We start from the raw sequence: 57,671 nt of genomic DNA, 5'->3' as shown, positions 1-57,671 counted from the left end.
GATACGCCGCTGCGCGGCTACTCGACCAGCATGAGGGGCCGCTGCGCGGCTGCTCGGCCGGCATGCACGGGGCGCGGGCTCCGTCCGCGTGAGGCCACGCCCTCATGCTGATCGAGTAGCGCGCGGAGCGGGCGTATCGAGATCCACGTGCGTCAGAACAGGAGTCTGCGGACCCGCCGTGCTGAGGACGGTGGTCTCGATACGCCGCTGCGCGGCTACTCGACCAGCAGGGAAGGGGCATGGTCCGCGTTCGCATGCGGCCACGCCCTCATGCTGATGGAGTGGGCCGCGGAGCGGGCGTATCGAGATCCACGTGTTCGGCGGGTGGGTCTCGATACGCCGCTGCGCAGCCGCTCGACCAGCATGGGGGCGCCGGCGAGTGGACGTGGGACGGGGTCTGGCGGAGCTGCGGGGCCCGATGCGGGTCCGTTCGCGGGAGGTGGGGTGGACGAGTGGACGCGTGCGGGGGTCTGCTGGGGGCGCTGGGCCCGTTCCGGGTCCGTTCGCGGAAGCATGCTGATCGAGTAGGCCGCGGAGCGGGCGTATCGAGATCCACGTGTTCGGTGGGCGGGTCTCGATACGCCGCTGCGCGGCTACTCGACCAGCATGAGCGCGCCGCTGCGCGGCCTACTCGACCAGCATGCAGGGGGTCGGCCTGCTCGTCAGCAGGTGCGGGCTCCGTACGCGGCCGGGATCACCGTGGTGACGGGCGTGCCGTCGACGGTGGCCGTCGCGGTGACGGTGGCCTCGCCGGCGGGCACCGAGGCGGCGCGCGTCGAGAAGGCGGCGGAGGCGTTCTTGCCGGGCAGGACGCCGGTGAACTCCTTCGAGCCGTAGGCGGAGGCGACGGTCATCGAGACGGGGACCGACGCGTTGTTCTGCGCCGTGACCGTCAGGGTGACCTTGCCGGCGATGCAGCGGGTCGTCGCCGTCACCGCGACGGCGAGGGCGGCGGGCGCCTTCAGTGTCACGGTCACGGTCGTCGTCTGCGAGACCGTGCCGTCGGCCGAGGTGACCACGACGGTGCCGACTCCGCCGTTCGCGGTGGTCGGCTGCGTCACGCGCACGCGGGCCGCCGAGTCGGTGGCCACCGCGGTGAGCACCGGCATCGTCGTGCCGTCGACGGTCACGGCGTACGAGCCGCGGGCCGGATCGAAGCCGGCGACGCCGACTCCGTTCACGCGCAGGGCGCCGAGGGTGGCGACCGCGGCGGGCGAGGCCACCGACTCGTACAGCTTCGTCTCCGACACGATGAGGTGCGTGTTGGCGTAGGCGTTCATCACGACGCGGAAGGCCTTGGCCGTCACCGGCGCGAAGGTCGCGGACAGCGTCGGCGCGGTGCCGTCGGCGGGCGCGGCCAGCGCGACCGCGGACTCGTAGCCGGGGACCGCGGTCCACGTCGTGCTCGAGGCGCCCTGGTACTGCAGCTGGTAGCTCTGCGCCCAGCTGGTGCCGCCGTCGCGCTGGAACTGCACCGACACCTGCTGCACCTGGCGGGTGGCGGGGAAGGTGTAGGTCAGGCTGCTCTGCGCGGCCTTGGTGCCGCTCGTCCAGTTGGACCAGCCCTTGTCGCCGTCGACGCCGTTGCGGGTGCGCTCCGGTCCGTAGCCCGACTCCGACGAGGTCGCGGTCGCGACGATGCCCGCGTCGGGGTTGAAGTTGCGGAGGGTGCCCGCGGTGACCAGCACCGTCAGTGTGGCGGGGAGGGTCTGTCCGTCGGCCGTCGCGGTGCCGGAGATCGTCACCGATCCGGGCGCCGCGAGCGAGGCGGTGGTCAGCGGCGTCCAGTCCCAGGCGACCGGCACCGCGAAGGTGCTGGTCGAGGCGCCGACGCGGGCCGGCACGGTCGTGGGAGCCGCGGCCTGCACTGCGGCGACGGAGGCTCCGGCGGCGACGGTGAGGGACGCCGGGTCAGTGGCGGTGAGGCCGCCGACGTCGACGAGCGCGGTGACGGGGATCGACTGGCCGAAGAGGTCGGTCGCGGTGCCGGTCACCTCGACGCGGCCGGCGGCGGCGTAGGCCGAGTCGGCCGGGCGCTGCCAGGTGACGGCGATCGGTGCCCCGGCGCCCCAGGCGTACTGCGGGGCGATCGAGGCGGGCAGGGTCGGCGCGACGCCGACGGTGGTGCGGACGGCGACCGTCTGCCCGGCGGACGGGGCGAGGTCGCGCAGCGTCCAGGACTGGTTCGCTCCGCCGTTCGAGCCGTAGACGCCGACCGTGGTGTTCTCGGTGCTGGACTGGCCGTTGACGTCGAGCGAGAGTCCGATCGACTCGTTGACCAGTGTGTAGGCGGTGCCGTCGGTGGTGCTGACGATCCAGCGGGTGGCGGCGTCGGCCTTGGCGGCGTCGACCGAGAGCGTGCGCAGGTCGGTGCCGGCGCTCGTGGCGCCGAGCACGCGGCCGTCGCTGCTCTGCAGCACGACGCGGCGGGTGGCCTCGCGCTCGCCGGGGGCGACCTCGCGGACAGTCCAGCTCTGCTTCGCGGCGGCGGTGGAGTCGGTGGCGAGGGTGGTGATCGTGGTCGCGGCGCCGGTGGGGTTGCCGGTCAGCGCCTTGCCGCTCTGCGTGCCGACCAGCTGGTAGCGGTGGCCGTCGCGCAGCGCGGGGGCGGAGTCGGCGACGCCGGAGACGCCGTCGATCGAGAAGGAGGTGACCGACTTGGCGGGCACCGTGACGGTCGCGGTGCGCGACTCCCGGTCGATGGTGACCGCGGGCTTCGCGACCAGCGCGTTGCCGGTCGGCGCGGCGGCCGAGGCGGCCTGCGTCGTGACGTAGGGGGTGACCGTCGCGCCGGCGGCGATGCTGCCGAAGCGGGAGAGGTCGAGCACGACGGTCTTCGCGGTCGCGCCGGTGTTGGTGTGCACGACGGTCGCGCCGCTGCCGTCGCCGCGGACGGCGGCGGTGGAGGAGGTGTCGTTCGTGGGCATCAGGTGGTCGCCCTCGTGGACGAACTTCGTGAAGTTGCGGATCGTGTTGAACTTCGAGTTCGTCTCGACGCCGCAGACCGGGGCCTTGGTGGAGTCGCCGCCGGCGTCCGCGACGCGACGCGCGGACTTCCAGACCTCGGCGCCGCCCTCCTGGTACGGCGTGCAGTCGAGGTCGATGAAGATCGAGCCCCAGTTGAGGTTCTCGCCCTTCGGGCTCATGTTGTAGAGGTCCTCGACCGGCTGCCAGAGCACCCAGGCCTTCGGCTCGAGCTCGCGCAGGTCGTCGTTGATGCGGCCGGCGATGCCGAGGCCGTTCTCGATGTTGACCGGGTCGTAGCCGGCGACCCAGTTGCCCTCGATCTCGCTCATCCAGAGGTCCTTGTCGGCCTGCTTGGCGAGGTCGCGGACGGCGAGGCGGTCGGAGGTGCCGTAGGTGTGCACGTTCATCCGGTCGACCTCGGCGCGGACGGCGGCGGAGTAGGCGGCCCAGTTGGTCTTGAAGATGCTGGGGTTGGTCTCGTCCATCGCGGCGATGCCGGCGTCGCTCGAGGAGGCGGCGAGGGCGGCGGCGACGTCGGGGATCAGGTCGGCCTGGCGGGTCGGGCCCATGTGCATGCCCTCCTGCCGTCCGCCGGTCGGGACGCCGTTGGTGAGCTGCGTGCCCCAGTAGTTGGTGTTCGGCTCGTTGAAGGGGTCGAGGGTGTCGAACTCGATGCCGTACTCGTCCTCCATGTGCGCGGTGACGGTCGCGAGGTACTGGGCGAACTTCGCCTCCGCGGCGGGCTTCAGCTGCTCGCTGGTGGCGTTGAAGCCGCCGGAGACGTAGCCGCTCTCGGTCATGAAGTAGGGGGCGGAGTTGGCGAACGCCTCCCAGTGCGAGATCTGCTTCTCCTCGGCGAGCTTCTCGACCCACCAGCGCTGCGTCTCGTCGCTCGTCCAGTCGTAGGAGGAGGCGTCGCCCGCGTTCCACTTCGCGAGGAGCGCGTCGCGGTCGGCGTAGTTCGTGCTCGTGCCGCCGTAGGTCGCGGCGTCGCCGGCCGGGTTCTGCTTCCACCAGCCCTCGACCGCGCCGCCGGGGCGGAGGTAGTCCTTCACGTCGGAGGCGTTGCCGCCGCCGATGTTGTAGCGGGCGATGTTCAGGTCGAGGCCGTCGTCGCCGAAGACCTTCTGGTAGAGCTCCTCGCGGAGGGCCTCCGGGTAGTTCCCGGTGGCGTTGGCGAACCAGACCAGGCTGGTGCCCCAGCCCTCGAACGACTCGCCCGCGGCGGCGGGGTTGGGGGTGATGCGGAAGGCGTCAGCGGCCTGCGCGGGGGCGGCGGCCGCGGGGAGCGCGAGCAGCGCTCCGGCGGCGAGGGCGGCGCTCGTGGCGAGCGCGGCGATCCGGCCCGCCTTCCGGCGAGTGCGTCTGGCAGTGGACATCGACATCGATGCGTCTCTCTTTCAACTCTGAAAGGGGAGCTGTTCACGTGAACACGCCCGTGGCCTCCGACCCTACATGTTGACGTCAACAGGCGGAAGGGCCGCGGGCGGGCGGAGGGGCGGCGCTCAGACCGAGCGCGGGCGCTCCCGGAACTCCTCGGGCTCGCACTGGATGGTGGCGTGGTCGATGCCGTGGTCGTCGTGCAGGACGGCGAGCACTCCGGCGAGGGCCTCGCGGTAGTCGGCGTCGGGGGCGACGACGATGTGGCCGGTCGCGCTCTCCATGCCGGAGGTGATGGTCCAGACGTGCAGGTCGTGCAGGGCGAGCACGCCGGGGACCGCGCAGACGTCGCGCTCGACCGCGGCGAGGTCGACGTGCGCGGGCGCCGACTCCATCAGGATCCCGAGCGCCTGGCGGGTCAGCGACCAGGTGCGCGGCAGGATCAGCAGGCCGATCAGCACGCCGACGATCGGGTCGGCCCAGGCCCAGCCGGTGGTGAGCAGCACGATCGCGGCGAGGATCACGCCGACCGAGCCGAGTGCGTCGCCGAGCACCTCGAGCGAGGCCCCGCGCAGGGTGATGCTCTCCTTCGCGCCGGCCGAGAGCAGGCGCAGGCTGACCAGGTTGACCGCCAGGCCGATGATCGCGGTGATCAGGAGCGGCGCCCCGGGCACCGCGGGCGGCTCGGCGAAGCGGCGGACCGCCTCCACGATCACGAAGCCGGCGACGCCGAAGAGCAGCACGCCGTTCGCCAGCGCGGCGAGCACCTCGAGCCGGTAGGAGCCGTAAGTGCGGGCCTTCGCGGCGGGGCGCGCGGCGAGCGAGATCGCGGCGATCGACATCCCGAGCGCGATCACGTCGGTGCCCATGTGCGCGGCGTCGGAGATCAGCGCGAGCGAGCCGGTCGAGACGCCGACGACGAACTCGACGACGGCGAACGCGGCGGTGAGAGCGAAGGCGAGGACGAGCGGGCGGCGGTGGCGGGCGGCGGCGGAGCCCGCAGAGCCGGCGTGCCCGTGGTCGTGTCCCATGCGACTCCCTGCACTCCGCTCGCCGCGACGACCGCGGACGTATTGTCGTATGCACACTCTTGCACATATCGGGCACGATGCGAAGGCCCGGTCGGAGAGCCGGACGGGGTCGGGCGCGCGTCAGTGGCGCGAGGCGGAGTCCGCGTCCCAGAGCGCCTCGAGCGGGTCGTCGGCGTCCTCTCCCGCGAGGAGCTCGGCGTGCCGGCGCTCGGCCTCCTCGGCCGAGATCTCGCCGAGGTCCGCGGAGGCGCGCAGGGCCGCGGCCCGGCCGCCCTCGCGGGTGAGGAACGGGTCCTCGGGGGTCGCGTGCCGGACGCCGTCGCGGGCGTCGAAGGCGCGCGCCGTGACGCCCGTGACGGCGGGGGAGGAGGCGAGCAGGGCCATCGCGACCCGGTCGGCCGCCTGCCAGGCCGCCGCCGACGAGCCGCGCTCGGCGATGATCGGCCCGTCGGGGGTGCCGATGGTCAGCTGCTCGATGTCGGGGAGGAGCCGGAGGATGCGCGCGGCGGCGTCGAGCGCCTCGGCGGGCACGGAGTCGACGGGGCCGGAGAACAGCGGCGTCCAGTCCTCGGTGGGCAGGCGGTGCCTCCAGGTGTCCATCCGCGCCTCCTCCGTGATCGTGTCCGTGATCGTTCACGGCGCCGTCGCACCGTGCTCGTGCAGAAAGGCTAGAGCGGGCCCCGGCCCCGGTCGACCCCCGAATCGGGTGAGTGCGCTTTCCGGATCAGGCGGGTACTCGCGCGGCCGCGCGCACCGGTGGGACCGTCCCTCCGGGCGACCTGTCGAGCTGTGCTGGCGCTGTGCCGCGCGGAGCGCGGGTGGGTGCCTGCGGCGTGATGCCTGGTCGATCCACGTGCCCCGGGGTGACCCCGGAGAGGACGGTGCAGCGCGTGCCCCGTCCGCCTCGCCCGGAGGGGCGGCGCCGCCCAGCCTAGGCTGGAGCGCACGAGGCGGGGGGGTCGTCGTGCACGGACGGGACGCGGTCGTCGAGGCGCTCGCGCACGCGTTCCTCGGCGCGGAGTGGACCCCGGCCGCACTGCGCGCCGCGGCCGCCGACGCGCTCGGCGCCCGCCGCCGCTGGCTCGGGCCGCTGGTCACCGCCGTGCTCGTCGCCTTCCCGCACCCGCCGCTCGACGCGCCGCGCGAGCTCGCGCAGGTGATCGCGGGGCTGCTCCCGGAGCGCGCGCAGCCGGTGGTCGCGCACCTCGCGCCGGTCGCCGCGCGGGCGCTGCCCTCCTCCTCCCCGGTGCCCGCGATCGACGGGCGGGACGACCTCGCCCGGCTGCTCGGGCTCACCCCCGCGCAGCTCGACGGCTTCGCGGACCTCGGGCAGTGGAACCGCCGGACGCCCGCCGGCGCTCCGCGTCCCGGCGCCCTGCAGAACTACGACCACGTCTGGCGGCAGCGGCCGGGTCGCGCGCCGCGGCTGCTCGAGGTGCCGCGCTCGCGGCTGCGCGCGGTGCAGCGGAGCGTGCTCGACGAGATCATCGGCCTGGCGCCCGTGCATCCGGCCGCGCACGGCTTCGTCCCGGGGCGCAGCGCGATCACCGGGGCGGCCGTGCACGCGGGCTCGGCGATGCTGATCACCCTCGATCTGCAGCGCTTCTTCGCGCAGGTGACCGCGGCGCGGGTCTTCCGGCTGCTGCGCGGCGAGGGGCTGCCCGAGGCGGTCGCCTACGCGCTCACCGGGCTGTGCACGCACGCGGTGCCGGTCGCCGCGATCCATCGGATGCCCGCGGGCGGAGACCCGGAGGAGCGGGCCGCGCTCCGCCGCTCCCTCGCGCTCGCGCACCTGCCGCAGGGCGCGCCGACCTCGCCCGCGCTGGCCAACCTGGCGCTGCGCCGCCTCGACGCGCGGCTGACCGGCTACGCCGAGGCGGCCGGCGCCCGCTACACCCGCTACGCCGACGACCTCGCCTTCAGCGGCGACGCGCGGTTCGCCCGCCGGGCGGAGTCGTTCGCGCGCGGGGCCGCGCGGATCGTGGCGGACGCGGGCTACGCGGTGAATGCGCGGAAGACGCGGCTGCGGCCCGCCTCGACGCGGCAGAGCGTGACCGGGATCGTGGTCAACGCGCACCCCGCCGTCCGGCGCGCCGACGTCGACCGGCTGCACGCGATCCTGCACAACTGCGCCGTGCACGGACCGGCCGGGCAGAACCGCGCGGGTGTGCCGGACCTCCGGGCGCACCTGCTGGGCCGGATCGCCTGGGTGAGCGCGGTGCACCCCGGCCGCGGGGCGCGGCTCCGCGCGGTGTTCGAGCGCGTCCGGTGGCCGGAGCCCCTCGATGGTGCGGAGCCGCGGCCGTAGGATGCAGCGGTGCCCGTGACCCTCCCCGCTCCGCGAACGATCGACCCCGCCTCCGTCCCCGCCCTGCGCTGGGGCGTGATCGGCACGGGCATCGCCGACGCGTTCGTCGCGGCGATCCACTCCCGCTCCGTGCAGCGCGCCGTCGCCGTCACCGCGCGCGACGCCGAGAAGACGCGCGCCTTCGCTGAGAAGCACGGCATCGCGACGGTGCACGCCACGGTCGAGGAGCTGGTCGCCGACTCCGGGATCGACGCCGTCTACATCGCGACCCCGCACCCGCTGCACCGCGCCCAGGCGCTCGCCGCGATCGCGGCCGGCAAGCACGTGCTGATCGAGAAGCCGATCGCGATGTCGGCCGACGAGGCGCGCGAGATCACCGACGCGGGCCGGGCCGCCGGCGTGCTGGTGATGGAGGCGATGTGGGCGCGCTACCTGCCGCAGGCCGACGTGATCCGCCAGGTCGTCGAGAGCGGCGTGCTCGGCGAGCTCCGCCTGGTCACCGCCGACTTCGGCTTCTCCGTCCCCGTCGACCCGACCGGGCGGCTCTGGGCCAAGGAGCTCGGCGGCGGCGCGCTGCTCGACGCCGGCGTGTATCCGATCTCGTTCGCGTCCTCGGTGCTGGGCGCGCCCGTCTCCGTCGTCGCCTCCGGCACCGTGGACCCGGGCACCGGCGTCGACGCGAGCGCCGACCTGCTGCTCACCACCGGCTCCGGCGCCCGCGCGCTGCTGTCGACCTCGCTCCAGACGTCGCTGCCGGTCGAGGCGATGGTGCTCGGCTCGGAGGGGCGGCTCGCGGTGCACAGCCCGTTCTTCGGCCCGAGCGGCGTGACGCTGACGCTCGGCAGCATGAGCTCGGGGCAGGACTCGGAGGTCTGGACCGACGAGGGGCCGTGGCCGTACGGCGCGCTGTCCTTCCAGGCGACGGCGTTCGCCTCCTACGTCGCCGCGGGGCTCGTGGAGTCCCCGGTGCATCCGCACCACGAGGTCGTCTCGGTGCTGGCGACGATCGACGAGGCGCGGCGGCAGGTCGCGGCGCAGGCTGAGGCCGTGCCTTCCTCCCCGGCCGCCGCCTCCGCCCCGGCCGTCTGATGCGCATCCTCACCTGCCTGCACACGATGGAGGTGGGCGGCAGCCAGATCAACGGGATCGAGCTGGCCGGGCGGATGGCCGCGCTCGGGCACGAGGCGGTGGTCTACGGACCGGACGGCGATCTGCGGCCGCTGGTCGCCGAGCTCGGGCTGGACTGGGAGGAGGCGCCCGAGAAGGGGCCCCGCGTGTCCTTCCGCAGCATGGCGCGGCTGCGGCGCATCGTCCGCGAGCGGCGGATCGACCTCATCCACGCCTACGAGTGGGCGCCCACGATGGACGCCGCCTTCGGGCCGCACCTGATCGACGGCGTGCCGGTGGTCACCACGGTGCTCTCGCCGGAGGTGCCGGACTTCGTGCCGGCGGCGTTCCCGATGATCGTCGGCGTGGTCGAGCTGCTCGAGGAGGAGTCGCGGCGCCGGCCGGTGCTGCACCTGATCGAGCCGCCGGTGGACACGGAGCTGAACGCGCCGGTCGAGGACGCTGCGCGGACGGCAGAGCTGCGGGCGCGCTTCGACGTGCAGGACGGCGAGATCGCGGTCGTCACGGTGGCGCGGCTGGTGGTCGACCTCAAGCGCGAGGGGATACTGGCGGCGATCGAGGCGGTCGGCGCGATCGGCGACGAGCACCGCCTGCGGTTGATCGTCGTCGGCGACGGTCCGGTCCGCGGCGAGCTGCAGGCCGCGGCCGACCGCGTGAACGCGGGGCGCTCCCGCGACCTGGTGACGCTGACCGGGCAGATGCTCGACCCGCGCGACGCCTACGCGGTCGCCGACATCGTGCTCGGCATGGGCAGCAGTGCGCTGCGCGGGATGGCGTTCGCGAAGCCGCTCGTCGTGCAGGGCGAGCGGGCGTTCTGGCGGCTGCTGACACCGGAGTCGCTGCCGTTCTTCCTCGAGGGCGGCTGGTACTCGCTCGGCGACGGCGTCGACGGGCCGGGGCGCCTCGCCGGGATCCTGGCGCCGCTCGCGGCCGACGCGGAGCAGCGGGAGCGGCTCGGCGCGCTCGGGCGCGAGGTGGTCGTCGAGCGCTTCAGCCTCGCGGCGGCGGCGCGCACCCAGGCAGCGATCTACGCGGAGGCGGTGGCCGCGCGGAGCACGCTGCCGCGGCGGCTGCGCGCGCTGGCCCACCCGGCGGTGCGGTACGCGGCGTACCGGCTGCACCCCGTGAAGCGGCGCGTGCTGAAGCTGCTGGGGCGCTGACCGAGCGCTGATCCGGCGCTCGTCGGCGCGGATCCGGGCGATCCCCGACAGGTGTTGCCCACGCGGTCGAATCCGTCAAGGGTCTCCTCCTGGCCGCTGAGCGCGTCCTACATTGCAGTCATCCGGCCGCATCCGGAGCACGACAGACGACTCCGGCGCGGCCTCCGACGACGGGGGAGGACGAGATGTCCAGAGACGACGTGATGCCGGGCCGCTTCGCCCGCTTCGTGAAGTGGGTGCACCGCGCCGACGGCTGGGAGCCGCAGTACCTGCGCGGCCGCGTGCTGGCGAAGACCGACGGCGCGTGGATCGTGGCCGTCGACGGCCAGGAGACCCGCGTGGCGAAGAAGGAGTGGAGCGTGTACCGCTGAGACTGCCCGATCGCCGGACGGCGGAGATCCGGGAGACCGGTCCGGGAGTGTTCGTGCTGGAGCTGCGCCGGACCCGCCGCCGGCCGGCCGAGGAGCTGGGCCTGCTGCTGCGCGACCGCGGCCGGTGGATCGCGATCGGCCCGGAGGGCGTGCTCGCCTCCGCGGAGAGCTTCGACGAGGCGCTCGCGACGCTGCAGCCGCCCTGCTGATCGAGTAGTCCGCGGAGCGGGCGTATCGAGATCCGGCGCGTTCGGAGGGCGGGTCTGCAGGCCCCGCGTGCTGATGGTGGTGGGTCTCGATACGCCCTGCGGGCTACTCGACCAGCATGTGGGGGGCGCAGCCTACCCCCGCCGCCGGATCCGCCACGGCAGCGCGAGCCAGATCCCGACGATCAGGACCGCCGTGATCGACGCCATCGTGATCGCCAGCGGTCGCGTCGTGACGACGTCGAAGATCAGCAGCACTGTGCCCGTGAGCACGAGGGCCACCGCCATCAGCGTGAGCCGCAGCAGGACGTCGGCCGCGCGCACCAGCGTCCGCTTCGCCCGGCGGCGGAACAGCTCGCGGTGCAGGCTGACCGGCGCGAGCCCGAGCAGCGTGGCGAGCACCGAGCCGCTGACCAGCACCAGGTAGACGTCGGTCTGGAAGAGGTCGAGGTCCTCGAAGCGCTGCTGGAAGGCGATCGCGAGCAGGAACCCCGTCAGGATCTGCGTGCCCGTCTGGATGACCCGCAGCTCCTGCAGGATCTCGGCCCAGTTGCGGTCGAGCCGCTCGTTCTCGGTCTCGTCGCGGCCGTCGCCGGGGAGGTCGTCGCGGAGCGGATCGGCGGGGGAAAGCGGCACCGTTCCATTCTGCCCGGCGGCGTCCGTTTGCCCGGTGTTCGCCCGCTCGCAGCATGCGGCTCTGGTGCCGTCGCGCGCGAGGAGGGAGGGTGGTCGCATGACGAAGCGCTGGTGGCTCCCTCTCGCGGCGGTGGCCGCGACCGGTCTCGCCGTCGGCGGGGCGACGCTGTTCAGCTGGACGATCAGCGAGACGCAGTTCGACCGGCCCGACCCCGGCTTCGACCGGCTGACGGCGGAGGTCGCGGCCCTGCCCGGCGTGAGCGCCCCGGAGTCCGCGCGCTGGGTCGAGGCGCCCGTCTTCGCCGACCCGACCTCCTGGATCGGTGTGGACGTCGACCGGGCCGGCCTCGCCGCGCTGCTCGACACCGCCTGCGCGACCGAGTACGCCGACTCCGTGTCCTGGTCGGTCCGGGTGCGGACGGACGGCGGCACCGCGCTCGGAGTGAGCAGCCCCGCGGACGAGCGCCCGGCCGGCGCGCGCTGCCCCGACTTCGGCGTCGATCCCGCGGGACTGCTCGGCCCGCTCGACGGCGTCGCGGACGGCCTCGAGCTGCAGGCCGCGGTCCGCGAGGGCGTCGGCGGCGAGGGTTCGCGCTTCTCGCTCATCGCGCTCGAGGACCCCGCGGGCGTCGTCGACCTCCTGCCGCTCGTCGCCCGCGCCGAGGACCTCCGGGACGCCGGGGGAATCGCCGCCGGGAGCCTCGTCGAGATCAGCGGCTCGACGCTGAGCGTCCTCGTCCGGCCCGGCGAGCAGGAGCGCTACGCCCGGCTGCTGGCCGAGCTGATCGAGCGGCACGGCGTGACGGGCTACTTCGACAGCAGCGACGGCACGCAGAGCGACGGCGTCGACAAGATCCAGGTCACCGCCCCGGAGGCCGAGCACGCCGCGATCGAGGAGGCGCTGCGCGAGTCGGGGCTGTCCATCGCCGAGCTGCCGGTGCGGTTCCTGCCCGCGAGCTGAGCAGCCCGCAGGCTGGATCTGCAGCAGGCTCCGGCTACAGGTGCAGCAGGCTCCAGTCGATGATCACGGCCAGCGCGGTGAACAGAGCCGCGACCGCCCCGACCGCCTTGCCGGCCCGGTCGAGGTCGCTGCGGGGGCCGGGCCGCATGTCCGCGACGACGCGCAGCAGCGCCCCGAGCAGCGCGATCACGGTGACGGCCAGTATCCAGACCTTGAGCGAGACGTGCGAGTCGACGTCGAGCAGGGTGAGGGTCACCACCGGAACGAGCACGGCGAGGAACGACACGACGACCAGCAGGACGCCGCGCCGCGTGAGGTCGGTGGGGCCGTAGGAGCCCTCGCTCAGCCAGGCGCGGAGGGGGCGCCGGGGGGCGGCGGCGAGGACTCCGGCTTCGGTGGTCCCGTCGGTTGCGGCCGCGTGAGTCCCGCCGGTTGCGGCCGCGTGAGTCCCGCCGGTTGCGGCCTCGTGGGTCCCCATGCCGTCGGTCCCGTGGGTCTCGGCCTCGCCGGTCGCACGGGTCCCGGAATCGTCGGTCCCGCCGGTCGCGGCCGGAGCGGAGGCCTGGTGCGCGCTCGTGCTCACGGACGGGGCTCCTGAGGTGGGTGCGGGAGTGGCCCCGCCGCGAACGCAGAGGGGTCGGTCGAGTCTGACAACGCGCGCGGCCCGGCGGAAGAGCCGCTTGCGGACGTGTCCGCTTGCGGACAGGGGGTCCTGCCCGATCGTCCGTCTCTCGGGGACTCCTCAGGCGGACCACTCCGGTCAGTGCCTACCGTTCGTAGGCGTGCCTGCCAAGGGGAGATGTTCGACAATCGTCGTCTGTAACCTCGGCGGAGGCCATCAGCGTCCTCGCTCGACGACGTGCTGGCGAGAATGGAGCCGCTCGTGTCTGCTATCCCTACCCTGCTCTTCCTGCACGGCATCGGTACCGGTGATCAGGAGGATGCATGGAGCACTGTTCTCGACTCGACTCTCATTGATCTCGGGTATCCCGGACTCGACTCGGCTCGCGTTCTCGCTCCGAAATACCCCCATGCTCTGAGGGGTGCTAATGCACGGGAGTCCGTTCCGGGCATCACCGTGAAGGAACCGGTGAGAGATGCCGCGAAGAAGAGCCGCCGCGAGTTCGAGGAGCGGACAGCGGCGATGGAGATACGCCTCGGCCGTCATGACGGCGGTGTCGGCTGGGCTGGCGGCGATGCAGCCGTCGGCGCTGTGACGTGGCTGCCGCCTTTCAAGCAGGCGCACAACTACCTCAGCGACTCGTTCATCCGCGCAGAGGTCTTGAGGCGCATCCTCGCCGTCGTCCCGGCGTCGGGAGACCTCGTCATCATCGGCCACAGTCTCGGCTCGGTCATCGCCGCGGACGTGATCCGTCGTCTACCCGTCGGTGTGCGCGTGAGGGGCCTGCTCACGATCGGGAGCCCGCTGGCGAACGGCGGATTCGACGTGGACAAACTGCGGGACACGCTCAAGGAGCCGCCGGCGAATCTCGACTGGTGGGTCAACGTGTGGAACCAGTCCGATCCGGTGGCTGCTCACCGAGGACTGTCGTCGGTCTTTGACTACCTCCTCGACTTCCGGATCAAGACGAGAGAAGTGGCGATCGACCAGCGCGCGCACGCGGCCGTCGACTACCTCTCGACGGAGGTCGTCGCAGATGCGGTCGGTTTCGCACTGTTCGGGTCGCGATCGAAGGAGCTCGACAAAGTCGAGAGGGGCGTCGACATTCCCCTCGACATGGGCGAGCTGTCTGCTCTGCTCGCGTTGCGCTATGCGCACTTGGTGAGATCGAGTCTCGAAAAGGACGTACTGCAGCGCTTCACCGGCGCACTCCGTTACACCCAGGCATTCACGCTGGAGCAGATCAAAGCCAGGAACACTCGTGAGAACAGGCGGCTTCCGTCCGAGATCGCACGCTTGATCGTCGACCTGACCGACCCGGCCAGTGAGGTCCCTGAACCTCGTCCGCTCGGACACCTCGACAAGGAACAGGCCGTAGCGCTGATGACCGTCCTCGCTTCTGAGAACGTCATCAAGCCGTTCGAGATCTCCCTTCCGCGCGAGAAGTGGCAGTCCGCCATGGAGGACCTCACTGCTGAGCTCGGTCTCACGAGCAAGTACGGCGCGGACGTCTTCGCGGCGACGAAGGAGGCGCAGACCGCTCTCAGCGGGTCGCGAGGTCCGAACTGGATCAAATGGGGAGCGATCGGCGCGGGTGCAGCCGCTCTCGTCGTCGCCACGGGCGGATTGGCCCTCGCCGCTGCCCCCGGCCTGGCGGGTGCAGCGATCATCACCAGCGCATTGGCCAGTTTCGGCCCGGGCGGAATGATCGGAGGACTGCTGACAGCAGGATCCCTCGTCACCGCTGGCGGTGGTGGCATCGCCTTCGGGCTGGCCAGCCCGGGAACCAGCGCTGATGTCGTGGAGGCGGTCGTGGTGCAGCGACTTGCGGCATCCCTACTCCGACAGAAGCAAAGACTCGATCCCGATCCTGAGGTGTGGACGATCCTGACTCGTACCGAGATCGAGATTCGCCGTCAGCACGAGCGACTGGACGAATTCTCCGACGAGTCCGCCGCCTCGCTGAAGGACCTCAAGCGGAAGATCGAGATCGTCGAGCGGGCGCTCGCGCACCTTCGGGCGAAGGGTCTTGAACCCGTGATCCGCACGGAGCGCGAGAGCGACTGAGTTCGTCGAACTCGATTCGGATGACGGCGGCGGGAGTGCGGACCCAGTCGATCTGGTCGGATATGCCACCCGCCGTTCCGTAGATCCTGCGGCAGCACTCGGCGTTCGGAATGACACCCGAGGTCTTGCTCGGTTCCGGTGGATCGGCGCGGGCATCATCAGCGTGAACATGAGGTGGTCTAGAGGGCGTGAGTCAGAGATCCGTGCCCGGCGTGAGTTCATGGGCGGCGAGCGTGTCCATGAACCACTCGAGGACTTCGACGAGCTGAGCACGGGCCTCGCGGTCGGCGAGCACCTCGAGATCGAAAGGCGGGCGCTTCTCGAGCCGTCCGTCCGGCAGTTCGATACCGCGCACCAGGTTCAGGCGGGTGAACAGGTCCTGGCGCAATGCCACGGAGTCGAACGGCGGACGACGCAGCATGTGCTGGAAGACGACCTCCACCGTGCCTGACGGGTAGACGGTCAGCGGCCAGATGCTCTTAGTCGTCGCGGATCGCTGCGCGACGAGGAAACACGACGTCTCCTCGGACGTCCCGAACTCGAGGATGCCGCCGAGACGCTCCCACTCGTCCAGGAGGTCCGCGACGCCCTCGACCGTCGACGGGGCTTGCCTGCTCGCGACGCCGCCGAGGAACCGAGCTCGCTCGTCCTCGTCGGCGACGGGATCGACGTCCGAGCGGATGGACAGCCCGACCGACGCCGCGAGCTCCGGCACCGTCAGCTTGCGGGAGATGTCGGCGCGGCCGGCGGCGTCGAAGCCGACGCCCTCGGCGCTGAGGACGTCCACGGGAGTGAACTGAGAATGAGCGCTGTCGTCGTTCCACGCGAAGCCCGGAGAGATCCGCCCGGCTCGCTGCAAGACACGGTAGGCGTTCGGCGCAGGAGCCTGAGCGAGGAAATGTCCGAGCGGAACGGGATGGGTGCCGGCGACCGTCGCGACGTCGCCGTAGCTGGCCCACCGGCCCGCAGGAATCGCCGCGACGATGTCCAGAACGAGCGTCCAGGAGACACCGACGTCTCGGCTGTCCGCGTCCGCGAGGGGCGCGGCCCAGGTCTCGATGATCCTGTCCGCGAGGACTGCACCGCGCTCGACGATCCGACGTCGAGTCCAGGTGGGCTGATCGGCGATCTCGCGGTTGAGCCGGAAGCTCGACGACTTCAACAGCTCTCTCTTGTCGGAGAACGGGTGATTGCTGAGTTCGGAGTTGTAGGAGGTGAGCGTGAGGTTGGCGAGCGAATGCAGGTACGCCTCGTGCAACTCGTCGATCGATCCGAACGGCGCGACGTCATCCGCCAACGCCTCGCGCCACGTCGGGCTCAACGTCTGCGGCATGACGTGCTCGATGGTGGCGGTGGCAGGATCGGTGTGCTCCTTCGCCGGCACGGACCGCGTCAGCCATCCGATCGGCGTCGCGTCCTCGAGCCAGGCGAGGATCATCTTCCGCTGCGTGGGCCGGCCCTGATAGTAGAAGGGCTTCGAGAGGACGGCTTCGCGGATCTGCTGGTCGGTCGCGAAGAACTTGCGACCGGTCGAGAAGTAGCGGTGGAGTGAGGCCACCACGTCCGTCTCGCCCACCTCGAGAGGTGCGCGATAGAGGATACGGGAGAGAGCCGCACTGCCGGCACCGACGATGATCCGACGGACCATGAACGATTCGAGCAGGCGGAGCGACTCCGCTACCTCGGCGCTGCTCACCGCACCTGCTTCGCGCAGACGAAGCAAATGGAGGATCAGGGCGTCCGTCGCCGACAGTCCCCACTGGAGATTGCGCTGCAACGCGAGGCGGACACCCGCATCCGCTTCCTTCTCGGGGTGGCGGATCAGAGCGAGTAGCTGGGCCAGCCCGCTGTATCGGCCGACCTCGGCGACGATCTCGTCCTGGTCGAGCGACTTCATCCGGTCGACCTGTGACGAGTAGATGTCCCCCTGCTTCGCCTCGGGGACCGACCAGATCAGGTCGATCCAGAAGAGGGTCTCGAGGTCGGCGGGCGTGAGGATGTCCTGCATGGGCAGCCACCAGCTGTCGTAGATCTCCTCCCCGCGCGTGCCCAGGCGCATGAAGATGTGATTGCGCAGCAGGTCTCCCTGGGTGAGCTTCAGACCGGTGTTGTTCAGCGACTCGAAGATCCGGTAGACGTTGTCATCGGCCTGCGCAGTGATGGAGACGAAGACGAGCCCGCTGAGAACAGCCGATTCGATGCGTCCGATGTCGTACTCGTCGTCCGGATCGTCGGCATGGTGCAGCTTCGCGCGGAAGAACCGATAGGCGTCGAGGATTCCGGAGGACGCTGTGCGATCGACGTTCTTGTCGACGATCGAGCGGAACGCGGGCCTGTCGGCCTGCGTCGGGAGCACCTTCAACCGCGCATCACCGCGCTTGAAGCGGTCGAAGAGGAAGGTCTCCTCGAGACGCTGGACCTTCTCGGGATTCTCCGGCTCGGTCTCCGCGTAATGGTCGCGGAGGGCGCAGACGAAAAGGCTGAGAGTCGTGAGTCTCTGCTGGCCGTCGACGACCAGGAACTCGGTTCCGGCAGGCCCTATCTCACCCAGGGAGAGCACGAGCGATCCCGTGAAGTGCGTGGCTCCGGGTGTGTCCACTCGCTGCTCCGCGAGATCCACGACATCCGTCCAGAGGCGTTCCAGCTGCTTCGTCGTCCAGGAGTACGGGCGCTGATACAGGGGAACGCGGTACTGCTTTGCTCCTTCGAGTAGCTGCTGCAGTCGGGTCTCTTGCACATCCATCGAAACAGGTCCTCTTCCTTGCGAGCCGTCTCGCCAGACTACGGGTGCCGATGCGCTCACCTCCGGCATTCCTGCCCGCCCCCCCCCCCCGCAAATCACTGGGCAGCGCAGCAGTGAACTGACTCGCCCGAGAAGGCTCGTTCTCGGGGTGGAGAACGCGCCTTCTCGGGCGAGTCAGTGGCGGGTGGGCTTCAGGGCGCAGAGAGAGGGGCCGCCCGGTCGGCGGGACGGGGGCGCGAGGCGCTCCGTCCGGGCCGACCGGGCGGCCCCGGTCGTCAGGCTGTGATCAGCGGCAGGCCGTCAGGCTCGCCACTCCGTCGGACAGGGTGCCGGTGCCGCCGAGGAGCACGACGCTGGTGGCGCCGAGGCTCTTGATGTCGTCGAGGACGGGCTGGGGGACGCAGTCGGGCTTCACCGTGTAGAGCGGGTTGCGGGTGAAGCCGGCGGCGGCCGCTCCGGAGAGGGCGTCGGGGAACTTCTCGCCGGTGGCGAGGTAGACCGTCGACGCGGCGGTGAAGGCGGCGCGGTTCAGCTGCACCGAGGTGTCGTAGCGGTCGACGCCGCCGATGCGGATCGGCGTGATGCGGAACGAGTTCTCGATGCCGGTGCTGACCGAGAGCGGGTCGCCCGCGATGGTCAGCTTCTTGACGCCGAGGCCCTGCACCAGGGAGCGGGTGGTGTCGTCGACGGCGCTGAGTCCGCCGTTCACGAGGAGGACGGGCGCCCGGACCGAGCCGGCCGCGGCGGCCGCGGCGAGGGCGTCGGGGAACTTCTCACCGGTGGCGAGCCAGGCCTGCGAGGAGCCCTTCGGGAAGGCGGCCTCGACGAGCTTCGCCGCGGTGTCGTAGCGGTCGACGCCGCCGATGCGCTGGACCTCGCCGGTCTTCGCGTAGGCGGCGAGCTCGGTCACGAGGCGGTCGCTGACGCTCAGGTTCGAGCCGACGACGACGATCTTGCTCGGCTTGAGCCGGCGCAGCTCGTCGCGGACGGGCTGCGACATCGAGTCCTGGTCGACCAGCAGCAGCGGGCCGTTCTGCTTCGCGGCGGCGGGGGCCGCGGCGAGGGCGTCCGGGAAGTTGCCGCCGGTGGCGATGAAGACGACCGGCACGTTCGCCTTGAACGTCGCGGCCGAGACCTTCGCGGCGGTGTCCTGGCGGTCGACGCCGGCGATGCGGGTGACGACCACGGGGCCACCGGGCGTGGGGGTGGCGGTCGGCGTGGCAGTGGGCGTCGCGGTGGGCGTGGCCGTGGGCGTCGCGGTCGGCGTCCCGGTGGGAGTGGCCGTCGGAGTCGCGGTGGGCGTCGCGGTCGGGGTGCCGGTGGCGGTCGGCGTCGGCGTGGGGGTCGACCCGTCGTCGCAGGACGCCGCAGTGACGCGGTAGGTGTACTGCACGTTGGCCGAGCTGCCCGCCCAGACCACGAGGGTGTCTCCCGTCGTGACGGGCACCGAGTCGAAGGCGAACGGGCCGCCGGTCGCCGGAACGGTCGTCTGGTCGGCGGTGACGCCGTTGACGGCGAGTCCGAGGGTCGTGGTCCCCGTGCCACCGACCGGGCCGCCGGTGTCGCCGGCGACGACGGCGCTGACCGGGGCGCCGTCGGTGCAGGTGACGTCCGTCGAGGCGGCGGGCGCGGCGGCGGCGCTGAGGGCGGGCGTGAGGCCGACGGTGCCGGCGATCACCGCGGCGGCGATCAGGGCGGCCCGTGAGCGGCGCGGGGCCCTCACAGTGCCACCACCGCGGCGGGGAGCGTGCAGGAGAGGTGGAGCGATGACGACATCGTGTCGCCTTTCTCGAGAGGGCGGATCGGGCCGGCCCGGTCCCTCGTCGCGATCCCTGCTCCCTCGCGGACGCGGCATCGCGGGCGGGGGTGTCGGGAGTCGACGAGGGAAGGGATCGGTCCTCGAAAGCTAGCGAGGGGCCGGCGGCCGAGGCAATGGCAAGCGGCGCGCGGTGCCCCTGATGGGGGGCGTCCGACGTGCCCGCCTCGGCGGACTCGGGAGCGTGGGCTCGCGCGCCCGGAATTCGAGGGAGCGGGACGCGGACGTGCGGCCGGATAGTGTCGTCGGGCACGGCAGCCGAGTCCGCCGTCGTGATCACGGAAGAGGCGCCCATGGCCACCCCCGGCACCCCCAGCACCCCCATCAGGCCCAGCAGCCCGACGAGCATCGCGAGCACGGCAGCGTGAGCGTCGGGAGCATCGCCGAGCTGCGCGCCGCACTCGCCGTCGGCGCCGTCTCGGCCGTCGAGGTCGCCGAGGATCGGCTCGCCGCGGTCGCCGCGCAGTCGGGCACGGTCGTGGCGTGGGACGAGGAGGCGGTCCTCCGCGACGCCGCCTCGGTCGACGAGCGCCGGCGGCGCGGGGAGCCGCTCGGGCCGCTCGCGGGGGTCCCGGTCACGGTGAAGGACTCGTTCGCGGTCGCCGGCCTCGACGGCAGCGTCGGCACGGCCGAGAGCCTGCACCGCTCCGTCGCGGACGCGCCGGCGGTCGCCGCGATGCGGGCCGCCGACGCCGTGATCCTCGGCAAGACGAGCGTGCCGCCGTTCCTCGACTCGTTCGACACCGCCAGCGACGTGCACGGGCGGGCGGTGAACCCGTGGGGCGCCGGCCTGACCGCGGGCGGCTCCTCCGGCGGGTCCGCCGCGGCGGTCGCGGCGGGTTTGTCCTGGGGGGACCTCGGCAGCGACCTGTCCGGCTCGATCCGGGTGCCGGCCGCGTGGAACGGCGTCTGCGGGCACCGGCCGAGCAGCGGAGTGATCTCCAAGCGCGGCCACCTGCCCTGGCCGGTCGGCACCCGGCTCGAGCCCTCCGCCTCCGCCGCCGGGCCGATCGCCCGCAGCGCCGACGACACCGCGGCGCTCTTCGCGGTGCTCGCCGGGTCGGTCTCCTCCGGCCCGTGGCGGCTCGCGCTGCCCGAGCCGCGGTTCTCCCGGCTGAACGAACTGACCGTGGGCCTGTGGCTCACGGAGGAGAGCGCGCCGGTCGACGACGAGACGACGGCGGCGCTCGCCGCTCTCGCCGAGCGACTGCGCGCCGCCGGCGCGACGGTGGTCGACCTCGGGCCGTCCGTGCTCGGCACCGCGCAGGCCGAGGCGCTCTTCGACCGGCTCATCCTGCACGAGATCAGCTACCCCGGCGGCCCCGGCGCTCCTGTGGCGCAGGTCTGGGCCGACTGGGACGAGCAGCTGCGGCTGCGCGAGGAGTGGGAGCGGGACATCGCCGCGGTGGACGTCGTGCTCGCGCCGGTGGTGCCGTTCGCGGCGCCCGCGTTCCCGCTCGCCGAGGCCGACCGCCGGGTGATCGGCCGCTGGAGCTGCCTGGCGAACCTGGCGATGGGCCCGTCGACGGTGCTCCCGATCGGTCTCGGCGCGACCTCGGGCCTGCCGCTCGCGGCGCAGCTGATCGGCGCGCACGGCGAGGACCTCGCGACCCTCGGCGCGGCCCGGCTGCTGGCCGCCGAGGGCCTGGTGCCGCAGACGCTGCGGGCGCCTGAGACGGCCTGACACGCCGTCCCGACACGGAGAGGCGGTCGGCCTCCGCGAGATGCCACTTGTGAGCCCGACACGCCGAGGAATCACCTCATAAGTGGCATCTCGCGGGGGGCGGGGGGCGTCAGCGCCCCAGCACCCGCGCGTACACGCGGAGGTAGTCGTCGACCATCCGCTCGACGGCGAAGCGGCGGACGGCCGTCTCGCGGACCAGCGCGCGGTCGAGCCGGCGGGCGCGCGGCACCGCGGCGACCGCCTCCGCCGCGGACTCGACGACGAAGCCGCTGACGCCCTCGTCGACGATCTCGGGCATCGAGCCGCGCCGGTACGCGATCACGGGGGTGCCGCAGGCCATCGCCTCGACCACCGAGAGGCCGAACGGCTCGTCGAAGCCGATCGGGTGCAGCAGCGCGAGCGCCGAGCCGAGCAGCGCGGCGCGGTCGGCCGGCCCGACGGAGCCCGCGTAGACCACCCGGTCGCCGTCGATGTGCGGCTCGACCTCCTCGCGCCAGTAGCGCTCGTCCTGCACGATGCCCGCGATCACGAGGCGCAGGCCCGCGCCCGCCGCGATGCGGATCGCCTCCGCCGTGCCCTTGTCGGGGTGGATGCGGCCGAGGACCACCAGGTCCTGACCGCCGGCCGCCGAGAACGGCAGCTCCGACAGGTCGATCCCGTGGTGCACCGTCGCGACGTAGTCGAGCTCGGGCGAGCGGTCGCTCTCCGAGATCGAGACCAGGTTCGCGGTCAGGGGGTGCCGCAGCGCCTCGCGGTACGCGGGCAGGATGCCCGGGCCGGAGAAGCCGTGCACCGTCGTCACCAGCGGCACCGGCCACTGCGCAGCGAGCGCGAGCGGCAGCCAGTCGAGGTGGTTGTGCACGAGGTCGAACTCCCGCGAGCGGGCGAGCGCGTGCGCGATGTGCAGCGACTCCTGCACCCGCCCGTCGGCACCGGACTCGGCGTAGCCCTCCGGCACGACGCTCGAGAGCCGGCCGGCGGTCGCGGAGTCGCCGGTCGCGAGCAGCGTCACGTCCACCCCGCGGCGCACCAGGCCCTCGGTGAGCAGGCTCGCCACCCGCTCCCACGGCCCGTAGTGCCGCGGCGGGGTGCGCCAGGCGACGGGCGCGAGCATCCCGACGCGCAGGCCGCGCAGGACAGGCGGGACAGGCGTGCCCGTCACGCCGCGGCCGCCTGCGCGAGCTCCGCGCGGCGGACGACGAGCGACGTGTGCAGGGCGGCGATGGTCGACTCCGCGCCGCGGTTCTCGTTGCGGCCCGTCGGGGTCAGTCCGTCGTAGCCGGCGCCGGTGAGCGGGTCGATCATCACGGTCCCGGAGTCGTTCACCCCGCGGAACCAGGCCCAGCACGCGGCCAGGCCGTCGCGCCAGAGCGGGTCCTCCTCGATCGTCAGCGCGCGGGCGCAGGCGGCCGCGAGCGCCGCGACCTCGATCGGCTGCTGGTCGAAGAGCGCGCCGGTCTCGCCGGGGCCGCGGCCCGCGACTCCGCAGACCGACAGGCCGTTCTCGCCGGACTCGAGCGCGAGCAGGAACGCCAGCTGGTGGAAGCCGCGGGTGAGCAGCACGGGGTCGCCGAGCGCCGCGCCGGCCGCGAGCAGCGCCTCCGGGACGCAGCCGTTCGCGTAGCGCAGCCGCGGCTCCGGCCAGGGCCAGTCGGCCTCGGCGGCATCGTGCAGCAGCGCGGAGCCGTCCGCGACGAGCTGCGCGGCCGCGGCGTTCTCGGGATGCGCCGCGAGCACCTCGACCGCGCCGAGCACGGCGGAGGTCATCGCGCGCAGGTGCGGCGAGCGCCGGGCGGCGAGGCGCAGGAACAGCCGCGACCCGCGGTGCCGGGTCAGGGGCAGCTCCGCCCGCGCCGCGACGACGCCGGCGGCCCAGACGGCGCGGCCCCACCAGTCGCCGAGCGACGGCTCCTCCGGCGAGTCGCCCTCGGCCGAGACCCGGTTGCGCACCGCGCCGTCGGCGGCGGTCGCCCGCTCGAGGAAGCGCAGGTACTGCTCGGTCAGCCGCCTCGTCACCTCGGACTGCTCCGGCTCCTGCACGACCACGATCAGCGCGCGCGCCACGTCGTCGACGCAGTAGCCGTGCTCGCGGCGAGGCACGTCGAGCAGCGCGTGCTCGAAGAGCCCGCCGGCGTCGGTCAGCGCGTCGAGGTGGGAGTAGGGGAGCGCGGGCGAGAGGACCTGCGCAGGCGTCACGCCGCCCGCTCCACCCGGAGGCGCTCGACCAGGTCCAGGTAGCGGCCGGCCGCGGCGGGCCAGGACAGGGTGCTGCCGGACAGCACGTCGAGATCGGGCGCGGCGACCGTGGTGCCGGCGAGCACTTCGCGCAGGGCGTCGGCCATCGCAGCGGGGTCCTCGTGCGCGACGGTGCGGCCGCGGTTCCCGGTCAGCAGCTCGAGCGCGTGCGGGAACGCGGTCGCGACGACGGGGCGGCCGGCGGCGAGCGCCTCCACCAGCACGCCGGAGGTGACCTGGTTGCGGGAGTCGTAGGGGAGCAGCACCGCGTCGGCCTGCGCGACCGCGGCGGCGAGCTGGGCCGGGTCGAGGTAGCGGCCGTCGAGGACGACCTGCTTCTCCAGCCCGAGCTCGGCGACGAGCGCGGCGAGCGACTCGCGGTACGCCTCCCCGTGCGAGGCGACGACCTTGGGGTGGGTCTGCCCGAACACCGTGTAGCGGGCGTCGACCCCCGCGTCGCGCAGGAGCGCCGTGGCGCGGATCCCCCACTCGATGCCCTTGCCGGGGCCGATCAGGCCCCAGGTGATGATCTGCGGGGTCGCGCTCGAGTCGGCGGCAGCGGCGGTGCGCTCGGCGCCGCCCGTCCAGACCGGCACGCCGTGGGCGATGACGCCGACCTTGCGGGTGTCGACGGAGTAGCGGCGCTCGAGGATCTCGGCGGCGACGGCGGTCATCACCACGACCGCGTCGGCGAGGGCGGCGACGCGCTCCAGCACCGAGCGCTGCGTGTCGCTGGGCGTCTCGAGGACGGTGTGCAGCACGACGATCGCCGGGACCGTGAGCTGCTCCATCAGCGCGAGGACCTCGTCGCCGTCGGGGCCGCCGAAGATGCCGTACTCGTGCTGGATCACGGCGACGTCGGTGCGGCTGAGCTCGGCCGCGGCGTCCGCGATGCTCGCCGCATCGCCCGCGACCAGCTCGGCGACGACACTCCGGCCGACGGCCGAGCCGGGGACGGCGAGCTCGTCCATCACCCGGACGGTGCGGATCGTCGCGCCGTGCTCCGCCGTCAGGGCGTCGCCGAGCGACTGGGCGAAGGTGGCGAGGCCGCAGCGGGTCGGCGGGAAGGTCGAGAGCATCCCGATCGTCGTGCCGCCGCCGTGGGCGAAGGGGAGGTGCTGCGTGGGGGGAAGGGGGTGCGCCATGCTGACTCCAGCCGCGGTCGTGCGGCGCCGGGGGAGCGACCGCGAACGGGCGAGGCGACTGCCGGCCGGCACCCCTCGCGGGATCATCGCAGCCTGCGGATCCGGTCCATCGCCGGCGGACCGGTTCTGAGTGACGTCACCCTAGAGGGGGCGGATGAACATTCGGGGGCGACTTCGTTCTCCGGCCATCGAGATGCCGCTTGTGCACACTTCTCACGGCGTGTCGTGCTCATAAGTGGCATCTCGCGGCGGGGATCAGATGCGGGGGAGCGTCAGGGCGGCGGCCACCAGGGCCGCGCAGAGGAGGGCGACGGCCGCCAGGGCGGCGCCGACGCCCAGGGGTGCGGCCAGCAGAGGGGTCGCCAGGACCGCGAGGGAGGCGGGTACGACGAGGGCCGCGCGGAGCGGGCGGCGCTCGCCGAGCGGCAGGTGCACCGCCCACAGCGTCAGCAGGTACGCGGCCACCGGCACGGCGACCGCGCCGCCGACCACGGTGTCGCTCGCCTCCAGGTGCCCGGCCGTCGCCGCGACCGCCACCTCGAGCCCGGCTCCCAGCCCGCCGAGCGCCGCGAAGATCACGAAGTGCGCGTACCCCCAGGCGAAGGAGAGGCCGCGCCGCCGTTCGAGCAGCTCGCCCGAGGGATGCAGGAACGACAGCCACCAGAGCGCGAAGACGATCACCAGCGCGCAGGCCGCGACGAGCACGAGCGCGGAGCTCACGCCCGACTCCGTCACCGCCTGCTGCACTCCGGTCACGGCCGCGAGCACGCCCTCGCCGAGCAGGATGATCGTGAACAGCCCGTAGCGCTCGGCGATGTGGTGCGGATGCCAGCTCGACTCGCCCGCGCGCAGCGCCCAGAGCGGCACCGCCAGCTCGAGCGCCGCCAGCACGACGAAGCTCACCACCCCGTACTGCTCCGGCAGCAGGAGCCGCAGCAGCCAGCCGACCTGCACGATCGAGAACCCGCCGGCGCTGCGCAGCGCCGAGACCCGCTGCTCCGGCGACGACACCGCGACCCGCAGCCACTGGCTCACCAGAGCGAACCGCATGATCGCGTAGCCGACCGTGATCGCCGTGAAGTCGCCCTCCTCGAACGCCGTCGGCACGCCCGCCGCGAGCACGAGCACGCCGCCCATCTGCGCGAGCGTGAGCAGCCGGTAGGGCACGTCGTCGGTGTCGTAGCCGGAGGCGAACCAGGTGAAGTTCATCCAGGCCCACCAGATCGCGAAGAACACCATCGCGAAGGGGAGGACCGTCTCGCCGAGGTGCCCCTCCTCCGTCGCGTGCGCGAGCTGCGCGGCGATCTGCGCGATCGCGACGACGAAGGTCAGGTCCACGAGCAGCTCGAGCGGCGACGACACCCGGTGCGGCTCGTCGACGGCGCGCGGGCGCATCCGGACGCGGAGGAGGGTCATGCGCTCATCCTGCACCCGCGCCGCGTCGCCGCTGGAGCCGGACGGCAGACGTCCCGCGACGTGTGACCGATGCGAGGACAGCGCTCGATCCTGCGAGAACGTTCATTCTCCATGCTCTTGCATCAACCTCGGCGGGACCGTACGGTGATCACCAAGCAACCCGATGCTGATTGATCTGCTGCGTGCCGACAGTGCTCACCCGAGAGCAGGCACGTCCCCTCTTCATCACCCTCCTCCGGCGACCCGAATCGCCTGCGGAGTGGCTTCGGCGCGCCTCCCTACCCCCCCCCCGAAGCACCCGAAGACTGAGGATCCTGGCCTTGACCGCGCACTCCGCGGGCGTCCTGCCCGCTGAGCCGCCGACCCCTGCGCGGAACACCCCGCCGCGCACGGCCGACGAGCTCACCACACCCCTGCCCGCCCCCTTCACCACCCGCTCCGCCGCCTCGACCGAGGCGATGCCGATCGGCTACGCCCCGACCCGCGAGCGGTCCTGGGCGCGCACTCCGGCCCGCACCGCGCCGGCCGCCCCCGCGGCGCCGGCCGCCCCGCCGGTCCGCGAGGGACGCCACACCTCGAAGCCCGTCGGCCGCCTGGTCGCCGTCCTCCCCGCGCACGACGAGGAGGAGGGGATCGCCGCCGCGATCCTCGGCCTGCAGACCCAGACGTCGCCGCCGGACCGGATCGTCGTCGTCACCGACAACTGCACCGACCGCACCGCCGAGATCGCGCTCGCGCACGGCGCCGAGGTCTACGCCACGACCGGCAACACGGCCAAGAAGGCCGGCGCCCTGAACCAGTTCCTCGAGGTCCTGCTGCTCGAGCTCGAGGACGAGGACCTCGTCCTGGTGCAGGACGCCGACTCCGCGCTCGACCCGGACTTCCTCGCGATCGCCCGCCTGAAGATCGGCATCGCGCGGATCGGCGCCGTCGGCGGGGTCTTCCGCGGCACGCCCGGGGGAGGGCTCGTCGGCCACCTCCAGCGCAACGAGTACGCCCGCTACGCCCGCGACGTCCGCCGTCTGAACGGCAAGTGCCTCGTCGTCACCGGGACGGCCGCGGTGCTGCGCGGCGCGCTGCTGCGCGAGATCAGCCGCGCCCGGCGCGACGGGCGCATCCCCGCCGGCGACGGTCGCGGCGGCATCTACGACACGACGGTCCTGACCGAGGACAACGAGCTCACCTTCGCGATCAAGCACCTCGGCTACGAGGTGCTGAGCCCGGCGGGCTGCACGCTCGTCACCGAGATCATGCCGACCTGGCGCGAGCTCTGGAACCAGCGGCTGCGCTGGAAGCGCGGCGCCGTCGAGAACTGCGTTCAGTACGGCCTCACCCGCGTCACCTGGCCCTACTGGGGTCGCCAGCTGCTGACCATGGCCGGCTGCTTCGTGACCTACGTCTACCTCGCGACCGTCGTGTACGCGCTGGTGATGGGCGGGCTCTCGATCCAGCCGTTCTGGCTCGCCGTCACCCTGATCTTCGTCGTCGAGCGCGTCGTCACCGTCCGCGACCGGGGCTGGAAGCACATGCTGCTCGCCGGCCTGATGTACGAGCTGTTCCTCGATCTGTTCCTGCAGATCGTCCACACCAAGGCCTACCTGGACGCGCTGACACGACGTCAGCGCGCCTGGTGATCGAAGGAGAAACCCATGTACAACAACCTCTCGTCCTCCGCCGGAGCCGGACTGGGCGCCGGAGCGCTCGCCGCCACCGGTTTCGACTCGCTCTGGTGGGGGCTCGCGGCGTTCGCGCTCATCGCCGCCGGCACCGCGGTGATGCGCATCGTGCCCCGACGTCGCGGGGAGCACAGCTGACGCGCGGTCGCCCGGATCAGCGCACGACGGCGGCGGTCGCCGCGGAGGTGCGCACGGCGCTCGTCCAGCCGGTCTTGGTGCCGGTGACCGAGACGGTGATCCGGGTCCCGACCACCGAGGTCGTCGGGACGTAGGTCGCCGCCGTCGCACCGGAGATCGCGGTCCCGTCCGCCCGCCACTGGTACTTCACGGCGACCGGGGCCGGTCCCCAGGTCCCCGTCTTCGCGGTGAGGGTCGAGCCGACCTTCGCCGTCCCCGTGATCGTCGGAGTCGGCGCGGTCAGCGTCCCCTTCGCCACGACCGCGGTGGGCGGCGCGGTGCGGCTCTCCGCCGGGTAGCCGGCCTTCGTGCCCGTGACCGTGACGGAGATCCGCTTGCCGACGGTGCCGCTCGTCGGCGTGTAGGCCGCGGCGGTCGCTCCGCTCAGGGCGACGCCGTCGGCGCTCCACTGGTAGGCGAGCGCGACCGGCGCGGGCGTCCAGGCGCCCGGCTGCACCGTGAGGGTCGAGCCGACCTTCGGCGTCCCCTGGATCGACGGAGTCGGAGCGCCGAGTGCCGCCGGTGCCTCGGACCGGTAGACGGCCACATGGTCGACGCTCATCGTGCCGCCCGAGGACTTCGGGGTGCTCGCGCTGTCGCAGCCGCACACCCCGTTCGGCAGGCCCCCGCCGATGGCGAGGTTCAGGATGAGGAAGTAGTCGTTGCCGATGGCCGCGCTCCACGCCTCCGCGCTCAGGCCGGCCTGCTCGACGGTGTGCCGCACCTCGCCGTCGACCAGGAACTGCAGCCGCTCCTGCCCTGCGACGCGCCGGTCGACCAGGGCGGAGTAGGTGTGGAAGGCGGTCAGGCAGCCCGCGCAGTCCTGCAGGCCGCTCGTGAGACCGTACGGCTCGTCGCACTCGCCCGCGTCGACGAGGTCGCAGTGGAAGGTCTGGATGACCTGCGAGGTCCCGTTGACCGCCTCGAGGATGTCGATCTCGCCCGTCCGCGGCCAGTCGATCGCGCCGTTCTCGTCCAGACCGAGCGCCCAGAACGCCGGCCAGTAGCCGGTCGCCTGCACGGGGTTCGGCTGGCGGATCGACGCGGTCATCAGCAGCTGGCCGCCCGCCGGAGCGGAGAAGGACGTGTCGCGCGTGATGATGCGGCCCGACGTCCAGGCCCCCGCCTGATCCCTCAGTGCGCGGACGGCGAGGTTCCCGGCGCCGTCGAGGAACACGTTGGCCGTCGAGTCGGTGGTGCGGTCGACGGCGCCCGTGCCCCAGGTGCCGAGCTCGTGGATCCACGCCGGACCGACGGGACTGCCCGCGGCGCCGTCGAAGTCGTCCGCGAAGACCGTCGTCCAGCCCTCCGCAGCGGCCGGAGCGGCCAGGGCCACGGCGGCGGCGGGTGCTGCGCTCTCCGCGGCGTCGGCCGACCCGCCGATCGCGCCCAGGAGCGGCATCGCCACGGCGAGCGCCGCCAGCGCGGCGAGGCCGGTCATGATGCGGCGCACGGCGACCTCCAGGGGATCGGTGGAGCGAGGTGGTCCCGATCGCGCCGGTCGTCAGGCTAGGAGCGGGGGTCCCGCGCGAGTCCCTCCCGCGGCGGGGGACAAGGACGGAAGGAATCCTCGCGTTCCGCCCCGCCTACGATGGTCCGGATGACGATCGACCAGGCGACCGCCACGACCCGGCGCGGAACGACCCGGCGCGGGACGACTCCGCCCGGGAGCGACCGCGTCGTCCTCGCCCGCCGCATCGGCCTCGGCCTCGCGCTCGTCGCGGCCGCCGCGCTCCTCCGCGTCCTCTCGCCCGACGCTGCCGGCGACGTGCTCTCCGACGCCGTCCGCGACTTCCTCACCCTGGCGATCAGCGTCGTCATCGAGTCGCTGCCGTTCGTCTTCCTCGGCATCGTGCTCTCGATCGCCGTGCAGCTCTGGGTGCCGGAGGCGGTGCTGCTGAGGATCCTGCCGAAGCGCGCCCTGCCGCGCCGCCTGGTGATCTCGCTGCTCGGCGTGCTGCTGCCGGTCTGCGAGTGCGGCAACGTGCCGCTCGCGCGCGGTTTGATCGTGAAGGGGCTGTCCGTCTCGGAGTCGATGACGTTCCTGCTCGCGGCGCCGATCGTGAACCCGATCACCATCGTCACGACCTATCAGGCCTTCGGCTGGGCCGACGGGATCCTGATCTGGCGCATCGTCGGCGGCTTCGTCATCGCGAACCTGGTCGGCTGGATCTTCAGCCGGCACACCGACCCGATGGCGCTGCTGACCCCGCGGTTCCGCGCGGCCTGCGAGGCGGGCGAGCGCCCCTCCCGCACGGTCCGCGCCAAGGCCCGCCGCAGCGTGCTGCTCTTCGCCGAGGAGACCGGCGCGATGCTGCCTGCGCTGTTCGTCGGCGCGGCGATCGCCGGGCTGATCCAGGTCGGCGTCTCGCGCGACGTGCTGACCACCCTCGGCGGCGACCCGCTCTGGTCGGTCCTCGCGCTGATGGTCCTCGCCTTCGTGATCTCGATCTGCTCCAACGTCGACGCGTTCTTCGTGCTCTCCTTCGGCTCGACGTTCCTGCCCGGCGGCATCATCGCGTTCCTCGTCTTCGGCCCGATGATCGACATCAAGATGCTCGCGCTGCTGCGCACCACCTTCTCCGCGCGCACGCTCGTGCGGATCACCGCGCTGGTCGGCCTCTGCGCCGCGGTCCTCGGCCTGGCGGTGAACCATGCGCTCTGAACGTCTGCTGGCCCGCTGGAAGGGCGTCGTCCTCAGCCTGATCGGCGTCGTCTCGACGCTCTGGCTCGCGGCGACCGGACGCCTCGGCCTCTACATCCACCCCCGCTACTTCGAGTTCTCGGTGATCCTCGCGGCGGTCGCGGCGGTGCTGCTGCTCTGCGCCTTCGCGATCGTGCCGGGGGCGGAGGAGGACGACGGGCACGAGGAGGACCACCTGCACGAGCACGCCCCGCGCCGCCGCTGGCGCGCCGGTCTCGCCGCGCTCGGCAGCCTCGCGGTGATCGCCTGCGCCGCCGTCGCGCTGCTCGTCGTGCCGCCCGCCGCGCTGACCGCCTCGACCGCAACTCAGCGCGAGGTCAACACCAGCGCCGTCGACGCCTCGGTCACCGCGCAGGCCCCCACCGGCGACACCGCGTCCTTCACCGTGCGCGACTGGGCGACGCTGCTGCGCCAGGGCGCGAGCGAGCAGTTCCTGGCCGGCCGCACCGCGACGGTCAGCGGCTTCGTCACCCCCGACGTGAGCGACCCCGAGAACGTCTTCTACGTCGCCCGCTTCATCGTCACCTGCTGCGCCGTCGACGCGCAGCCGGTCGGCGTGCCGATCCACCAGCCGGGCTGGGCCGACACGTACACCGAGGGCGAGTGGCTGGAGGTGACCGGCGGCTTCGGCGCCAACCCGAGCGTCACCAGCGCCGAGGCGGTCGTCCTCGAGCCCGACGTCGTGACGCCGATCGACGAGCCGGCGATGCCGTATGTCTACTGAGCGCCGTGCTTCTCATGAGCGCCGCGGCGGGGAGCGCAGCTTCTCCCGCGTCTTCTGGACCGCCACCGCCGTCCTCGTCCTCGCCGTCGGCGGCCTGACCGCCGCCACGATCGGCAAGGGCCCGCGCGTCGCCTCGCTCGAGGTCAGCACCTCGGGCGTCGTCGAGCGCGACGGCGGCCGCGCCCGCGTCCACCTCGACCAGGCGATCGAGCCCGACGCCCTCGACCGCGTCCGCGTCACTCCGGAGACCCCGCACACCGCTGAGCTCGAGGGCGGCGTGCTCACCGTCACCTTCGACGACACGCTCCGCTACGCCACCGAGTACGAGATCGCGATCGACGGCGCGCAGGGCACCGCGACCGGCGCCGAGTCCGACCTCTCCGCCGCCTTCACCACGAAGGACCCCGACCTCTACACCCTCGACCGCACCGCCGAGGACCCCGCCCAGCCCGACGCGATCCGCGTGCGCCCGCTCTCCGGCGGCGACACCCGCGTCCTCTACACCGCCGACCGGATCCAGGACTACGCCGTCGTCGGCCCGGTGCTCGTCGTCGTGACGCTCGAGCCCGACGACACGACCCTGATCCGCACGCTCACCCTCGACACCGGCTCGGAGGGCGTCATCCCGCTGCCCGGCCCCGGTGTCGTCCGCGAGCTGCACGCGTCGCCCGAGAAGGGCGTGCTCGGCTGGACCTTCACCGGCTCCGCGCCCACCGGCCCGCTCGACCGCGCGCTCTACGCCTACGACCTCACCGACCAGAAGGCGGAGGCCGTGCCGATCACCGGCATCGACGGCGGGCCGCTGCGCGCGACCGACTGGATGTTCGTGCCCGGCACCACCTCCGTCGTCACCCACTCGCTCGACGACACCGTGCTGCTCGTCGACCTGCTGACCCCCGGCACCATCAGCCCCCTCGGCCAGCACGCCGAGCTGCGCGGCTTCGTCCCCGGCGCGAACCGCCTGGTCGTCGCCGACCCCGACTCCGGCTCCGTCATCGACCTCGCCGACGGCTCCGTCGAGACCCTCGCCCTGCCGCCCGCCGACGTCGGCCCGACCACCTCGCCCGTGCAGCTGCTGCTCCTGGACTCCGACAGCTACCTCGAGCTCGAGGCCGACTACTCGCCCGAGACCGGCACCGCCCAGTACTCCGTCGTCCGCGTCGACGCGAGCGGCACCACCGAGATCTTCCGCACCTCGCCCACCGGCCGGATCCGCGGCCTCTGCCTCTCGCCCAACGGCCAGTTCGCCGCCGTCGAGGCCGTCTCCGCGGAGGGCGTCCCCGACGACTACCCCGACGTCCCCGGCTTCAGCGCCACCTCGACCGTCCTCGTCGACCTCGGCACCGGCGACACCTCCCGCAGCGTCAACGGCGTCTCCCGCGACTGGTGCGCCTAGCCCCCGCAGGGCTGCCCTCCATGCTGGTCGACCAGCCCCGCAGGGCTGCCCTTCATGCTGGTCGAGTAGCCCCGAAGGGGCGTATCGAGACCCACCCTCGTCAGTAGGCCGGGTCTGCAGACTCACGTCCTGACGCCGGTGGATCTCGATACGCCCGCTGCGCGGGCTACTCGATCAGCATGGAGCGCCCCGACAGCCGCGCGTCCTTCCAGCGCAGGTCCTTCCACCGCAGCGCCGGCCGCTCGACCAGCCACCACGACGCCACCGCGAGCAGGAGCGTCACCGCCACGACGAGCGCCAGGTTCGTCGCCGTCGGCCGCCGCCCCAGCACCTCCAGCACCAGCTGCTGCACCGGATAGCTCCACAGGTACAGCCCGTAGGAGAAGTCGCCGAACCGCGCCGCCCGCCGCAGCACCGGCAGCGATCCGGTGCCGACGACGATCACGAGCACCGGCAGCGCGATCCGCAGCGCCACCTGCTGCAGCGGAGTCCCGGCCGCGAGGAGCAGCACCGCGAGCGCCACGACGCCGGCCGGCCAGCGCAGCCACGCGGCCGGTACCAGCAGCCGCACCGCCGCGGCCGCCGCGAAGAACGCGCACAGCTCCGCGGAGGATCCGAGCGCTCCGCCCAGCCCCGTCACCACCCCCAGCCCCACGAGCGCCACCACCGCCAGCACCCCGCGAGTCCGCCCCGTCCCCGGCACCCACCGCAGCGCCAGCACCCCGAGGTAGCAGCAGAACTCCACTCCGAGCGTCCAGAGCGACCCGTTCACCGCCGGCCGCGCGTGCACCGCCGAGTCGAAGACGCCCGGCAGCTCGTACTGCGCCAGCAGCGGCACGTTGAGCGCGTAGGTCCAGGTCTGCGGCGAGGAGAAGTACGCCCCGACCGGCAGCGACGTCACCAGCGGCCCGAGCACGAGCATGCTCACCGCGACCACGACGATCAGCGCCGGGAAGATCCGCAGCACGCGGTGCCAGAGGAACCGCCCCGCGGTCGGCGCCCGTTCCATGCTCCCCGCGATCAGGAACCCGCTGACGCAGAAGAACACCGAGACGCCGAGCGAGTGCACGGGCAGCCCGAGCAGCCGCGGCGCCGGCTCGCCCAGCAGCACGGCGCCGTGCCCGACGACGACCATCAGCGCGGCGGCCAGCCGCAGGGCGTCGAAGTCGTTGCCGCGCGCAGTCACGCCCTCACCGTAGAGGGCGCGCGCGTCAGTCGAAGCGCATCCCCTCCGGCCGCGGCGGCAGCACGAACAGGATCAGCAGGAACACGGCGCCCGCGATCGGGATGAACAGCGCGAAGATCCACATCCCGCTGCGGTTCACGTCGTGCAGCCGCCGCCAGATCAGCGCGAGCGAGGGCACCAGCGTGGCGAGCGCGATCGCCCCGGCGAGCACGGCGATCCAGGGCGTGTCGAAGTCGAGCTCACCCGAGCGGAACGGCGTGAACGAGAGCTGCACGCCCGGCCCTGCGCCGTCGAGCAGTCGCAGCACCACGTTCACCAGGGTCACCGCGAGGACGACCCACCAGTACTCCGCGCGGCTCGCCCTGCCGCGGAAGCGCGCGTACTGCGTGAAGAAGCGGCGGATCGCGGCGACCGGGGGAGCGCCGTAGTACGGCTGGCCGGGAACGGGGATCGTGCTCTGACTCATGCGCTTCACGCTATCCCGCACTCGTCGGGCAGATCGTCGTCCGTCCGGAGGAGGCGCCTCGCCCTAGCGGACCGCCGCAGCCTGCTCGCGCCGCACCGCCGCCGACGAGCGCGCCTCCACGATCAGGCTCACGACGAGCCCGACCGCGATCATCACGATCGCGACCCACGGCAGCAGGTCGAGTCCCGCCGCGTCGATGGTCAGCCCGCCGACGATCGCGCCGCCGCCGATGCCGATGTTGAACGCCGTGGTCTGCAGCGCGGCGGCGAGGCTGCGCAGCTGGAACGAGGAGGTGCGCAGCATCCGCGTCTGCAGCATCGCCGGGATGCCGCCGAACGCGATGTTCCAGACGATCGCCGCGACGACGATCGCGACCGTGGCCTGCGAGCCGGCGGCCAGCCCGAGCGCGACCAGCGCGAGCACCACGGCGATCGCCGCGACCACGAAGCCGGAGCGCGGGAAGCGGTCGGTCGCGAAGCCGGCGAGCACGAGGCCCACCGCGCCCGCCCCGCCGAACGCGAAGAGGAGGAGGGGGACGCTGTCGGGGGAGAAGGACGCGTTCTCGAGCCACGGCGTGACGTAGGTCGAGAGCGTGTTCTGGCCGATCAGCACCAGCAGGATGACGACGCAGACGCCGATGATGCGCGGCAGGCTGCGGTCCTTGCGGGCGGGCAGCCGGATCTCGCCGGTGCGCAGCGGGATGCTGTGGTCGACCGCGGGCAGGAACTTCACCACGAGCAGTGCCAGCAGCAGCACGATCGCACCGAGGATCGCGAACGTCGGCCGCCAGCCGAACGCGTGGCCGAGCGCGGTGCCCACCGGCACGCCGAGGACGAAGGCCGCCGAGCCGCCGCCGGCCGTGATCGCGGTCGCCCGGCCGAGGTGCTCCGGAGCGACGAGGTGCGCCGAATAGGCGGCGACGATCGCCCAGAACAGCCCGTGCGCGAGCCCGCCGAGGATGCGCGCGCCGACCAGCAGCGCGAAGGTCGGCGCGAGAGCGGCCAGCACGTTCGCGACCGCGATCGTGCCCAGCGCGACCAGGAGCAGGCTCTTCCGCGAGAACCGCTGCGTCACGAGCGTCAGCGGGGTCGTCGCGATGACGACGGTCGCCGCGAAGATCGTCACCAGCTGCCCGGTCAGCGGGATGCTGACGCCCAGGTCGCGCGACATGTCCGGGATGAGGCCGGTCGGCAGGAACTCGCTGGTGACCGACACGAAGACGGCCCCGGCGAGCGTGAGCAGCCCGATCCAGGGGAAGGCGGCGGTGCTCGCGGTCGTGCTGGTGCTGGTGCTCTTGCTGGTGCGCTGAGGGGTGTTCACGGTGTCCTGAGGGAGGAGGGGCGGGCGGCGACCATCAAGCCTCGCACGCCCGCGCCCCCCTCAGGTGTTCGGGGGGTTACTTCGCGACGGTGCTCACTTGACGACGGTCTTGCCCGCGCTCGTCCTGCTCAGCGTCGTGTAGCCCGCCTTCGTGCCGGTGACCGTCACCGTGATCGCCTTGCCCGCGTCCGCCGACACCGTCTTGTAGGTCGCCGACGTCGCGCCCGAGATCGCCGTGCCGCCGCGCTTCCACTGGTAGCTCAGCGTGACGGGCGCGGGCGACCAGGTGCCGGGAACCGCGGTGAGGGTCTGGCCGACCTTCGCCGTTCCGGTGATCGTCGGGGTCGCGCCGGTGAGGACGCCGCCGGTGACGAGCGCCGTGGTGGCGCTGGTCTTGGTGGCGGGCGAGTAGCCGGTCTTGGTGGAGGTGACGCTCACGGTGACGGTCGCGCCGGCGTCCGAGGCCTTGAGCACGTAGGTCTTCGCGGTGGCGCCGGAGATGTACGTGCCGCCGTTCTTCTTCCACTGGTAGGTCAGCGTGGTGCCGGCGTCCCAGGTCCCCGGGTTCGCGGTGAGGGTCGAGCCGACCTTCGTGGTGCCGGTGATCGTCGGCGTCGGCATGAGCGTCTGCAGCGCCGCCTTCGCGGTGACCGCGGCGCTGGTCTTGGTGACCGCGGTGTAGCCGGACTTGGTGCCGGTCACGGCGACGGTGATCGCCGCTCCCGTGTCGGCAGCGGCGAGCGTGTATGTCGTCGCGGTGGCGCCGCTGATCGCGGTGCCGTTCCGCTGCCACTGGTAGGCGAGCGTCACGGGCGAGGGCGTCCAGGTGCCGGGGACGGCGGTCAGCTTCTGCCCGACGGTCGCGGTGCCGGTGATGGTCGGCGTCGCTCCCGTGATGACCGCGCCGTTGGTGACGGCGGCCGTCGTCGCACTGGTCTTGGTCGCGGGGGAGTAGCCGGTCTTGGTGCCGGTGACGCTCACGGTCAGCGTCGCTCCGGCATCGGAGGCCTTGAGGACGTACGTCTTCGCGGTGGCGCCGGAGATGTACGTGCCGCCGTTCTTCTTCCACTGGTAGCTCAGCGTCACGCCGGAGTCCCAGGTCCCCGGATTCGCGGTGAGCGTCGAGCCGACGGTGGTGCTGCCGGTGATCGTGGGCGTCGGCATCAGCGTCTGCAGCGGCAGCCCGACCTGGATGGCCGAGCTCGTGCGGGTCGCGGTCGTGTACCCGTACTTGGTGCCGATGACGCTGACGGTGAGCGCGGTCCCCGAGTCGGCGGAGGTGACGACGTAGCTGCTCCCCGTGGCGCCCGCGATCGCGGTCCCGTTGCGCTTCCACTGGTACGCGAGGTCGACGGGCGCGGGACCCCAGTTGCCCGGGTTCGCGGTGAGCGTCCCGCCGATCGCGGCGGACCCGGTGACGGTCGGGACGGAGTTGGTCAGCGAACCCGCGGTGACAGTGACGGCAGCGCTGGTTCGCGCGGCCGTCGCGTAGCCGGCCTTGGTGCCGGTGACCTGCACGGTGATCGCGTTTCCGAGATCCCACTGCGAGACGACGTACTGAGGGCCGGTCGCGTCGCTGATCGGCGAGCCGTTTCTCAGCCACTGGTAGCTCAGCGTCACCGGCTGCGGCCCCCACGTGCCGGGCACGGCGGTCAGAGTGTCGCCGACCGCTCCTGAGCCGGAGACGGTCGGCGTCGGTGCAGTGAGTGTGCCGATGGCGGCCAGCTTCAGGATGAAGTCGCCTTCGAAGAAGCTGTAATTCCCTACCTGGATGAAGTAGGTCCTTCCGGCAGTGGCGGCGAACTCGACGTTGGCACGGTCCGGGTCGTGTTCGGAGTACCCGGGCTCGGCCAAGGCGTCTCCGCAGCCGAGCTGGCGCCCCGGCGTCACTCCATCGGAGTCGTAGACGGCGACGTTCATCGGAGCGAAGCTTTCGCCGACATCGGCGAGCACGCTTCCGGTCGTTGTCGCGCGGTACTTGTACCAGACCGAGCCCAAGAACGGGTTGTAGTCGCACCCGGTATAGGGCTGGTACCAGTTGCTGTCGACCTTGAGAGTCGACCCCTGCACTGTCGCGGGGAGCGTCGAGATCGCCGGAGCCGACGGGTACGTGGTCCCGAGAACAGGGGCGCTTGCGGAGAGGGAGAACTGGGCCGTTCCGGACAGAGTGCTGGACCAGGACATGTCGGAGCTGACCTGGAAGTAATAGGTGCGGCCGGCTTCCGCCTGCACGAAGTTCTGGTCGCGATAACCCTCCTCCACGCAGCTGATCCGAGTGGCATCGGTCGTCGGACCCTCTGCGAAGGCACTGACGATCGACGGAGACCCGGGCGAGGTCCCGCTGAACGTCAGAGTCTGCCGCGTGGTCGACGTGTACTTGAACCAGATCGAGCCGTCTCCCCCTTCGAAGTACTCGGAGTAGTCCGGATCGGTCGTCCGGCAGGTCGAGTCCTCGCCTTCCGACAGGGTCGCCCCGATGTAGGGAACGCCGTACGCGGAGTAGGGCAGGCTCGTGACGACTGTCGCGTTCTCGCGCAGGTCGTTCGCGGGCGGAGTCGCGGCGACCAGCGCTCGCGGCTCCACTGCCTGCGGTGCGGCCTGCCGGGCGGCCGGCGCGTCCGTGTGCCACTGGCCGGAGGTCTCCGAGACCGGCGCGGCCGACGGCGCCGCCTCCGCGGCCGCGGCAGCCGGGGCGACGAGCAGCCCGAAGCCGACCGCGAGGGCGGTGGCGAGGGCAAGGACCCGCGAGCGGGCAGGACGGTGTTCGGGCATGACGACTCCAGGACGAGCGGCGATCGGGTGCGGTGCTGCGCCTGCGGGACCCGAGCGCGGCAGAACCGCGTCCGTCGAGAAGGCTCCTCAGTGTGATGAGATTCACAGGGAGCGGATACCACCCGTTCGGGGCGGTCTGGAGAGAACTACTCAGCCGGGCGCACGGCTCGGCCGAGAGCCGGCCGCTACTGCAGCGGGTACGCGCGCCCGTTCACCAGCAGCGTGTCGCCCGCGGCGCTGTCCGGCCCGAGGTGGTCCTCGAGTGACGCGGCGGCCGTGTCGGCGGCGGCGCCCGGGGCGGCCACTCCGGTCGAGAGCAGCAGGCCGCAGGCCAGCGCGGTGATCACGGTGGTGCGGTTGCTCGGCATGCGGTTCATCGGCGTCGTCCTTGGCGTCGTGGGGGTCGCCGCCCCCGGGGTGTGGGAGCGGTTTCAGAACGCTCCGAGCCTACGGCTCCGACCCGATGCCCCGCCTGGCACCTTTCTGGGGTTCCCCTGTGCGCCTCGGCACCGGGCTCCGCCGGAGCCGACTCTCGGCGGAGGTGCACCGCGATGGGGTGGGTCTCGATGTGCCCTGCGGGCTACTCGACCAGCATGCGTGAGCCCATGCCGAAGCGCCCGACGCGCTCTGCGCGAGCTGCATGCTGATCGAGTAGCCCGCATCGCGGGCGTATCGAGATCCACTACCGTCAGAACGGCGGCGGTGTGTCGACGAAGTGCGGTCGCGACCGCAGGTCCGGCGGCCTTCCCGGCAGCGGGGGCGGCCGGTTGCTCACACGCCGGCCGGTCGGGGTCGTCCACACGATCGCCCCGCCGTCGCCCTTCGCGTATGTCCATCGGTCGCCGTGCCGGAGGTGATGATGCGAGGTGCAGAGCGAGACGAGGTTCTCGAGCGAGGTCTCGCCGCCGTTGCGCCACTCGAGCGTGTGGTCGGCTTCGCTGCGCGCGGCGGTGCGCAGGCAGCCCGCGAAGCGGCAGGTCTGATCCCGCAACTGCAGATGCAGCCGCATGCGTGACGGCGGGAGGCGCTGCGTCCGGCCGACGGAGACGACGGCACCGGTGTCCCGTTCGGTGAGCACGCGGGTGAACGACGCTGCCGTGCGGATCAGCTCCCGCGCGACGTCGGCAGGGACGGGGCCGTAGCCGTCCAACTCCGCGTGCTCGTCGTCGAGATCCACGGCCGTGGACGCCGCGAGCGTGAGCCGCACCTCCGCCCGGACACCGGGAACGAACGAGGGATCGGGACGATCCGCCGCGTCGGGAGTTGTGCCGAAGACATCGCCGTCGCAGAGCAGGTCGACGGCGACGTCCGCGCGGAGCTGCGCGAGCGTGCGCACATCACCCGCGTCACGGAGGGACCGAGCCATCCGATCGGCACGGTCGTAGGCGCCCATCACGGCCGGTGCCGGCCCGTACACGCAGAGCGTCGCCATCCCGTCCACGTCGGGTGTCACCCACACTGCGCGGTCCACTCGGGCTCGGGCATGACGCTCTGAGAGAGACTCCTGGTGCAGTTCCTCCCGCCACCGGCGCAGGGCACGGCGCAGTTGGGTGAGCGTCATCGCCGGCGCTGCCTCCGCGACGCGCTCGTCCAGCCCGGCGCGGGATCCCTCGGGCAGGGTGCTCGCGGTCGCGCAGATCGCCTCCCCTTCCTCCCAGTGCAGGCGCGCCTGCGCGAGCAGCGCCCGCGTGAGCGGCAGGTGCTCGAAGAGCAGCTGCGCGTTCTCGAGGCGCCGGGTGATCACCTGCTCCGGCAGGCCCTCGGCGACGGCGAGTTCGGCGCGGATGGAGCGCTCGACGAGGTCGCGGGTCTCGCTGCGGGTCGCGCCGCGGGCGAAGGCGTCCGGGTGGGCGAGGGCGGTGCGGTGGAAGTCGTAGAGATAGCGGGCCTCGGCGAGACGCGGCTGGGCGGCGGCACGGGCGTTCGCGGCGGCACGGTCGCTGAGCCCGCGCAGGTGCGAGAGCACCTCTTCCGTGGATCCGAACTCCGTCATACAAGTATTGAAGCAGGGACCACCGACACGGAGTCCGGCTCGAGGGTGCAGCGGGACGATCGGGGGCCGAATCGGGGCTGTGGAGGAGGCACTGCGCCGACGGGGCAGGTCTCGATACGGCTGCGGGGCTACTCGACCAGCATGAAGCGGGGCACCCTCGGCCTGGCGGTGGCGGGGTCTCGATACGCCCTGCGGGGCTACTCGACCAGCATGAACGGGACGCCGCCGCGTCCTCTCCCTCTCTACCGAGACGCGGAGCGGCGTCGCCGGCGGAGGCGCCTTGCGCGCTGCTCGACCAGCAGGAGAGAGGTGCGGGTCCTTCCTTTCCTCGTCGCCGGACGGAAAGGCTGCCGCGCGCACGCCCGTCGTAGGCTGGCCGGATGACGTCCCGGGTGCGCCTCCTGCTGGCCTCGTCGCATCCCGGGCCGACCGTCACCGTGACCGTGCTGGCCACCGTGCTCGCCGCCGCGTCCGGGCATCCGCTCGGGATCGTCGTCCTCGTGGCGCTCGCCGTCCTCGCCGGGCAGCTGTCGATCGGCCTGGCCAACGACTGGATCGACGCCGATCGCGACCGCGCCGTCGGCCGGACCGACAAGCCCGTCGCGCTCGGCCGGATCAGCGTCGGCGAGGTCCGCGCCGCCGCGCTCGGCACCGCCGCCGTCGCCGTCGTGCTCTCGCTCCTGCTCGGGCCGGTCGCCGCCGTCGCGCACCTCGTGCTCGTCGCCGCGGGCTGGGCCTACGACGCCGGGCTCAAGCGCACCGCGTTCTCGGTCGTGCCGTTCCTCGTCGCCTTCGGGCTGCTCCCCGTCGTCTCCGTCGCGGCGGGCGGCGGGCAGCTGCCGGCCTGGTGGGCGATCGCCACGGGCGCGGTCTTCGGCGTCGCGATCCACTGCACCAACGTGCTGCCCGACCTCGTCGACGACGAGGCGACCGGCGTCCGCGGCTTCCCGCACCGCCTCGGGCTGCGCCTCTCCGGCGTCGTCGCGTTCGGCTCGCTGATGCTCGGCGCGGTGCTCGTGCTGCTCGGCCAGGTCGTCGGCGACGATCCGGTCGGCGGCCCCGGAGTCGTCCTCGCCGTCGTCGCGACGCTCGCGGTCCTCGTCCTCGCGGCCGCCGGCATCCGCCTGGTGCTCACCGGCCCGCCCACCCGCACGTTGTTCCGCCTGGTGATCGCCTCGTCGCTCGTCCTCGTCGTCGAGCTCGGCCTGGCGGGCGCGCGACTGGTCGCCTGAGCGGCGGCCCTCGCAGCACAGGCCCTCGCAGCACCGGCCCTCGCCTCGGCGGGTCCCACAACCAGCGGCCCTACGACCAGCGCATCGAGTACACCCGCGCCAGCACGTCCGAGGTCGGCAGCGCCAGCAGCGCCCGCAGCAGTCCCTCGCGGCCGAGCAGCCCCGCCCCGCCGGTCGGCCGCCCCGCCGCCATGTTCAGCTCGGCCTGCCGCGCCGCGCGCCGCGCCGCCCGTGTCCGCCGCCGCGCGAAGGCGGGGAACGGTCCGGCCGCACCGCTGCGCACGGCGTCCGCGAGCAGCGGCGCCAGTTCGGCGGCATCCAGCCAGCCCAGATTCATCCCCTGCCCGCCGATCGGGCTGATCTCGTGCGCCGCGTCCCCGATCAGCACCACCCTGCCCACGCCGATCCGCTCCGCCGCGCGTCGCCGCACCTGGAAGCCGCTGAGCATCGTGCAGGTCGCCGGGTCGGGCTCCGCGCCGGTGCGCGCCCGCACCACGGTGCTGAGCGCCAGGGCCGCGACCGGATCGGGCGCCGCATCCGGCCGCCACGCGGGCGCCACAAGGTCGTCACCCGCGAGCGCCACATAGCGCCGCCGCCCGCCCGGCAGCGGGAACGACTCGATCACGCCGTCCGGCCCGACGTCGACGAGCGCCGACGAGGCCCGCGCGGCCGGCTCCGGATCGGCGAAGTCGCCCATCACGTAGGAGTCCGGGTAGTCGCGGCCCGTGCTGCGGATCCCGAGCAGCTCGCGCACCGCGCTGCGCGCCCCGTCCGCGCCGACGACGAAGGCGGCGCGCACCGTCACGGGAGCGCCGTGCTCGGCGGTCCCGGTGGCATCGACGTGGTCGCGCCCGCGGGCGAGCCCGATGAGCGTCACGCCCGAGCGCAGTGCGCCGGGCGCCGCAGCGCTCAGCCGGTCGCGCAGGATCGACTCGGTCCGGTGCTGATCGAGGGTGACGACGTACGGATGCGTGCGCGAGGCCCGCGCGAACGACAGCGCCCCGAGAACCCGGCGCCGGCTGATCGCGACGCCCTCGGCGACCCGGACGCCCTCGGCGAGGATCCGCTCGGTCGCGCCGACCTCGGCCATCGCGTCGAGCGAGGGCGGATGGATGCCGATCGCCCGCGAGCCGGCGGGCACCGCGGTCCGCCGCTCCCAGACCTGCACGTCGACCCCGCGGCGGGCGAGCAGCGCGCCCAGCAGCACGCCGACCGGTCCGCCGCCGACGATCAGCACATCGGTCCGCTGCAGGCTCATCCCCCCATGCAAGCAGACGCGCGAGAGCGACAGGCCGGGGGAGAACGTCACCGCCCCGAAACAGCCCCGGCATCTGCGCTCCCTAGCCTGGCCACGGTCTCCGCGGTCGGCGCGGAGCACGACGACGCTGAACGGGGCACACATGAGTGGGAACACGGTCCGCCGCGACGCGATCAAGGACGTCGAAGCCTACGTACCGCCCGCGGTCGTCTTCGATCAGACCGAGGCTCCGGGCGAGATCTTCGGCTCGAACGTCTTCAGCACGATCGTGATGCGGCAGCGTCTGCCGAAGTCGGTCTTCAAGTCGGTCATGGCCACCATCGAGCACGGCGCCGTGCTCGACCCGCTGGTCGCCGACGCCGTCGCCTCGGCGATGAAGGACTGGGCCCTCGAGAAGGGCGCCACCCACTACGCGCACGTCTTCTACCCGCTCACCGGCCTCACCGCCGAGAAGCACGACAGCTTCTTCGAGCCGGTCGGCGACGGCTCCGCGCTGGCCGAGTTCGCCGGCAAGACCCTGGTCCAGGGCGAGCCCGACGCCTCGAGCTTCCCCAACGGCGGGCTCCGCAACACCTTCGAGGCCCGCGGCTACACCGGCTGGGACGTCACCAGCCCGGCCTACGTGCTCGAGAACCCGAACGGCAACACGCTCTGCATCCCGACCGTCTTCGTCTCGATGACCGGCGAGGCCCTCGACCACAAGACGCCGCTGCTGCGCTCGCAGCAGGCGATGGGCGAGCACGCCGTCCGCATCCTGAAGCTCTTCGGGCACGTCGCGCCGAAGCCCGTCGTCTCGTTCTGCGGACCGGAGCAGGAGTACTTCCTGATCGACCGGCACTTCTTCCTCGCCCGCCCCGACCTGCTGAACGCCGGCCGCACCCTCTTCGGCACCAAGCCGCCCAAGGGCCAGGAGTTCGACGACCACTACTTCGGCGCCATCCCGGAGCGCGTGCTCGGCTTCATGATGGACACCGAGCGCGAGCTGTTCAAGCTCGGCATCCCCGCGAAGACCCGGCACAACGAGGTCGCGCCGGGGCAGTTCGAGATCGCGCCGATGTTCGAGCGCGGCAACATCGCCGCCGACCACCAGCAGCTCCTGATGACCACGTTCAAGTCGGTCGCGAAGAAGCACGGGATGGAGTGCCTCTTCCATGAGAAGCCCTTCCTCGGCGTCAACGGCTCGGGCAAGCACGTCAACTTCTCGCTCGGCAACAGCGAGCTCGGCTCGCTCCTCGTCCCCGGCGACACCCCGCACGAGAACGCGCAGTTCCTGGTCTTCTGCGCCGCGGTGATCCGCGCGGTGCACCGCTACGGCGGGCTGCTGCGCGCCTCCGTCGCCTCCGCCTCGAACGACCACCGCCTCGGCGCCAACGAGGCCCCGCCCGCGATCATCTCGATCTTCCTCGGCGACCAGCTCGCCGATGTCTTCGAGCAGCTCGCGAAGGGCCCGGCGACCTCGTCGAAGGGGCGCGGCGCGATGCAGATCGGCGTCGACACCCTGCCGATCCTCCCGACCGATCCGGGCGACCGCAATCGCACCAGCCCGTTCGCCTTCACCGGCAACCGCTTCGAGTTCCGCGCGCCGGGCTCGATGCAGTCGGTCGCCGGCCCGATGGTGACGATCGCCACGATCATGGCGGAGTCGCTCGACTTCGCCGCGACCGAGCTCGAGACGGCGGTCGCCGCCGGCACCGACTTCGACACCGCGGTGCAGGACCTCCTGACCGCGATCATCACCGAGCACGGCGCGGTCGTCTTCAACGGCGACGGCTACGCGGACGCCTGGCCGATCGAGGCCGAGAAGCGCGGCCTCGCGAACCTGCGCACGACGCTCGACGCCCTGCCCGAGCTGATCACCGACTCCGCCCTCGAGCTCTTCGAGAAGTACAAGGTCTTCAACCACCGCGAGATGCACAGCCGCTACGAGATCGGCCTCGAGCAGTACGCACTGTCGGTCGGTGTCGAGGCGCGGTTGACGCTCGAGATGGGCACGACCTCGATCCTGCCGGCCGCCGTGCGGCACCAGACCGAGGTCGCGCTGAACGTCGGCGCACTGAAGTCCGCGGGAGTGGAGCCTGATCTCGCGCCGCTGCACGAGGTGGGCGCGCCGATCGCCGACCTGCGCACGGCGCTCGCCGGGCTGAAGGACGCGCTCGCCGCGGAGCCGGGCCACACGGCCCTCGACGAGGCGGAGCACGCCCGTGCCGCGCTGATCCCGGCGATGGCGGCGGTCCGCGAGGCGGCCGACACGATCGAGAGCGTCATCGCCGACGACCTGTGGCCGCTGCCGACCTACCAGGAGATGCTCTTCATCCTGTAGCCGGGCCCGGCCGATCGCCTCGCCCTGCTCGCCGCCTCAGCGCGCGCGGAGCAGGGCGAGGAACTCGTCGGCCATCGCCAGCTGGTCCTGCAGCTTCGCGCGGCGGAGCGACGCCTCCTCCTCGAATGCCGCCAGCTGAGCACGGATCGCGGCGGTCTCCTCCGGGGACTCCGCCTTCTCGAGGCTGTCGACGACGCGCAGCAGCTCGGTCATCGCGTCGAGCGTGTAGCCGAGCGGCTTCATCCGGCGGATGAGCAGCAGTCGGTCGAAGTCGCGCTCGGTGTAGAGGCGGAAGCCGCCCTCGGTGCGGCCGCTCGGCCGGAGCAGCCCGACCTCGTCGTAGTGCCGGATCGTCCGCAGCGACAGTGACGACCGGTCGGCGAGCTCGCCGATGCGCATGGTCGCCTCGACCTCCTCGGCCGTCAGCTCGGTCGTGCGGTCGTCCGCCATCGTCTCTCCGTCCCGGTCAACCCTCACGTTGCGGTAGGTTTGCCGTCGAGGGTCCCGCACCATTCTCCCCGTGCGCGGGCCCGGCTCGCGCGACGCCGCGCTCCTCCCCTTTCCGATCGCCGCTCCCGCCGAGCCCGTCCGCCCCTGGAGACCGTCGTGTCCGTCCCCACCAGCCCCACCAGCCTGCCCGGGCCCCGCCCCGCCGTCGCGAACCGCGCGATCACCGTCCTCGACGCCCTCCGCTCGCCGCGCCAGCTCTCCCGCGAGGTGCTCGCCGGCATGGTGACGACGCTCGCGCTGGTGCCCGAGGTCATCTCCTTCTCGGTCGTCGCGGGAGTGGACCCGATGGTCAGCCTCGTCGCCTCGATCGTCCTCGCGCTGACCATGTCGATCCTCGGCGGGCGCCCCGGCGTGATCACCGCGGCCGCCGGCTCCGTCGCGCTGGTGATCGCGCCGCTCGTCTCCGAGCACGGCGTCGAGTACGTGCTGCCGACGGTGATCCTCGCCGCGGTCATCCAGATCGTCTTCGGCTTCGCCGGTCTCGCCCGGCTGATGCGCTTCATCCCGCGCTCCGTGATGATCGGCTTCGTCAATGCGCTCGGGATCCTGATCTTCCTCGCGCAGGTGCCGCACGTCATCGGGGTCCCGTGGATCGCCTACGCGCTCTTCGCCGCGACCCTGCTGATCATCTTCGTGCTGCCCCGCTTCACCACCGCGGTGCCGGCCCCGCTCGTCGCGATCGTCGTCGTGACGGCCGTCGTCGTCCTCGCGAACCTGGCCGTCCCGGACGTCGCGGACGAGGGACCGCTGACCGGCCAGCTGCCCGGTATCACGCCGTTCCTCGTGCCGCTGGACCTCGCCACGCTGCAGCTGATCCTGCCGACCGCGCTCAGCGTCGCCTTCGTCGGCCTGATGGAGACGCTGCTCACCGCCAAGCTCGTCGACGAGATGACCGGCACCCCCTCGCACAAGGGCCGCGAGTCCTGGGCGCTCGGCGTCTCGAACCTGCTCGCCGGCTTCTACGGCGGCATCGCCGGCTGCGCCATGATCGGCCAGACCGTGCTCAACGTGAAGACCGGCGGCGCGCGCACCAGGATCTCGACGATCGTCGCCGGCGTCTTCCTGCTCGCGCTGGTCACCGGGCTCAGCTCGGTGATGGGCCGCATCCCGATGGTGGCGCTCGCCGCGGTGATGATGATCGTCGCGATCAGCACGGTCGACTGGCACAGCCTCCGCCCCTCGACCCTGCGCCGGATGCCCGTGCCCGAGACGCTCGTGATGGTCGTCACCGTCGTGGTCGTCGTCGCGACCGACAACCTCGCGCTCGGCGTGCTCGTCGGAGTGATCCTCGCGATGATCCTCTTCGCCCGTCGCGTCGCCCACGTCATCGCGGTCGAGCGCGCGGTCGCCGACGACGGCGCGTCCGTCCGCTACACCGTGACCGGCCCGCTCTTCTTCGGCAGCAGCAACGACCTCGTCGACCGCTTCGCCTACTCCGACGACCCGTCCGCCGTCGTCATCGACCTCGGCCGCGCCCAGATCTGGGACGCCTCCACCGTCGCCGCCCTCGACTCCATCGAGACGAAGTACCGCGACCACGGCGCCACCGTCACGATCGAGGGCCTCGACGAGCGCAGCAGCGGCTTCCACCGCCGCCTGACGGGCCGCCTCGGCAGCTGACCCGGGCGGCCGCACGCTGCTCGACCAGCACGGTCCGGGTTGCGCGCGGGGAACCGAGTGGAGGAGCCTCGGAGGCCCCCGGAGTACGCTCGCGCGCACCCCTTCCGACGCTCAGCAAGGAGCACCACCATGACCGACGACGCTCAGGGCTTCACCCTCACCCGGCTGTTCGACGCGACGCCCCAGGAGATCTGGAGCGCGTGGACCGAACCCGACGAGATCGCCCAGTGGTGGCACCCGCGCGGGCTGACCACGCCGCGGGACGCCGTCGAGGTGGACCTGAAGGTCGGCGGCCGCTACGCCTACACGATGGTCTCGACCGCGAGTGAGGAGACCTACCCGACCGGCGGTGTCTACCGCGAGGTCACGGCTCCCGAGAAGCTCGTCTTCACCTGGGGCGAGCCCGGCGACGCGGACGCGCCCGTCGCGACCGTGTCGATCCGCTCGGCCGGCGAGCTGACCCGGCTGACCTTCGAGCTGGCCGGTGTGGACGGCGAGAAGGGCGACGACTCGTTCTACGACGGCTGGGACCAGGCGATCGACGCGCTGGCCGACCACCTCGATCCGGCCGCCACCGTCGCCGGCTGAGCCCTCCTCTCCGGTCCTCCTCGGCGGTCCGCGGAGCCGTCAACCCCCTGTGGCCGACGGCGCCGCGCGGGGTTGTCTGGTGGGCCCGGTCTCTCCGAGAGGCGGGGAGAGACGGAGGCGCCGTTGAGTGCGCACACCAGCAGGACCACCGGCGACCGTGTCGCCGCCATCGAGACCTACGCCGACGACGCCGGCTGGCACAACCGCATCGCGGGCGCCGCCGTCCCGCTCACCCGCCACGACTCCCGCGAGGAGGCCGAGCGCCTCGGCGCCGAGATGGCGCGGCAGCGCGGCGGCGGCCACCGGGTGCTCGCGTGACGACCACCGACGAGCAGGGCACGTCGCTCCGGCGCCGCATCACCGGGCCTCTGCTCTACTTCTTCATCCTCGGCGACGTCCTCGGCGCCGGGATCTACGCGCTGATGGGCACCCTGTCGGCGGAGGTCGGCGGCGCGGTCTGGCTGCCGCTGCTGGTCGCCCTCGGCCTGGCGCTGCTGACCGCGGGCTCCTACGCCGAGCTGGTCACCAAGTACCCGAAGGCCGGCGGCGCGGCCGTCTTCGCCCAGCGGGCCTTCCGCCGCCCGATCGTCTCGTTCCTCGTCGGCTTCGCGATGCTCGCGGCCGGAGTCACCAGCGCCGCGGGCCTCTCGCTCGCCTTCGCGGGCGACTACCTCGGCACCTTCCTCGACGTGCCGACCGTGCCCACGGCGATCGTCTTCCTCGTGCTCGTGGCCTGCCTCAACGCCCGCGGGGTGGCGGAGTCGCTGCTCAGCAACACGGTGATGACCGTGATCGAGGTCGGCGGCCTGCTGATCGTCATCGTCTGCGTCGCGCTGATGCTCGCGGCCGGTGGCGGCGACCTCGGCCGCACCGTCGAGCTGAGCTCCGAGCAGGCGCCCGTGCTGGCCGTGCTCGGCGCGGCGATCATCGCCTACTACTCCTTCGTCGGCTTCGAGACCTCGGCCAACATCGCCGAGGAGCTGCGCGACCCGAGCCGGATCTACCCGCGCGCGCTCTTCGGCGCGCTGATCACCGCCGGCGGCGTGTACCTGCTGGTCGGCCTGGCCAGCTCGATCGCCGTCCCCGCCGACGACCTGGCCGGCTCCTCCGCCCCGCTGCTCGACGTCGTGACCGCGAGCGGCGCCGGGGTCCCGGCCTGGCTGTTCAGCGTCATCGCGCTGATCGCGGTGGCCAACGGCGCGCTGCTGACGATGATCATGGCCAGCCGCGTCACCTACGGCATGGCGAAGGAGGGGCTGCTGCCGGGCGTCCTCGGCCGGGTGCTGCCGAAGCGGCGGACGCCGTGGGTCGCCATCGCCGTCACGACCGTCGCCGCCGCGCTGCTGACCCTCGTCGGCGATCTCGCGACCCTCGCGGAGACCGTGGTGCTGCTCCTGCTGCTGGTGTTCATCAGCACGAACGTGTCGGTCCTGGTCCTGCGGCGCGACCGCGTCGAGCACGAGCACTTCCGGGTCTGGACCGCGATCCCGGTGCTGGGCGTCGCCTCCTGCGTCCTCCTGCTCAGCCAGCAGGAGCCGACGGTCTGGCTCTCCGCGGGGGCCCTGCTCGTCGTCGGCGTGCTGCTGCACCTGATCACCCGCCGCAGGCGCGCCCGCACGGACGCCTGACACGGTGCGGCCCGCGCTGCCCAGGGCCTGCCCAGGGCCCGGTGGCAGGCTGGCGGGAGCCGATGACGGCGATCCGGACGAGGGAGCAGTACCCGGCAGCACGACAAGACTGACTCGAAGGAGTGAGTCGTCGTGTCCTGGATCGTCCTGATCGTCTCCGGTGTCCTCGAGGCCGTGTGGGCCACCGCCCTCGGCAAGTCGGAGGGGTTCACCCGCCTCTGGCCGGCCGTGGTCTTCGGAGTCGGCGTCGTCGCCAGCCTGTCCGGGCTGGCCTACGCGATGCGCGACCTGCCCACCGGCACGGCATACGCCGTCTGGGTCGGCATCGGCGCCTCGCTGACCGTGCTCTACGGCATGCTCTTCGGCGGCGAGGGCTTCTCGCTCGTCCGCACGCTGCTGGTCCTCGGGATCGTCGGCTGCGTGATCGGGCTGAAGCTGCTGCACTGAGCGCACGCACAGCCGACGTCCTGCGCCAGTGCATTGCAGGAGAACGATCGTTCCCCTAGGCTCGGGACCCCAGGGAGAGCGCCGGTACGGCAGGCGCTCCCCGTCCCGAAGGAGGAACCATGCCCACTCGTTCTGCACGCACCGCCTGGAACGGCTCGCTCGAGACCGGCGAGGGCCAGGTCGAGCTCTCGAGCTCGAAGCTCGGCACCTACGACGTCTCGTTCCCCAAGCGCGCGGCCGACGACGCCAACGGCTCGACCAGCCCCGAGGAGCTCCTCGGCGCCGCGCACTCCGCCTGCTACGCCATGCAGTTCTCCGCCGTCCTCGGCCAGGCCGGCGGCACCGTCGAGGCCCTCGACGTCCGCGCCGACGTCTCGCTCGGCCCGGACTCGGCCGGCGGCTTCAAGCTGACCAAGATCGCCCTCGTCGTCAGCGGCGAGGTCTCCGGCATCGACGAGGCCGCGTTCCTCAAGGCCGCCGAGGACGCCAAGAACACCTGCCCCGTCAGCAAGGCGCTCACCGGAGTCGAGATCACGCTCGACGCCACCTTCGAGGGCTGACGCTCCTCGCCCACGCACAGAAGCACCCCGTCGCGCACTGCGGCGGGGTGCTTCTGCGTGCGGTGGGGCGTATCGAGACCCCGCGTCAGGCGTCCGCGCGGTAGCGGAAGCCGGCGCCGAGGTGCTCCTCGGGCAGGCGGTCGCCGCGGCCGTGCAGCTTCTGGCGGAGGCTGCCCTCGACGTACTCGTCGGGGTAGGCGCCGCGGCGGCGCAGCTCCGGCACGATGAACTCGACGACGTCCTCGAAGGTGCCCGGGGTGATCGCGTAGGCGAGGTTGAAGCCGTCGACGTCGGTGTCCTCGACCCACTCCTGCAGGTGGTCGGCCACCTCGGAGGGCGAGCCGACGACGAACGGCCCGAGCCCGCCGATCGCGCCGAGCTTGGCGATGTCGCGGACCTTCCACTCGCTGCCGTCCTCGTTCGCCTCCTGGAAGTTGGCGACGGTCGACTGGATCGCGTTGCTCTTCACGTTGCCGATCGGCTCGTCGAGGTCGTACTGCGACAGGTCGATGCCCATCCAGCCCGACATGAAGACCAGCGCGCCCTCCTCGCTCGCGTAGGAGAGGTAGTCGCGGTGCTTCGCGTGCGCCTTCTCACTGGTCTCGTCGGTGATGATCGTCAGCAGCGTGTAGATCTTCGCGGAGTAGCGGTCGCGGCCGGCCGCCTCGAGCGCGTCGCGGATCCGCGAGACGGTGGCCTTCAGTCCCGCCTTGGTCGAGGACGCGACGAAGATCGCCTCCGCGTTGCCCGCCGCGAAGCGGATCCCGCGCGGCGAGGCGCCCGCCTGGTAGATGACGGGCGTGCGCTGCAGCGACGGCTCGGAGAGGTGGATGCCGGGCACCGTGAAGTTCTTGCCGCGGTGGCCGATCTCGTGCACCTTCGCCGGGTCGGTGAACACGCCGGACTCGCGGTCGCGGATCACGGCGTCGTCCTCCCACGACCCCTCCCACAGCTTGTAGAGGACCTCGAGGTACTCGTCGGCGACGTCGTAGCGGTCGTCGTGCTCGAGCTGGTCCTCGTGGCCCATGTTGCGCGCGGCGCTGGGCAAGTAGCCGGTGACGACGTTCCAGCCGACGCGGCCCTTGGTCAGATGGTCGAGCGTCGACATGCGCCGCGCGAACGGGTACGGGTGCTCGTAGGCGGTGCCGGCCGTGATGCCGAAGCCGAGGTGCTCGGTCGCCGCGGCCATCGCCGAGACGAGCAGGATCGGGTCGTTCACCGGGACCTGCGCGCCGTGCCGGATCGCGGCCTCGTTCGAGCCGCCGTAGACGTCGTAGGTGCCGAGCACGTCGGCGATGAAGATGCCGTCGAAGGTGCCCCGCTCGAGCAGCTTCGCCAGATCGGTCCAGTAGGAGAGGTCCTTGTAGCGCCAGGACTGGTCCTGCGGGTGGCGCCACATGCCCGAGCTCTGGTGGGCGACGCAGTTCATGTCGAAGGCGTTGAAGCGGATCTGGCGAGTCATCCCTCGATCGTGCCCAGTGCGGCCGGGAATCGGCACCGCTGTCGTCGCACGACGTCACAAAGCGATGGCCGTCGGACTGCATCCACAACCCGAAACAGTGCCGACACTGATTCGGGTTGTAGGGTCAACCCGAAACAGCGCACCCGCTGATTCGGGGTGTCGAAGGGAGCCCGATGACGTCCGAGTGGCCGGCGCACCGGTACGAGACGCGCCCTTGGCGGCAGTCGGTGCGCACCGGCACGCGCGCGGACCGGATGGTCAGCGAGGTCGTGGTCGCGTTGCCGCCGCTCATCGCGGAGTCGTCCTGGGAGCCGCCGCCCGCTTCCCGGCCGGCGCTCGACGACGCGCGGCACGCGGTCGTCGCCCTGGACGCCGAGTACGGGAACCGGCTCGGCGTGCTCGGCCGGCTCCTCCTCCGGACCGAGGCGGTCTCCTCCTCCAAGATCGAAGACGAGGACGCGAGCCTGGAGGACTGCGCTCGCGCCACGATCGGCATCCGGGCGAACTCCAGTGCGACGTCGATGGTGGCCGCGGCCGACGCGATGACGGGCATGGTCGATGCCGCCGGCCGGACCGGCCTGATCGACGAGGCCGCGATCCTCACGGCGCACCGGGTCCTGATGGCCGACGACCCGGTGGACGCGCGGTACGCCGGGGCCTACCGGCCGATGCAGAACTGGATCGGCGGCAGCGACCACTCCCCGCGGGGCGCGGTGCACGTCCCCCCGCCGCCCGAGACGGTCCCGGCGCTGATGGCCGACCTGGTCCGGTTCTCGAATCGGAGCGACCTCGACCCGATCGTGCAGGCCGCGATCGCGCACGCGCAGGTCGAGTCGATCCACCCCTTCACCGACGGGAACGGGCGCATCGGCCGCGCGCTGATCACCGCGATCCTCCGCCGTCGGGGACTCACGAGGACCACGGTCGTCCCCGTGGCGTCGGCGCTGGTCGCGGATCGCGAGCGCTACTTCGAGCTGGTGAACGACTGCCGCGACGGCGCGCTCGCGCCCTTCGTCGACGAGCTCGCGCGGGCCTGCGCGGTCGCGGCTCCCGAATCGGCCCGGACGGCCGCCGTCCTCGAGGCGCTCCCGGCCGCGTGGCGGGCCGCCGTCCGGCCGCGCGCGGGGAGCGCGGCGGCGCTCCTCCTCGACGGGCTCCTCGACCACCCGATCGTCACGACCGCCCGCGCGATCGAGCTGACCGGACGGGCGCCCTCGAGCGTCGGCGCGGCGATCGGGCAGCTCGTCGCCGCCGGTGTGCTGACGGCGCTGACCGACCGCAAGCGGGACCAGGCCTGGGTGGCCGTCGACGTCCTCGACGAGCTGGCCGACCTGGAGGACCGCATCGGCACGGCGATGCTCGACGCGCAGTCGGGCTGAGCCGGTCGAACTGCTCGCCCTCTACGCCAGCTCGCGGGCCAGGAAGCGCACGTGCTCGCGGATCTGGAACACCTCGCCGCCCTCGTGGCCGTTGAACGGGTAGACCCGGATCTCGCGCGGGCCGGCGTAGCGGTTGTAGGAGGCGTAGACGGTGGAGGGCGGGCAGATCTCGTCGAGCAGGGCGACGGAGAACATCGCCGGGACTTCGGCGTGCGGGGCGAACGAGGTGCCGTCGAAGTAGGACAGCGTGTCGAAGACGAACGACTCCGAGCCGCGGTGGGTGCGCAGGTAGCGCACGACCTCGCCGTAGGGCATGGTCTCCACGATCCGCACGGCGTGGCCGATGTGGCTGAGGAACGGCACGTCGATGATCGCGGCGCGCGCCGACTCCGACTCGCCGAGCAGGCCCAGGACACCGGCGACGGCGAGGCAGATGCCGCCGCCCTGGCTGCCGCCCGAGATCGCGACGCGGGCGGGGTCGACCGCGGGGTGCGCGCGCAGCACGTCGAGCGCGCGGACCGCGTCGGTGAAGACGCGGCGGTAGAAGTGGTCCGCGGGCGACTCGATGCCCTGGGTCATGAAGCCGCTGACGTGCGGGCCGCTGCCGACGGGGTCGGGGGTGTCGCCGCCGCGGTGGCCGGAGCCCTGGCCGCGGGTGTCCATCACCAGGTGCGCGTAGCCGGCGGCGCTCATCGCGGTCCACTCGTCGACCAGGCCGCGGCCGCCGCCGTAGCCGATGTAGGTGACCAGCGCGGGGAGCGGGCCCTCGACGCCGCGGGGGAGGATCAGCCAGCCGCGGATCGGGTGGCCGCCGAATCCGGAGAAGGTGACGTCGAACGTCTCCAGGAGCGGGAAGCCGGCGTCGACCGGCTCGAAGACGGGCTCGGTCGCGAAGCCGCGGGCCTCGGCGATGGTCTCGCGCCAGAAATCCGCGAAGCCCTCGGGCTCCGGCAGATCGGGCTGGTACTGCTCGAGGAGCTCGAGCGGGAGGTCGAACTGCGGCATCGCGGTCTCCGGGGTCGTTCGTCAGCGGACGCTCGAACCTATCGCGGCGGCGCGCCCCGGGGGAGCCTGGACGCGGCGTGGGAGAGAGCCGCGCGGCGGAATTCCTCCCGTCGACGGGCGTTGTCGTCCCCATGACCACTTACGGAATCATCGGAGCAGGCAACATCGGCAGCCAGGTCGCACGCGCGGTCCTCGCCCAGGGCGACGAGGTCGTGATCGCCAACTCGCGCGGTCCCGAGACCCTCGCCGACCTCATCGCGGAGCTCGGCCCGAAGGCGCGCGCCGCCACGGCGCAGGAGGCGGCGGAGGCCGCGGAGATCGCGGTCGTGACCGTGCCGCTGAAGAACCTCGAGGAGGTGCCGGTCGCGCCGCTCGCCGGCAAGATCGTCCTCGACACGAACAACTACTACTTCGAGCGCGACGGCCGCATCGAAGCGCTCGACAAGGGCGAGACGACCACGAGCGAGATGCTGCAGAAGCACCTCCCGGAGTCGAAGGTCGTCAAGGCGTTCAACCACATCATGGCCGCAGACATCACGACCGACGGTACCCCGGCCGGCACCGAGGACCGCCGCGCGCTCGCCACGTCGAGCGACTACCCCGAGGCCGTGCACTTCGTCACCGACCTCTACGACCGCCTCGGCTTCGACACCGTCGCGATCACGCCGCTGAGCGAGTCGTGGCGCGTCGAGCGCGACCGCCCCGCCTACGTGGTGCGGCAGAACCGCGAGGAGCTCGAGGCGAACCTGGCCAAGGCGCCGCGCACGGTCTGACCGGGTCGACGAGGGGGCGGCGCTGATCGCCTGCGACACTGGAGCGAGACCCACCGCGCACCAGTGAGCCCGCCGGCTCCGAGAGGAGAGGTCCGCGCATGCCCCCCGAGATCCCCGACTTCCCCGCCGTCGATCGGCTGACCCGCCGCGGCCTCACCCGCCGCGGCGTCGTGCTCGGCGGCCTCGCCGTCCTGCCGCTGCTGAGCGCCTGCACCTTCGACTCCGCGTCCCCCTCGGACTCCGAGCCGCAGGAGGCGCCGCGCACGCAGGCCGTCGCGCCCGCCGGTCCGGTGGCGCTCGCCGCCGACGCCGCGAGTGCGAGCGCGCTGCTGTTCACCGCGGCGCCGCTCGTCGTCGTGGTGGAGGACGTGCCCGCCTCTGTGCTGCTCGCCGCGCAGGTGAGCATCGCCTGGGGCGTGCCGCTGCTGGTGGAGTCCGCTGGATCGGCGTCGACCGCGACGGCCTCGGCCTCGCCGTCCGACTCGCCGATCGACGCGGAGCTCGCCCGCCTCGGCACCTCCAGGATCCTCGCCGTCGGCTCCGTCGCGGAGCACGCGGGTGTCGAGACCGTGTCCGCCGCCGCCGAGGCCGCCGCGATCGAGGAGGCGACCGGAGTGGCGGTGGGCGAGCTCGACGTCGCGGCCCTCGTCGCCCTCGCGCCCGGCGCTCCCGCGGAGCCGCCGTTCGGCGCGCTGCCCGCGCGGGCCGAACCGCTCGCCGGGGTGACCGCCCTCGCCCAGGCCGCCGACATCGCGGCCGTCGCGAACGCGCGCGCGGCCGGCGTCCCGGTGACCCTCGTCGACGACTCCGTGACCGACCTGCTCGCCTCAGGACCGGCCGTCACCGCGATCGCCGACAGCGCCGTCCGAGGTGGTGCCGCCGCCTGCACCCTGCTGCTCGGCCCCGCGCTCGCCGCGCAGTCGCTGCCGGAGTGGTCGGTGCGCGCCGCGGCGAGCGGCTGGCAGCTGCCCGGCGGCGGGCAGCGCCTCTTCGGCGGGCACCTCTACGTCGCGATCTACGGCACGCCCGGAGCCCCCGTCCTCGGTGTGCTCGGCGAGCAGGGCCTCGACGCGACGATCGCACGGGCGGAGGCGGTGGCGGAGCCGTACCGCTCGCTCACCGATCTGCAGGTCGTGCCGAGCCTCGAGATCATCACCACGGTCGCGGCGGGCAGCGCGGGCGGCGACGGCGACTACTCCAACGAGCTCGACCCCGCGGGCATCCGCCCCTACATCGACGCGGCCGCCGCGGCGGGGATGTACGTCGTGCTCGATCTGCAGCCGGGCCGCTCCGACTTCCTCAGCCAGGCGCAGGCCTACGAGGAGCTGCTGCGCCTGCCGAACGTCGGCCTCGCGCTCGATCCGGAGTGGCGGCTCGCGCCCGACGAGGTGCCGCTCGCGCAGATCGGCCGCGTCGAGGCCGCCGAGGTCGACAGCGTGTCGAGCTGGCTCGCCGACCTCGTGCAGCGCGAGGGCCTCCCGCCGAAGATGTTCGTGCTGCACCAGTTCCGGCTGTCGATGCTGCAGGACCGCGACAGCATCCGCCGCGACCGCCCCGAGCTCGAGTTCCTCATCCACGTCGACGGCCAGGGCGGCCAGCCCGACAAGCAGGCCACCTGGAACGCCCTGCACGAGGGCGCCCCCGAGGGCATCGCCTGGGGCTGGAAGAACTTCTACGACGAGGACCTGCCGATGCTGACCCCCGCCGAGACGATGGCCCAGGTCGCCCCCCTCCCCGACCTGATCACCTACCAGTAGGCCCCTCCCCGCGAGATGCCACTTGTGCACGCGACACGCCGTGGAAAGCGTGCACAAGTGGCATCTCGCGGAGGGGAGCGAGGGTCAGGAGGGCTGGTGGGCGGCCTCGCGGCGGCCCTCCTCCTTGGCCTGCTCGACGAGGGCGGCGACGCGGCGGCGGGAGCGGGTGCGGCCGGCGAGGAGCGCGGCGAGGATCAGCGCGAGGCCGAGCAGGACGGCGAGCTGGGGCAGCGGGACGGCCGCGGTGGTGGTCGATTCGGTGAGCGGCGCGATGTCGACGGGGTCGAGGCCGTCGGGGGTGACGACGGTCGGGGCGACGGTGAGGTCGGTGCCGACGGCGAAGAGGGGCCAGACGTCGTCGAGCGGGAGGGTGACGGCGCGGCGGTCGCCGGGGAGGAGCTCCTGCTGGGCGGCGTCGGCGGCGACGAGCGGGGCGGTGGCGCCCTGGCTGCTGGCGCTGCCGTCGAGGAGGAGGCGGACGTTGCCGGTGTTGACGATGTCGGCGGTGACGGTGAGCGAGCCGGGCTGGAAGGGGTTCCAGGAGAGGCGGTAGTCGCCGGTGAGGTTCTCGACGGCGACGGCGGGGGCGACGTCGCCGGTGACGCGGGTCATCACGCGGAAGCCGATGCGGCTCTCGACGCCGACGAAGGAGCCGCCGACGTCGGTGCCGACGGAGACGAGGGAGGCGGCGAGGCCGGCGGCGTGGTCGCCGGGCTCGGCGTCGTCGGGGACGGTGACGGTGAAGGGGACGATGCCGGTGCCGCCGGGCTCGACGGTGACGGTCTCGGGGGCGGTGATCCAGGTGCCGGCGTCGACGGACTCCTGGTCGGAGGGGAGCATGT

General features: G+C 72.6%; 47 protein-coding genes and 1 riboswitch (1 of these 48 running past the window's edge). Of the genes, 24 read left to right on the top strand and 23 right to left on the bottom strand.

The window, feature by feature from the left end:
* Window positions 1-662: 662 nt before the first annotated feature.
* The 3 genes from HRK28_RS07930 to HRK28_RS07920 form a co-directional block, all read right to left on the bottom strand.
* The gene (locus HRK28_RS07930; RefSeq protein ID WP_173250931.1) at window positions 663-4,346 is read right to left on the bottom strand and encodes a glycoside hydrolase; all 3,684 of its coding nucleotides are present in this window, start codon (window positions 4,344-4,346) and stop codon (window positions 663-665) included.
* Window positions 4,347-4,472: 126 nt separating this feature from the next.
* Window positions 4,473-5,378: a cation diffusion facilitator family transporter gene (locus tag HRK28_RS07925; protein ID WP_173250930.1), complete on the bottom strand. Its 906-nt coding sequence runs from the start codon at window positions 5,376-5,378 to the stop codon at window positions 4,473-4,475.
* Window positions 5,379-5,498: 120 nt separating this feature from the next.
* Window positions 5,499-5,978: a hypothetical protein gene (locus tag HRK28_RS07920; RefSeq protein ID WP_173250929.1), complete on the bottom strand. Its 480-nt coding sequence runs from the start codon at window positions 5,976-5,978 to the stop codon at window positions 5,499-5,501.
* 364 nt (window positions 5,979-6,342) lie between these two features.
* On the opposite strand from HRK28_RS07920, the gene HRK28_RS07915 reads away from it, so the two are divergent.
* From HRK28_RS07915 to HRK28_RS07895, 5 genes are all read left to right on the top strand, one after another.
* Entirely contained in the window at window positions 6,343-7,686 is a 1,344-nt protein-coding gene (locus HRK28_RS07915; RefSeq protein ID WP_173250928.1) for a reverse transcriptase family protein, read from the top strand.
* 9 nt (window positions 7,687-7,695) lie between these two features.
* On the top strand, window positions 7,696-8,775 hold the full coding sequence (locus HRK28_RS07910) for a Gfo/Idh/MocA family protein (protein ID WP_173250927.1): 1,080 nt from the start codon (window positions 7,696-7,698) through the stop codon (window positions 8,773-8,775).
* Window positions 8,775-9,974 carry a glycosyltransferase family 4 protein gene (locus HRK28_RS07905; protein ID WP_173250926.1) on the top strand — a complete coding sequence of 400 codons (1,200 nt, stop codon included), beginning with the start codon at window positions 8,775-8,777 and terminating at the stop codon, window positions 9,972-9,974. The genes HRK28_RS07910 and HRK28_RS07905 overlap by 1 nt, the downstream gene beginning before the upstream one ends.
* Window positions 9,975-10,159: 185 nt before the next feature.
* Window positions 10,160-10,345, top strand: coding sequence for a hypothetical protein (locus tag HRK28_RS07900; RefSeq protein WP_160086714.1), 186 nt, complete (start codon window positions 10,160-10,162; stop codon window positions 10,343-10,345).
* Window positions 10,346-10,392: 47 nt separating this feature from the next.
* The gene (locus tag HRK28_RS07895) at window positions 10,393-10,554 is read left to right on the top strand and encodes a hypothetical protein (RefSeq protein ID WP_160086716.1); all 162 of its coding nucleotides are present in this window, start codon (window positions 10,393-10,395) and stop codon (window positions 10,552-10,554) included.
* A gap of 132 nt (window positions 10,555-10,686) precedes the next feature.
* Here the strand turns inward: HRK28_RS07895 and HRK28_RS07890 are convergent, their stop codons facing one another.
* The gene (locus tag HRK28_RS07890; protein ID WP_160086718.1) at window positions 10,687-11,187 is read right to left on the bottom strand and encodes a DUF6328 family protein; all 501 of its coding nucleotides are present in this window, start codon (window positions 11,185-11,187) and stop codon (window positions 10,687-10,689) included.
* 97 nt (window positions 11,188-11,284) lie between these two features.
* Between HRK28_RS07890 and HRK28_RS07885 the strand changes: the two genes are divergently transcribed.
* Window positions 11,285-12,148: a hypothetical protein gene (locus HRK28_RS07885; protein WP_173250925.1), complete on the top strand. Its 864-nt coding sequence runs from the start codon at window positions 11,285-11,287 to the stop codon at window positions 12,146-12,148.
* A 34-nt stretch (window positions 12,149-12,182) separates the two neighbouring features.
* Here HRK28_RS07885 and HRK28_RS07880 read toward each other — a convergent pair whose 3' ends face one another.
* Window positions 12,183-12,731, bottom strand: coding sequence for a hypothetical protein (locus tag HRK28_RS07880; RefSeq protein ID WP_173250924.1), 549 nt, complete (start codon window positions 12,729-12,731; stop codon window positions 12,183-12,185).
* Window positions 12,732-13,031: 300 nt separating this feature from the next.
* Here HRK28_RS07880 and HRK28_RS07875 point away from each other — a divergent pair, with 300 nt between their 5' ends.
* A complete protein-coding gene (locus HRK28_RS07875) occupies window positions 13,032-14,837 on the top strand; it encodes a hypothetical protein (protein ID WP_367948360.1) in 1,806 nt (601 codons plus the stop codon).
* A gap of 193 nt (window positions 14,838-15,030) precedes the next feature.
* Here HRK28_RS07875 and HRK28_RS07870 read toward each other — a convergent pair whose 3' ends face one another.
* On the bottom strand, window positions 15,031-17,580 hold the full coding sequence (locus HRK28_RS07870; RefSeq protein WP_173250922.1) for a DUF262 domain-containing protein: 2,550 nt from the start codon (window positions 17,578-17,580) through the stop codon (window positions 15,031-15,033).
* A gap of 286 nt (window positions 17,581-17,866) precedes the next feature.
* A complete protein-coding gene (locus HRK28_RS07865) occupies window positions 17,867-19,303 on the bottom strand; it encodes a cell wall-binding repeat-containing protein (protein ID WP_173250921.1) in 1,437 nt (478 codons plus the stop codon).
* 457 nt (window positions 19,304-19,760) lie between these two features.
* Between HRK28_RS07865 and HRK28_RS07860 the strand changes: the two genes are divergently transcribed.
* On the top strand, window positions 19,761-21,080 hold the full coding sequence (locus HRK28_RS07860; protein WP_173250920.1) for an amidase family protein: 1,320 nt from the start codon (window positions 19,761-19,763) through the stop codon (window positions 21,078-21,080).
* 109 nt (window positions 21,081-21,189) lie between these two features.
* On the opposite strand, the gene HRK28_RS07855 is transcribed toward HRK28_RS07860, so the two are convergent.
* From HRK28_RS07855 to HRK28_RS07840, 4 genes are all read right to left on the bottom strand, one after another.
* Complete coding sequence (locus tag HRK28_RS07855) at window positions 21,190-22,242, bottom strand: glycosyltransferase family 4 protein (protein ID WP_367948359.1); 1,053 nt, start codon at window positions 22,240-22,242, stop codon at window positions 21,190-21,192.
* Entirely contained in the window at window positions 22,239-23,276 is a 1,038-nt protein-coding gene (locus tag HRK28_RS07850) for a glycosyltransferase (protein WP_160086730.1), read from the bottom strand. Before HRK28_RS07850 ends, HRK28_RS07855 begins: the two co-directional genes overlap by 4 nt.
* Complete coding sequence (locus HRK28_RS07845; protein ID WP_173250919.1) at window positions 23,273-24,460, bottom strand: glycosyltransferase; 1,188 nt, start codon at window positions 24,458-24,460, stop codon at window positions 23,273-23,275. The genes HRK28_RS07850 and HRK28_RS07845 overlap by 4 nt, the downstream gene beginning before the upstream one ends.
* 255 nt (window positions 24,461-24,715) lie before the next feature.
* Window positions 24,716-25,876, bottom strand: coding sequence for a low temperature requirement protein A (locus HRK28_RS07840; RefSeq protein WP_217274412.1), 1,161 nt, complete (start codon window positions 25,874-25,876; stop codon window positions 24,716-24,718).
* 320 nt (window positions 25,877-26,196) lie between these two features.
* On the opposite strand from HRK28_RS07840, the gene HRK28_RS07835 reads away from it, so the two are divergent.
* Window positions 26,197-27,510 carry a glycosyltransferase family 2 protein gene (locus HRK28_RS07835; protein ID WP_244231744.1) on the top strand — a complete coding sequence of 438 codons (1,314 nt, stop codon included), beginning with the start codon at window positions 26,197-26,199 and terminating at the stop codon, window positions 27,508-27,510.
* Between the two features lie 15 nt (window positions 27,511-27,525).
* The gene (locus tag HRK28_RS07830; RefSeq protein WP_164874589.1) at window positions 27,526-27,690 is read left to right on the top strand and encodes a hypothetical protein; all 165 of its coding nucleotides are present in this window, start codon (window positions 27,526-27,528) and stop codon (window positions 27,688-27,690) included.
* Between the two features lie 16 nt (window positions 27,691-27,706).
* On the opposite strand, the gene HRK28_RS07825 is transcribed toward HRK28_RS07830, so the two are convergent.
* Window positions 27,707-29,182 carry a family 16 glycosylhydrolase gene (locus HRK28_RS07825; RefSeq protein WP_160086736.1) on the bottom strand — a complete coding sequence of 492 codons (1,476 nt, stop codon included), beginning with the start codon at window positions 29,180-29,182 and terminating at the stop codon, window positions 27,707-27,709.
* Between the two features lie 147 nt (window positions 29,183-29,329).
* Between HRK28_RS07825 and HRK28_RS07820 the strand changes: the two genes are divergently transcribed.
* The 3 genes from HRK28_RS07820 to HRK28_RS07810 are packed head-to-tail and all read left to right on the top strand — an operon-like array spanning window position 29,330 to window position 32,553.
* Window positions 29,330-30,394 (top strand): permease, encoded by a 1,065-nt coding sequence (locus tag HRK28_RS07820; protein ID WP_173250918.1) that lies wholly within the window; start codon window positions 29,330-29,332, stop codon window positions 30,392-30,394.
* Window positions 30,384-31,157, top strand: a complete 774-nt coding sequence (locus HRK28_RS07815) for a TIGR03943 family protein (protein WP_173250917.1) — start codon at window positions 30,384-30,386, stop codon at window positions 31,155-31,157. Before HRK28_RS07820 ends, HRK28_RS07815 begins: the two co-directional genes overlap by 11 nt.
* Entirely contained in the window at window positions 31,147-32,553 is a 1,407-nt protein-coding gene (locus tag HRK28_RS07810; protein ID WP_173250916.1) for a hypothetical protein, read from the top strand. The genes HRK28_RS07815 and HRK28_RS07810 overlap by 11 nt, the downstream gene beginning before the upstream one ends.
* A 166-nt stretch (window positions 32,554-32,719) precedes the next feature.
* Here HRK28_RS07810 and HRK28_RS07805 read toward each other — a convergent pair whose 3' ends face one another.
* The 6 genes from HRK28_RS07805 to HRK28_RS07780 form a co-directional block, all read right to left on the bottom strand.
* Window positions 32,720-33,739 (bottom strand): acyltransferase, encoded by a 1,020-nt coding sequence (locus HRK28_RS07805; RefSeq protein ID WP_173250915.1) that lies wholly within the window; start codon window positions 33,737-33,739, stop codon window positions 32,720-32,722.
* Window positions 33,740-33,764: 25 nt separating this feature from the next.
* On the bottom strand, window positions 33,765-34,205 hold the full coding sequence (locus tag HRK28_RS07800; RefSeq protein ID WP_173250914.1) for a DUF805 domain-containing protein: 441 nt from the start codon (window positions 34,203-34,205) through the stop codon (window positions 33,765-33,767).
* 63 nt (window positions 34,206-34,268) lie between these two features.
* On the bottom strand, window positions 34,269-35,525 hold the full coding sequence (locus tag HRK28_RS07795; RefSeq protein WP_173250913.1) for an MFS transporter: 1,257 nt from the start codon (window positions 35,523-35,525) through the stop codon (window positions 34,269-34,271).
* 93 nt (window positions 35,526-35,618) lie between these two features.
* Window positions 35,619-38,297 carry a hypothetical protein gene (locus HRK28_RS07790; RefSeq protein WP_173250912.1) on the bottom strand — a complete coding sequence of 893 codons (2,679 nt, stop codon included), beginning with the start codon at window positions 38,295-38,297 and terminating at the stop codon, window positions 35,619-35,621.
* 185 nt (window positions 38,298-38,482) lie between these two features.
* Window positions 38,483-38,674, bottom strand: a complete 192-nt coding sequence (locus tag HRK28_RS07785) for a hypothetical protein (RefSeq protein WP_173250911.1) — start codon at window positions 38,672-38,674, stop codon at window positions 38,483-38,485.
* Between the two features lie 311 nt (window positions 38,675-38,985).
* The gene (locus HRK28_RS07780; RefSeq protein ID WP_173250910.1) at window positions 38,986-40,290 is read right to left on the bottom strand and encodes an HNH endonuclease signature motif containing protein; all 1,305 of its coding nucleotides are present in this window, start codon (window positions 40,288-40,290) and stop codon (window positions 38,986-38,988) included.
* A 380-nt stretch (window positions 40,291-40,670) separates the two neighbouring features.
* Here HRK28_RS07780 and HRK28_RS07775 point away from each other — a divergent pair, with 380 nt between their 5' ends.
* Window positions 40,671-41,522, top strand: coding sequence for a UbiA family prenyltransferase (locus tag HRK28_RS07775; RefSeq protein ID WP_173250909.1), 852 nt, complete (start codon window positions 40,671-40,673; stop codon window positions 41,520-41,522).
* 70 nt (window positions 41,523-41,592) lie between these two features.
* Here the strand turns inward: HRK28_RS07775 and HRK28_RS07770 are convergent, their stop codons facing one another.
* A complete protein-coding gene (locus HRK28_RS07770) occupies window positions 41,593-42,780 on the bottom strand; it encodes an NAD(P)/FAD-dependent oxidoreductase (protein ID WP_254304506.1) in 1,188 nt (395 codons plus the stop codon).
* Window positions 42,781-42,922: 142 nt separating this feature from the next.
* On the opposite strand from HRK28_RS07770, the gene HRK28_RS07765 reads away from it, so the two are divergent.
* Window positions 42,923-45,100, top strand: coding sequence for a glutamine synthetase III (locus HRK28_RS07765; RefSeq protein WP_173250908.1), 2,178 nt, complete (start codon window positions 42,923-42,925; stop codon window positions 45,098-45,100).
* 36 nt (window positions 45,101-45,136) lie between these two features.
* On the opposite strand, the gene HRK28_RS07760 is transcribed toward HRK28_RS07765, so the two are convergent.
* Entirely contained in the window at window positions 45,137-45,550 is a 414-nt protein-coding gene (locus HRK28_RS07760) for a MerR family transcriptional regulator (RefSeq protein ID WP_173250907.1), read from the bottom strand.
* A 183-nt stretch (window positions 45,551-45,733) separates the two neighbouring features.
* Between HRK28_RS07760 and HRK28_RS07755 the strand changes: the two genes are divergently transcribed.
* From HRK28_RS07755 to HRK28_RS07730, 6 genes are all read left to right on the top strand, one after another.
* Window positions 45,734-47,230 carry a SulP family inorganic anion transporter gene (locus HRK28_RS07755; RefSeq protein ID WP_254304702.1) on the top strand — a complete coding sequence of 499 codons (1,497 nt, stop codon included), beginning with the start codon at window positions 45,734-45,736 and terminating at the stop codon, window positions 47,228-47,230.
* Between the two features lie 129 nt (window positions 47,231-47,359).
* Window positions 47,360-47,818: an SRPBCC domain-containing protein gene (locus tag HRK28_RS07750; protein WP_173250906.1), complete on the top strand. Its 459-nt coding sequence runs from the start codon at window positions 47,360-47,362 to the stop codon at window positions 47,816-47,818.
* Window positions 47,819-47,941: 123 nt separating this feature from the next.
* The gene (locus HRK28_RS07745) at window positions 47,942-48,136 is read left to right on the top strand and encodes a DUF2188 domain-containing protein (RefSeq protein ID WP_160086763.1); all 195 of its coding nucleotides are present in this window, start codon (window positions 47,942-47,944) and stop codon (window positions 48,134-48,136) included.
* Window positions 48,133-49,446 carry an APC family permease gene (locus HRK28_RS07740; protein ID WP_173250905.1) on the top strand — a complete coding sequence of 438 codons (1,314 nt, stop codon included), beginning with the start codon at window positions 48,133-48,135 and terminating at the stop codon, window positions 49,444-49,446. Before HRK28_RS07745 ends, HRK28_RS07740 begins: the two co-directional genes overlap by 4 nt.
* A gap of 53 nt (window positions 49,447-49,499) precedes the next feature.
* Window positions 49,500-49,565: riboswitch (guanidine-III (ykkC-III) riboswitch) on the top strand.
* Window positions 49,566-49,578: 13 nt separating this feature from the next.
* A complete protein-coding gene (locus tag HRK28_RS07735) occupies window positions 49,579-49,893 on the top strand; it encodes a multidrug efflux SMR transporter (protein ID WP_173250904.1) in 315 nt (104 codons plus the stop codon).
* A gap of 119 nt (window positions 49,894-50,012) precedes the next feature.
* Window positions 50,013-50,453, top strand: coding sequence for an OsmC family peroxiredoxin (locus HRK28_RS07730; RefSeq protein WP_123444486.1), 441 nt, complete (start codon window positions 50,013-50,015; stop codon window positions 50,451-50,453).
* Window positions 50,454-50,538: 85 nt separating this feature from the next.
* Here HRK28_RS07730 and HRK28_RS07725 read toward each other — a convergent pair whose 3' ends face one another.
* The gene (locus tag HRK28_RS07725; protein WP_160086769.1) at window positions 50,539-51,915 is read right to left on the bottom strand and encodes an LLM class flavin-dependent oxidoreductase; all 1,377 of its coding nucleotides are present in this window, start codon (window positions 51,913-51,915) and stop codon (window positions 50,539-50,541) included.
* 173 nt (window positions 51,916-52,088) lie between these two features.
* Between HRK28_RS07725 and HRK28_RS07720 the strand changes: the two genes are divergently transcribed.
* Window positions 52,089-53,294, top strand: a complete 1,206-nt coding sequence (locus HRK28_RS07720) for a Fic family protein (protein ID WP_173250903.1) — start codon at window positions 52,089-52,091, stop codon at window positions 53,292-53,294.
* 21 nt (window positions 53,295-53,315) lie between these two features.
* Here HRK28_RS07720 and HRK28_RS07715 read toward each other — a convergent pair whose 3' ends face one another.
* Window positions 53,316-54,299 carry an acetylxylan esterase gene (locus tag HRK28_RS07715; RefSeq protein ID WP_173250902.1) on the bottom strand — a complete coding sequence of 328 codons (984 nt, stop codon included), beginning with the start codon at window positions 54,297-54,299 and terminating at the stop codon, window positions 53,316-53,318.
* Between the two features lie 131 nt (window positions 54,300-54,430).
* Between HRK28_RS07715 and HRK28_RS07710 the strand changes: the two genes are divergently transcribed.
* Together HRK28_RS07710 and HRK28_RS07705 are read left to right on the top strand one after the other, a co-directional pair.
* Complete coding sequence (locus HRK28_RS07710; protein WP_173250901.1) at window positions 54,431-55,072, top strand: NADPH-dependent F420 reductase; 642 nt, start codon at window positions 54,431-54,433, stop codon at window positions 55,070-55,072.
* 98 nt (window positions 55,073-55,170) lie between these two features.
* Window positions 55,171-56,829, top strand: coding sequence for a hypothetical protein (locus HRK28_RS07705; RefSeq protein WP_173250900.1), 1,659 nt, complete (start codon window positions 55,171-55,173; stop codon window positions 56,827-56,829).
* An 84-nt stretch (window positions 56,830-56,913) separates the two neighbouring features.
* Here the strand turns inward: HRK28_RS07705 and HRK28_RS07700 are convergent, their stop codons facing one another.
* Window positions 56,914-57,671, bottom strand: partial view of a DUF916 domain-containing protein gene (locus HRK28_RS07700; protein WP_173250899.1) — the 3' portion only. It continues 274 nt past the right edge of the window; 758 of the gene's 1,032 nt are visible here — the last part of the coding sequence; its start codon lies beyond the right edge, outside the window — the gene reads right to left on this strand; its stop codon occupies window positions 56,914-56,916.

It is taken from the genome of Rathayibacter sp. VKM Ac-2835 (assembly GCF_013266705.1).
In the GTDB taxonomy this organism is placed as follows: domain Bacteria; phylum Actinomycetota; class Actinomycetes; order Actinomycetales; family Microbacteriaceae; genus Rathayibacter.
The sequence above is the reverse complement of the archived record's forward strand: the minus strand, read 5'-3'. Positions and strand labels throughout refer to the sequence as shown.

Excerpts from the sequence above, each read along its gene's own strand:
- HRK28_RS07785 (WP_173250911.1), bottom strand. The coding sequence starts at position 38,674 with ATGAACCGCATGCCGAGCAACCGCACCACCGTGATCACCGCGCTGGCC.
- HRK28_RS07705 (WP_173250900.1), top strand. The coding sequence starts at position 55,171 with ATGCCCCCCGAGATCCCCGACTTCCCCGCCGTCGATCGGCTGACCCGC.
- HRK28_RS07765 (WP_173250908.1), top strand. The coding sequence starts at position 42,923 with ATGAGTGGGAACACGGTCCGCCGCGACGCGATCAAGGACGTCGAAGCC.
- HRK28_RS07800 (WP_173250914.1), bottom strand. The coding sequence starts at position 34,205 with ATGAGTCAGAGCACGATCCCCGTTCCCGGCCAGCCGTACTACGGCGCT.
- HRK28_RS07830 (WP_164874589.1), top strand. The coding sequence starts at position 27,526 with ATGTACAACAACCTCTCGTCCTCCGCCGGAGCCGGACTGGGCGCCGGA.
- HRK28_RS07885 (WP_173250925.1), top strand. The coding sequence starts at position 11,285 with ATGACGAAGCGCTGGTGGCTCCCTCTCGCGGCGGTGGCCGCGACCGGT.
- HRK28_RS07760 (WP_173250907.1), bottom strand. The coding sequence starts at position 45,550 with ATGGCGGACGACCGCACGACCGAGCTGACGGCCGAGGAGGTCGAGGCG.
- HRK28_RS07710 (WP_173250901.1), top strand. The coding sequence starts at position 54,431 with ATGACCACTTACGGAATCATCGGAGCAGGCAACATCGGCAGCCAGGTC.
- HRK28_RS07780 (WP_173250910.1), bottom strand. The coding sequence starts at position 40,290 with ATGACGGAGTTCGGATCCACGGAAGAGGTGCTCTCGCACCTGCGCGGG.
- HRK28_RS07725 (WP_160086769.1), bottom strand. The coding sequence starts at position 51,915 with ATGACTCGCCAGATCCGCTTCAACGCCTTCGACATGAACTGCGTCGCC.
- HRK28_RS07930 (WP_173250931.1), bottom strand. The coding sequence starts at position 4,346 with ATGTCCACTGCCAGACGCACTCGCCGGAAGGCGGGCCGGATCGCCGCG.
- HRK28_RS07925 (WP_173250930.1), bottom strand. The coding sequence starts at position 5,378 with ATGGGACACGACCACGGGCACGCCGGCTCTGCGGGCTCCGCCGCCGCC.
- HRK28_RS07905 (WP_173250926.1), top strand. The coding sequence starts at position 8,775 with ATGCGCATCCTCACCTGCCTGCACACGATGGAGGTGGGCGGCAGCCAG.
- HRK28_RS07730 (WP_123444486.1), top strand. The coding sequence starts at position 50,013 with ATGCCCACTCGTTCTGCACGCACCGCCTGGAACGGCTCGCTCGAGACC.
- HRK28_RS07845 (WP_173250919.1), bottom strand. The coding sequence starts at position 24,460 with ATGGCGCACCCCCTTCCCCCCACGCAGCACCTCCCCTTCGCCCACGGC.
- HRK28_RS07920 (WP_173250929.1), bottom strand. The coding sequence starts at position 5,978 with ATGGACACCTGGAGGCACCGCCTGCCCACCGAGGACTGGACGCCGCTG.
- HRK28_RS07840 (WP_217274412.1), bottom strand. The coding sequence starts at position 25,876 with ATGACCCTCCTCCGCGTCCGGATGCGCCCGCGCGCCGTCGACGAGCCG.
- HRK28_RS07720 (WP_173250903.1), top strand. The coding sequence starts at position 52,089 with ATGACGTCCGAGTGGCCGGCGCACCGGTACGAGACGCGCCCTTGGCGG.
- HRK28_RS07790 (WP_173250912.1), bottom strand. The coding sequence starts at position 38,297 with ATGCCCGAACACCGTCCTGCCCGCTCGCGGGTCCTTGCCCTCGCCACC.
- HRK28_RS07810 (WP_173250916.1), top strand. The coding sequence starts at position 31,147 with ATGTCTACTGAGCGCCGTGCTTCTCATGAGCGCCGCGGCGGGGAGCGC.
- HRK28_RS07770 (WP_254304506.1), bottom strand. The coding sequence starts at position 42,780 with ATGAGCCTGCAGCGGACCGATGTGCTGATCGTCGGCGGCGGACCGGTC.
- HRK28_RS07870 (WP_173250922.1), bottom strand. The coding sequence starts at position 17,580 with ATGGATGTGCAAGAGACCCGACTGCAGCAGCTACTCGAAGGAGCAAAG.
- HRK28_RS07900 (WP_160086714.1), top strand. The coding sequence starts at position 10,160 with ATGTCCAGAGACGACGTGATGCCGGGCCGCTTCGCCCGCTTCGTGAAG.
- HRK28_RS07775 (WP_173250909.1), top strand. The coding sequence starts at position 40,671 with ATGACGTCCCGGGTGCGCCTCCTGCTGGCCTCGTCGCATCCCGGGCCG.
- HRK28_RS07815 (WP_173250917.1), top strand. The coding sequence starts at position 30,384 with ATGCGCTCTGAACGTCTGCTGGCCCGCTGGAAGGGCGTCGTCCTCAGC.
- HRK28_RS07750 (WP_173250906.1), top strand. The coding sequence starts at position 47,360 with ATGACCGACGACGCTCAGGGCTTCACCCTCACCCGGCTGTTCGACGCG.
- HRK28_RS07715 (WP_173250902.1), bottom strand. The coding sequence starts at position 54,299 with ATGCCGCAGTTCGACCTCCCGCTCGAGCTCCTCGAGCAGTACCAGCCC.
- HRK28_RS07820 (WP_173250918.1), top strand. The coding sequence starts at position 29,330 with ATGACGATCGACCAGGCGACCGCCACGACCCGGCGCGGAACGACCCGG.